Below are 48,936 nucleotides of genomic sequence, written 5' to 3' on the forward strand. Positions count from 1 at the left end.
CTCCATTTGTTGGGGATTTTATGTATAAGTGGTGGAGTCGTTACTGAAAAAAAGAATGAAGAAAGCGTTAACTATATGTGTGTGATCGGTCTTGTTTTACTTTTAGCTGTACAGGGTATTATGAAATATAGTTCTTTCTCTTTACAAGATTTTAGTTTATTAATAGATGTACTTCCTTAAAGAGGCTTTTTATGTTATCTAAAAAGCAAGTAGGGTACGTGTTGGTTTGTAAGTGTGATCCTTATTACGGATTGTGAACCGAAGAAAATGTTTAAAGATAGGTAAAACTCTTCTTATGTAGAAGAGTTTTTTTATGTAAATAAAAAGATTCAGAGCAATTCACATAATAAGCTTGTTCTAATTTAGCGTGTACGAACTTACAATAATAATAGACAGGCAGCATAGAGGAGGGAATAGCGTGAGGAAGGTTATTGGTTGGTCGCTTTTTTTGTACGTTGGATTTGCGTTACTTATATATTGGTATTTATTTGGATGGAATCATGAACTTATTCCGGACATGTATAAGGGAACGAGTGCAGATCCAGAAACGTTTATGAGTGCTAGAGAGCTTACGCTAAGCCAAGATTATTCGCGCGTGAAAAATTTACTATACTTTTTAGCGACGCCTCTTGAATGGATTATTTTATTATTTGTACTTGTGCTAGGTATTTCAAGAAAGTTTGAGAAATGGTCGAAGGAAACGACTAAAATAAGTGTTTTGCAAGTTGCGATTTATTTCTTTTATTTATCATTACTGACAACAGTGCTTGCCTTACCGATGCAATGGATTGGCCGGAAAGTGTCCGTTGATTACGGCATTTCAACGCAAAGTACACAAAGCTGGATAAAAGATCATGTTATCGGTTTTTGGGAAAGTTATGCGACTATGTTAATCGTAGTTACCGTTCTATTATGGCTTATCCGTAAATTTCCGAAGAGATGGTGGCTCGCAGGATGGGCACTCTCTGTTCCATTTACAATCTTTTTAACATTCATACAGCCTGTCGTTATTGATCCGCTTTATAACGACTTCTCGACGCTGAAAAATAAAGAATTAGAAACGAAAATTTTAGCGATAGCAGACAAAGCGGACATTCCTGCTAAACACGTATATGAAGTAAATATGTCAGAAAAAACGAATGCATTAAATGCTTACGTAACAGGAATTGGCCCTAACGCCCGTATTGTAATGTGGGATACAACGCTTAAGCAGTTAAAAGATAAAGAGATTTTATTTATCATGGCCCATGAAATGGGGCATTATGTTATGAAGCATATATATTTTGGCGTTGCAAGTTATGTATTGCTATCGTTTATAGGTATGTTTTTAATTAGTCGTATTATAAATATGTGTATTCGCAAATGGGGAGATACATTGCAAATTTCAAAAGTGGCATGTTTCTCCATTTTACCTTTATTTTTCTTAATTTCTTCTATACTCTCATTTGCAGTACAACCAGCAACAAACTATGTTTCACGTATAGAAGAAAGAGCGGCAGATCAATATGCTTTAAATATGACGAAGGACGGAAAATCTGGTGTGAAAACTTTTCAATATTTATCAAAAACAAGTTTAAGCCAAGTGAATCCGCCTGCGTTAGTGAAATTTTTCTTATACACGCACCCACCAATTTTTGAAAGAATTCATACGTTTGAACAATATGAGAAACAAAGAAAAAAGGAGTAGCTATTATGCTACTTTTTTTTATAGAGATATAAGTTTCATATTGGGAATATTTATCATTGCTTTTTATTGCGATTTTGTAAATAATAAGCTATAAAATTCTAAAAATCTATATATAAAGGAATAAAGGTGAAAAAATGTATTTTTTACAAAATTTAAAAGTGAAATATAAATTATTAGCGCTTATTTCATTAGCAGTTTTAGGTATGGTAATTATAAGCAGTGTAGCAATTCATTCTATTAATAAGATTAAGCACGATACAGAGGTTGTAGTAGATGATTATCAATATTCTGCAATTTTATTAGAAGGAATGCTTCGCACACAAAATTCACTAGAATATAACTTATTAGAGTTAATTACGGCATCACAAAATGAAGTGGCAAATAAAGAGGGAATAATTAATAATATTGAAAAGGATCTTAAAAAATATGATTCTTTATTAAAAGAATATGATGATGGTTTTAATTTAAGTAAGCAAGAGGATGAACTGTTTCAGAAGATGAAGAAATCTTTACCAAGTTATAAAGATACATATAAGAAATTATTTGAAAAGGCGAAGGCAACAAACGAGCCGCAAATGGTAAATGAATTTCAGAAGGAATTAAAACCGAAGGGAATAGAGTTAGCTGGTTATGCAGTGGATTTAGAATCGTATGTTTCAAATTTAGCTGACCAAGTATTTAAAGATTCGCAAAAAATGATTGATCGTTCCGTTATTACCTTTATCATTCTTGTAGTAGTTACTACAATCGTTATATGTATAGTAAGTTATATTATTAGCAAGCTTATAGTTGCTCCTTTACAAACGGTTAGTCGTATGATGGAAAGAGCGAAAGAAGGAGATTTAACTGTACATGGTGATTATACTGCTAAGGATGAATTAGGTGTATTAGTAAGTAATTTTAATGAGATGATTGCAGGGCTAAGAACAAATATGCAAGAAGTAGAGAATAATATTCAGCTTCTATTCCAATATGCAGACGGAGTAGCATCTGCGTCAGAAGTATCTAGTAGTGCAGCCAAAAAAATCACTATGGATATTGAAGAAGTCGCAAATGGTGCAGAGAGTCAAATGCAAGCAATGGAACAAACTGCGGGTGCGATGGAAGAGTTGACACAAGGAATGCAGAGTATAGTCAATACATCATCCTCTGTAAATGAATTATCTGCTCAATCAGCATTAGATGCAGAGAGTGGTAACAAATTAATGAAACAAATGATTCAACAGATGGATACAATCCAAAATTCGGTACATAGCGGTGTGAAACAAGTAGAGACTATGAAAGAACAATCAGAAGAAATTGTTAAAATCATTGATGTTATGCAAGGTATTACCTCCCAGATTAACTTATTAGCATTAAACGCCGCAATTGAGGCTGCACGTGCTGGTGAAAGTGGTAGAGGATTTGCAATTGTGGCAGATGAAGTGCGGAAATTAGCAGAACAATCTAGTGATTCTGCAAAACAAATTGAGAATCTTATTACTCAAGTTATGGGAACAACGAACCATACGGTACATATGATGGGGAAAGTAGATAATGAGGTACAGGCAGGTACACAAGTAGTAATGCATACAGAAAAAGTATTTGGAACAATTACAGAAAAAGTACAGCAAGTATCTGAGCAAATTCAAACGGTATCTATGTCTACAGATGAAATTGCAGCGAGTAGTGAGGAAATCTCGGCTTCTGCAGAAGACATGGCTCAAATTTCTCAAAGATCATCTGACCGAACTGATAGGGTAAAAGAGTCTATTCAACAGCAAGAAAAATCTGTTCAAGAGATTTCGATTTCAATTGAACATATGCATAACGCAGCAGGAAAACTAAAACAAATAGTTGCCCAATTTACTCTTCAAAAGTAGTAGCATATTTGAGTGTTAATAAAGATAAAAAAATCATCCTCTTTTAAGAAAAAAGAGGATGATTTTTTTATCTCGTTATTTGCTGGGCAGTAAGACCCCCACCTCAAAATTCAGCGAAAACGAGTTATCAGTGAAGGGGAATGCTACCTCTGAAATATAAGCCATGAATATAGTAGCCTCCACTAGGTATCTCCTTTAGGTGCCAATAAAGGGAAGTTATAAAGTGAAAAGGAGTTTATAAAGAGATTGTAGAATGTTTTAATATATAACACCTTAGATGTGAAAACTTCCTTTTTGAAAAAGAAAGAAGGGAGTATAAAGCAGAAAGGTAGTGGAAATATTTCTTCTAGAAGATTTACATTTTATCTTACATTCACCAAAAAATAATACTCCTGAAACAATGAAGTTCATTTTATTTGAATGAACTAGGGAGAGAGGACAATGAAGAAAAAAATATTGGGTGTAATGATGATTGCGACAATGGCAGGAGGTATATTTGCAGGGACGAATGTGACGCCTGTAAAAGCGGAAGAGTATCCACAAATGATTGTGTTTGAAGATGTTCCATACGGATTTTGGGCATATGATGCTATTATGGACTTAGCATATCATAAAATTATATTAGGGTATGGAAACGGGAAGTATGGTGTTGGCGATCTTATAACACGTGAACAAGTAGCTGGGACTATTTACAGAACACTTGAGATAAAAGAAGAAGGGCCAGTAGCGAATCCATATAAAGATGTTTCTGATAGTACAACAACTTTTAAAAAGGAAATTTTGGCGTTAACAAAACGTGGTGTTTTTTCAGGGGATGGCCAAGGGAATTTTAGGCCGAAAGCACCAATCTCTAGAGCGGAAATGGCTGTCATTTTAAAACGAGCATTTCATTTTGAAACGAAACAAAAACATACATTTAAAGATATTCCAAAAGGCCACTGGGCAGAAGATGCAATTAGTGCGTTACAATCTAATAATGTTGTGAGAGGAACTGGGAATGACATGTATGAATTAAATCGCCCTGTACCTAGAGAACAATATGCTCAGTTTATTAATAATGCGATTATTAATTATCATTTGAAAGAGGATTGGAAGTAGAGTGAAATATGAAAGCACAAATAGAAATATTTGTGCTTTTTTGTTTGTTTAAAAAAGAATTATTATTCGTATTTATGTATTTTTATGGTTATACACAAGCTTTATAATCAACCCGATGAAAAAGACATGATGTTTAATATGATTCACAAAACCGTCACGAAATGTGTCGAAAAATATATTGTCACTATACCATTTATTCTGTATATTTTTAAAAAAACATATACATATTGGGGAGATAATTTGATGAGCAAAAAATTATTAAAAACAGCTACAGCATTAACAATTATGGGTGGGGTGTTATTCTCAGCAGAGAGTAACAGTGTAAAAGCGGAAAGTGCACCGTTGCAAAAAACAAATACAATTGTATTTAAAGATGTACCACAAGGGCATTGGGCGTATGAGGCAATTCATGAATTAGCGGAACAAGAAATTATTTTAGGATATGGCGATGGAATATTCGGTTTTGGGGATAATGTAACACGTGAGCAAGTTGCAGCTTTAATTTACCGTGTGTTTGATATGGAAGAACAAGATGAATATGAAAACCCATATGGAGATATTGATGAAAATTCAACAAGCTTTATCGAGGAGATATTGGCTTTAACGGAAATGGGAATTTTCCAGGGAGACGAGAATGGAAACTTTAGACCGAAGGCGACGTTAACGCGTGCGGAAATGGCACAAGTTCTTACGAATGCTTTTGACTTACAGGCAAAGGGATCTCATAACTTTAATGATGTTTCAACAAATTCATGGGCAACGAATGCAATTAGTGCAGTACAAACAAATGGTATTACAATGGGAATCGGAGAAGGTAAATTCGGTCCGTCTATGAAGGTAACGAGAGAACAATACGCACAGTTTTTACATAGAGCAATATTGCATGATATGGAACAAGGGCAGTAATAAAGTTTAACTAGTCAAAGTGAAATTTAAAAATAATACAAAAAGGTCGTTGTTGTATAACAGCGGCCTTTTTTGTATGAAATAAAGCGCGAAAGAATGGCGTTTTGAAAAAAAATGAAATGAATTTTCAAAAAAAACTTCCTTTTCTGAAGATTTGTTATATAATATAAAACATGAAATCAAATCTGTTATAAAACAGTTTAAGAAGGGGATGCTAATATGTCGACGCAAACTTCACGGGTTACACTCGTTGGAGAAATGTTACCAGCGTACAACGAAATATTGACACCTGAGGTGCTTAGTTTTTTGAAGGAACTACATGAGAATTTTAATGAGCGCCGCATAGAACTTTTACAAAAACGTGTAGAAAAACAAAAGAGAATTGATGCAGGGGAGTTTCCGAAGTTTCTAGAAGAAACAAAACACATACGTGAAGCGGATTGGACAATTGCCAAGCTGCCAAAAGACTTAGAGGATCGCCGCGTAGAGATTACTGGACCGGTAGATAGAAAGATGGTCATTAACGCTTTAAATTCAGGAGCGCATCTTTTTATGGCGGATTTTGAAGATTCGAATGCACCAACTTGGGAAAACGCAGTTGAAGGGCAAATCAATTTACGAGATGCAGTAAAGGGAACGATTTCACATGAAAATGATAAAGGGAAAGAATATAGATTAAATGAGAAAACAGCTGTACTCATTGTACGTCCAAGAGGATGGCATTTAGAGGAAAAGCATATGCAAGTTGATGGGAAAAATATGTCGGGTAGTTTAGTAGATTTCGGCTTGTATTTTTTCCATAATGCGAAAGCTCTTTTAGCAAAAGGGAGCGGCCCATACTTTTACTTACCGAAAATGGAAAGTTATTTAGAAGCGAGATTATGGAATGATGTATTCGTATTTGCTCAAAAATATATCGGCATTCCAAACGGAACGATTAAAGCAACTGTGTTACTAGAAACGATTCACGCTTCGTTTGAAATGGATGAAATTTTATATGAGCTAAAAGATCATTCTGCTGGCTTAAATTGCGGAAGATGGGATTATATTTTTAGCTTTTTAAAGAGTTTCCGTAATCATAATAAATTCTTACTACCAGATAGAGCACAAGTCACGATGACGGCGCCATTTATGCGTTCGTATTCTTTGAAAGTAATTCAAACATGTCACCGCCGTAATGCATCAGCAATTGGAGGAATGGCGGCACAAATTCCGATTAAAAATAATCCAGAAGCAAATGAAGCAGCTTTTGAAAAAGTGCGTGCTGATAAGGAACGCGAAGCTTTAGACGGTCATGACGGGACTTGGGTTGCCCACCCTGGACTTGTACCGGTTGCAATGGAAGTGTTTAATCACATTATGAAAACACCAAATCAAATTTTTAGAAAACGTGAAGAAATATGTGTAACAGAAAACGATTTACTAGAGGTACCGGTGGGAACGATTACAGAAGAGGGCCTTCGCATGAATATTAGCGTAGGTATTCAATATATTGCATCTTGGTTAAGCGGACGGGGAGCAGCACCCATTTATAACTTAATGGAAGATGCGGCAACAGCTGAAATTTCAAGAGCACAAGTATGGCAATGGATTCGTCATGAAGGTGGAAAACTAAATGATGGTCGTAATATTACGCTTGAATTAATGGAAGAGCTAAAAGAAGAAGAATTAGCAAAAATAGAAAGAGAGATTGGTAAGGAAGCCTTTAAGAAAGGGAGATTCCAAGAGGCGACAACGTTGTTTACAGATCTCGTTCGAAATGATGAATTCGTACCATTTTTAACATTACCGGGTTATGAAATTTTATAAAAAATGAAAAGGGGATGGAACAAATGAAAAACGAAAGAATCGAGAAGTTACAAGAAAGCTGGGAATTAGATGAGCGTTGGAAAGGGATCACACGTCCATATTCGGCAGAAGATGTAATTCGCCTGCGCGGGTCGATTGATATTGAACATACGTTAGCGCGTCGCGGTGCTGAGAAGCTTTGGACATCGCTTCATACAGAAGACTATATTAACGCACTTGGCGCATTAACAGGAAACCAAGCGATGCAACAAGTAAAAGCTGGGTTAAAAGCGATTTACTTAAGTGGTTGGCAAGTAGCAGCTGATGCAAACCTTTCTGGACATATGTATCCAGACCAAAGTTTATATCCAGCGAACAGCGTACCTGCTGTAGTAAAACGAATTAATCAAACGCTTCAACGTGCGGATCAAATTCAGCATATGGAAGGAAGCGATGATACAGACTATTTCGTACCGATTGTAGCAGATGCAGAAGCTGGATTTGGTGGGCAATTAAATGTATTCGAACTGATGAAAGGTATGATTGAAGCAGGTGCATCAGGTGTGCATTTTGAAGATCAATTATCTTCAGAGAAAAAATGTGGCCATTTAGGTGGAAAAGTACTACTACCAACGCAAACAGCAGTACGCAATTTAATTTCTGCACGCCTTGCAGCAGATGTAATGGGAGTGCCGACAATTATCGTTGCAAGAACAGATGCGGATGCAGCTGATTTAATTACGAGCGATATCGATCCTGTTGATAAAGCATTTATTACAGGAGAAAGAACACCAGAAGGGTTTTACCGTACGAATGCAGGTCTTGATCAAGCAATTGCGCGCGGTTTAGCGTATGCACCGTACGCAGACCTCGTTTGGTGTGAAACGTCAGAACCAAATTTAGAAGATGCAAAACGATTTGCGGACGCAATTCATAAGGAGCATCCAGGGAAGCTACTTGCATATAACTGCTCACCTTCATTCAACTGGAAACAAAAACTAGATGAAAAAACAATTGCAAGCTTCCAAAAGGAAATCGCATCTTACGGTTACAAGTTCCAATTCGTAACACTTGCTGGATTCCATTCATTAAATTACGGTATGTTTGAACTAGCACGTGGCTATAAAGAGCGCGGCATGGCAGCATACTCTGAACTACAACAAGCAGAATTCGCAGCTGAAAAACATGGCTACTCTGCAACACGTCATCAACGCGAAGTAGGAACAGGTTACTTTGATGAAGTTGCACAAGTGATTACGGGCGGAACTTCATCAACGACAGCGTTAAAAGGATCTACGGAAGAAGCACAGTTTACGAAATAAAAGGAAGGGGCACCTTTTTGAAGGGTGCCCCTTGTTATTTTCTAAACGATTCGAAAAGAGAGAGTGAGTTGTCGGCAAAAAACGATACTTCCTTTTCTTTATTACTAAATCAAATCAACTCCACTCAGCCTTATGATCACGAATAAACTTTATATCTTTCTCATAATGCTCTAGATGTCCTTCATCAATCATTCTTTGGAAATTCAAGTCGCCTTCTTGCGCTTTTCGTTTCATATATGTACATAATCCTTCTAATCGAAGCAACACCATTCCTAAGTAATCTTCATTCATATTTTTATCATAGGACTGAACGAACAAATTTATTCTCTCTTTAATACGATCTGCATGTTGCGATGAGTCATAATGAACAGCTTCACCGGATTCTGTATAATACACTCTACTTAAAGGCACACAAGTATAAAGTGTATAAGCGATATCCCATAGTCTTGGACCAGGAGCAGCAACATCGAAATCAATAATCCCTACTGGCTTCTCATTATTAAAAATAATGTTATATATGGCAAAATCATTGTGACATAAAACCTCAATGTTATTTGGAGTGTGATCCATCGGTTTCCAATCATCTAATAACGGAAAATCACTTACAGCATCATGGTAAAGGCGAAGTATCTTTGCGATTTCTTTTAATACATCATTAGATCGCATATATTCTTTTAAAGGATAATTGCCAGCTTCTCCTTCAATAAAGGATAAAATCTCTCTATCCTTTTCATCTACACCTAAAAACTTTGGAGCATAATGGAATTCTTTATTTTCTAAATGTTGCAATAACTTATGAATCTTTTCACTATTTGACTTTAACTCTCGCCGAACAGTATTTTCAGAACGATATACGCTTGAGACGTTTCCCCCTGTTAGCCTTTCTTCTTTAGCGTAGTTTGACATGTGAAAATTCCCCCTGTGATTAAAAAATCCAATTCCAAATAGTAAATAGACCAACAACGGCAGAAAAGAGAAGGGAAGCAAGCAATGCTAGACAGCAAAAAGGAACTAGCTTATCTTGCCATGTTTCTTTATACTCATAAATTAACTCCTCTGCTACTTTCTTCTGCACTGAAGATAAAGGTTGATCTTTATACAAACCTTTTATATGGTTAGAATCGCCTTTAAACTTTAAAGCACGTGCAATATGATGAGGACTATTTCCCATTGATTTTTCAAATAATAAACATGATTCATGCATAATGTCTGTTTTATCCCGCATTAACGGGCAGTAAGACCCCCACCTCAAAATTTAGCGAAAGCGAAGAAGTTAGGTGAGGGATCAACTGCCCGGAAAAGCCCGATTGGTTCAACTAATAATCAGTGGGGAATAAACAAAACCCCCACTGATTAAAGTTTCACTTTATGCTCCTTTAGATACCAGTAACGTCCAGCCATTTCTGGATATTGTAATGTATAATAAATATCTCCGAGTTTTTTTCGAAGATGTAATTCATTTGGGTATGTAAAGATGAGGCCATGCAATCTATCTCTTGCTTTTCCAAGATTATTATTTTCAATATCCTCTTCAATTCTTTTTAATGTTTTTCTAGGAATTTTATTGGTCATAAACTCCTCCTTATTTAGAATAGAGATAATTATATTTTATAAGAAATACTAAAAATTAGAAATTCTATTTTCGAAAAAGATTGTACATTTTATTTTAATGTGCTATGATGATGTCAGTTGAATAGTTAAATTAAGCAATCCATATGTTATCAAGTGCTGAAAACGAACGAGAAAAAGTATGTGAGAACTAGTTTATGTTTCGTATTTGATAATGTGTGGATTCTTTTTTTAGACAGGAAGACTAAAAAATTAAAAATTTGTATTTTCTTAGGAGGAAATAATCATGGCAGTAACAGGACAAGTAAAATGGTTTAACAACGAAAAAGGCTTCGGTTTCATCGAAGTTCCAGGCGAAAACGATGTATTCGTACACTTCTCTGCAATCGAAACTGAAGGTTTCAAATCTCTAGAAGAAGGCCAAAAAGTTAGCTTCGAAATCGAAGAAGGTAACCGTGGACCTCAAGCTAAAAACGTAATCAAACTATAATTTTATAGTTGATGATGGAAAAAAGGATGGCTAATGCCATCCTTTTTTTAGGTTGTGGAGAAAGTTTTCCCAGAGCTTGTTTTTATATCTAAATCTCTTTTTCTATGTTATAACTGGTGAAAAATTATCTGGAATGCGTATTAGTTTCTGTAGAAGAATTAGTTCAGCAAGAGCATTTGCTGCGTATGATAGTAAATAACTATAAATTTGTATTCTCTATTGAAATAGGGGAATCTTTTCCAGATAGACCTTGAGTAACATCTTTTTTGTTAGCATTGTTGTTGGAATTTTGTACGTTTTGAGATGATGTTTCTAACAGTTGTTCTTGTTCCTTACTAGGGGTATTCAGAGCATCTGAGGGGATGCTATTAACCTGCTGGCTTAATAGATTTTCTTTGTCCATAGTATACAGCTCCTTTTTGGAATTCGATAAAAAGCAATGTAATTATAAATAGCTACTTGTATATATTGTGTTTTTGAATGACATTATATACAAAACTTATATTACAAAGTTAACTAATTAACGAATTGTTAGTGATGGATAAAGATGTACAAATTTGAAGTGTTTAATAAAAATTAAAAGCGGGTAACAAGTAATACTCTTTCTCATGTTTTATATAAGGATCATATTACAAATCAAAAAAGATGTAGAGAACCTTGGGAGAAAATATAGTTGTTTTTTTAGGGAGAAGAATAAATAAAATGATGCTACAAATGTAAAAAGGCAATCCATAAAGGAAGGCCTTTTATTGTTCTTGCTCTAATTTTTTCTTCTCACGTTTTTTACATTCTGGACATCTTGATTTACGAAACGGTTTAGCAAAGAATAGCAGAATGAAAAATAAACCAAATATAATACTAGCTGAGTTTTTCACGATAATGACGCTACTATTTTTCATTTGAATCGATGGTTGGATCTCTTTTTCCTCCATAGTGGCCCTCCATATATTGGATTTACATTTTAATTATAGCAAAGTTAATTGTTTTCATGATGTGAAAATAGGAAGGGATAATAAATATTTATAGGTAGTATAAATGCTGTTTTTATAACTTTAAAATTAAAACATTACTATATCGTGATTTTTTTATTTAACAAATGTTTGATAAATGATAAAAAATTGTAAAAAAGCGGAACTTGTAAGCTATTTCCTTTTCATAGATGCTAAAATTATATATGCAGCTGCTAATATAAATGGAAAAAAGGAGATAATGGAGTATGGAAAGTAAAGTGGAACGCTATGTCGAAAATTATGTTGTAACGAAAAATACGATGGCCTTACTTCCTGTTATTCTAAGTGAAAAGAAAATTGTTACGCGAGTCGTTGAAATGAATGATTCTTTTTTCGTATTTCAAAAACCTCTAGATATTATAGAAAGAAGTTGCCGCAAGCATGGCTCTAGTTTCTTAGGCAGAAAAGAAGGAACGAAAGAGTTAACTCATATTACACATAAAGCACCGATTGCGATTAGTCCAGCAGATCAACTTTATTTTTTCCCTACCTATTCTTACTCTAGAAAAGAGTGTGCTTGGTTGTCTCATTTTTATATTGAAAGTAATAAAGAATTAAAAGATGGAAATCTTATTATTAGATTTATAAATGGCTTTGCTGTGAAATTAGAGATATCAAAAACTAGTTTTGAAAATCAACAAAATCGTACAGCGAAATTACGTACTGAATATGAAGATCGTAGGAAAAAACAAGGGAATCCTTGTTTTAAAGAGGTTGATAAAAAAGAGGAATCAACATTAAGACCCGCTTATGAGAGTGTGTATTTTGTGAAGGAAGGCGAAGTGTGAAAGGATGGGGGAATCCCCATTCTTTTTTGTTTATCCTGTTATTTGTGGGCAGTAAGACCCCTGCCTCAAAATTCAGCGAAAGCAAAGAAGTTAAGCGGGGGATCAACAAAATCCCCACTGATTAAAGTTTCACTTTATCAGTCTTTGTAGGTAAGGCGATATATTAGAAAAACCGAGTTGTAATTGTTATATTTAGAAAATCACCATTGTAATTTCATTTACCGAAAAAATCAAAAAAACAATCTAAATAACAAAACGAATGACACGTCCTGTCGAATATTGATAGATTATCATAGCTAAATAATGAAGGAATTCTTATGAAAGATATGGAAACTTTAATAAATACATCTCCATATGTCGTATCTACCATTTCCTCTTTCATATAAGCAATGATACAGTAGGGATAGTATTTAGAGTAAAGGGGTAAAGTGTAGAATGGATTTTCAGACAATCAAAGAGTATTTTTCACCAGAAAATATGGATCATATTGTTGAGAGTTATAAAGCGTTCGGACCACTTCTTGGTATTGGTTTACCGATGATAGAGGCGTTGATTCCAGCATTACCGCTTATCGTATTTGTACTGGCGAATGCTGTTGCATTTGGCTTTTGGCTCGGTTTTCTTTATTCATGGCTTGGATCAGTAATGGGTGCATTACTTGTCTTTTTCATCATCCGCCATTTTGGTCGCAGTCGTTTCTTTTCGTTTGTAAATAAGCATGAGAGAGTACGAAAAGCAATGGGGTGGATTGAAAGGAAAGGATTCGCACCGATTTTTGTTATATTTTGTTTTCCGTTTACACCGTCAGCGCTCATAAATGTTGTCGCTGGTTTATCCCGAATTAGTGTAAAACAGTTTGGTCTAGCGTTAGCATTCGGAAAACTTGTGATGATTTTTATTTTAACGTATATCGGTCATGATTTAATGTCATTTATTCATAATCCGGTGAAATCAGTTATTGTAGCGATTGGTATTTTTATTTTATGGTATGTCGGTAAGAAAATCGAAGTAAAGTTAGAACTACATTAAGAATAGTCTTCTTTGTAAAGGAAAGCTTCAGTATTAAAGGATAAGGGGAGAAGCAGATGAAGAAAACTTTGAAAAAAGAAGGCATGGAGTGGATACGAACAATTTTAATTGGTGTATTATTAGCTGTATTTTTTCGAACGTTTTTCTTTTCAACGTATGTTGTAGAGGGGAAGTCAATGATGCCGACATTGCAAGATGGCAATATGCTAGTTGTAAATAAGGTGAGTTATCAAGTTGGGGACTTGAACAGATTTGACGTTGTGGTATTTCATGCGAATAAAAAAGAGGACTATGTAAAGCGGATTATCGGTTTACCTGGAGATCATATTGAATATAAGCAGGATAAGTTATATATAAACGGTCAATTTATTGATGAGCCGTATTTAGAGAAGTATAAGAAAGAGATAAACGGAAGGCAACTAACAGGCGACTTTACATTAGAAGAGTTAACGAAAGAAAAACTGGTGCCACCTGGGTTTATTTTTGTAGTAGGTGATAACCGGCTCGGGAGCTGGGATAGTAGACACTTTGGCTTTGTAAAAGCTGATACAGTCGTCGGTAAAGTTGATTTGCGATATTGGCCAATTCAAGAGGTGCAAACGAATTTTTCAAAAGGTTGATATAATAGATAGAAGTATAGAAAAAGGCAAACAACTCAGTTTGTCTTTTTTCGTGTCCTATAATACAATTATAGTAGCAAACTAACGTTCGTTATGTAAGTGAAAGGTGGGGTTACATGTCACTTCGATTTGTGATTGGTAGAGCGGGAAGTGGAAAAAGTACACTTTGTTTACGCGAAGTGCAAGAAGAGTTAAAACAACGCCCGAGAGGGAAAACAATATTATATCTTGTGCCAGAACAGATGACATTCCAGACGCAGCAGGCGTTAATTGGAAGTGAGGATGTAAGAGGTTCTATTCGGGCACAAGTTTTTAGTTTTTCACGATTAGCGTGGAAGGTACTGCAAGAAGTTGGCGGAGCGAGTCGTCTTCATATTGATGAAGCTGGTGTACATATGTTACTCCGTAAAATTGTAGAGTCTCGTAAAGATGGATTATCGGTGTTCCAAAAAGCAGCGGAGCAAAACGGTTTCTTTGAACATCTTGGTAGTATGATTGCAGAGTTTAAACGTTACAATGTAACGCCATCTAACGTATATGAAATGTGGCAACAATTAGATGCGCATAGTAGCAGTGCCGAACAAAAGTTACTAGCGAATAAAGTGTATGATTTACAGCTGTTATACGATGATTTTGAACGTGCTTTAATTGGAAAATATTTAGATTCAGAAGACTACCTGCAATTGCTAGTGGAAAAGCTTCCGCAGTCTGAATATGTAAATGGTGCGGAAATTTATATAGATGGATTTCATTCATTCTCCCCGCAAGAGTTAGAGATTGTAAGACAGCTTATGATTTGCGGAGCGAAAGTTACGATCACGTTAACGATAGATGAAAAAACGTTAGCACAGCCAGTAAATGAACTCGATTTATTTTATGAAACGACGTTAACGTATGAAAAAATAAAACAAGTAGCGCGTGAAGAGAAAATAGAAATTGAAAAAACAATTCCACTTATGGAACAGCCGCGTTTTCATTCTCCGGCATTAGCGCATTTAGAAGCTCATTATGAAGCGCGTCCGAATGAAAAATTTAACGGTGAAGCGAGTGTAACGATTAGTACAGCTGCGAATTTACGAGCGGAGGTAGAAGGTGTTGCTCGTGAAATTCGTAAACTTGTTGCGGATGAAAAATATCGTTACCGAGATATTGCAGTGCTTCTTCGTAATGGGGAAAGTTATTACGATGTGATGCGAACGTTATTTACAGATTACAATATCCCGCACTTCATCGATGAAAAGCGCCCAATGTCACATCACCCATTGGTAGAATGTATTCGTTCTGCACTCGAGATTATTAGTGGGAATTGGCGTTATGATGCGGTGTTCCGTTGCGTGAAAACAGAGCTTTTATATCCATTAGACGTAAGAAAAGAAGCGATGCGTGAAGAAATGGATGAATTTGAAAATTACTGTTTAGCGTACGGTGTACAAGGAAAGAGATGGACTGCTGAAGATCCATGGATGTATCGCCGTTATCGTTCTCTTGATGATACGAACGGGATGATTACAGACAGTGAACGTGAAATGGAAGAGAAAATAAATAGGCTACGTGACGTTGTAAGAACACCTGTTATTCGCATGCAAAAAAGGTTAAAGCGTGCAGGAACAGTTATGCAAATGTGTGAAGCAGTTTACTTGTTTTTAGAAGAACTGGATGTTCCGAAAAAACTAGAAGAATTACGTATACGTGCAGAAGAAAGTGGAGATTTCTTATTTGCGACAGATCATGAACAAGTATGGGAAGAAGTAATGAGCCTTCTTGATACATTTGTAGAGATGCTTGGGGAAGAGAAAATGTCTCTTTCTATGTTTACTGACGTTATGTCGACTGGTCTTGAGGCACTTCAATTTGCTAACATTCCGCCGTCATTAGACCAAGTGTTAATTGCTAATATTGATCACTCCAGATTATCTGATGTGAGAGCAACGTTTATTATAGGTGTAAATGAGGGTGTCATTCCAGCAGCACCTATGGATGAAGGTATGCTTTCTGATGAGGAAAGAGAAGTTCTTGGTGCGGCAGGGATTGAATTAGCGCCAACGACGAGACAAACTTTGTTAGAAGAACAGTTCGTTATGTATCAAATGGTAACGAGAGCATCTGAGAAGTTATACATTTCATGCCCGCTTGCAGATGAAGAAGGAAAGACGTTACTTGCGTCTAGCTTTATTAAGAAAATAAAAAGAATGTTCCCTAATGTGAAAGATTCATTTATTACGACTGACGTAAATGATTTATCACGTTCAGAACAAATTTCATATGTAGCAACGCCAGAAGTAACGTTATCTTACGTTATGCAGCAACTACAAACGTGGAAGCGATACGGATTTGAAGGGAATTTAGACTTTTGGTGGGACGTATATAATTTCTACGTAACTTCAGATGAATGGAAACAAAAAAGTAGCCGCGTCTTATCAAGTTTATTCTATCGAAATCGTGCGAAGAAATTAAGTACAGCAGTAAGTAGAGATTTATACGGAGATATAATTAAAGGAAGCGTCTCTCGTATGGAACTATTTAACCGTTGTGCATACGCTCATTTTGCGCAGCACGGTTTATCGCTTAGAGAGCGTGATATTTTCAAGCTTGATGCGCCGGACATCGGCGAATTATTCCATGCGGCATTAAAGAAAATTGCGGACAAGTTATTGCGTGAAAACCGTACTTGGGCGGATTTATCCATAAAAGAGTGTGAGCATCTTTCTGTTTTAGTAATAGAAGAAATCGCACCGTTATTACAACGACAAATTTTATTAAGTTCAAACCGTCATTTCTATTTAAAACAAAAACTACAACAAATCATTTTCCGTACGTCAATCATTCTTCGTGAACATGCGAAGTCAAGCGGATTCGTACCAGTTGATTTAGAAGTGCCGTTCGGTATGGGTGGTACAGGATCACTTCCGCCGATGGAATTCTCATTACCAAATGGTGTGAAGATGGAAGTAGTCGGCCGTATTGACCGTGTTGATAAGGCAGAAGATGAAAACGGGACGTTCTTACGTATTATTGATTATAAATCAAGTTCAAAAGCGTTAGATTTAACGGAAGTGTATTACGGATTAGCACTTCAAATGTTAACGTATTTAGATGTTGTTACTTCAAATGCGCAGACATGGATGAAAAAAGGCCATGCAGCATTACCTGCTGGTGTATTGTATTTCCATATTCATAATCCAATCGTTGAGATGAAGGGTGACGCAACGGAAGCAGAAATTGAAAAAGAAATTTTGAAGAAATTTAAAATGAAAGGACTCGTACTAGGAGATGCTGACGTTGTTCGTTTAATGGATAACAAACTTTCAACCGGAAGCTCAGATATTATTTCTGCTGGTCTGAAAAAAGACGGTAGCTTTAGTGCGCGTTCAAGTATTGCAAGTGAGCAAGAGTTTAACGTACTTCAAAAATACGTACACCATACGTTTGAAAACATCGGGAAAGACATTACAGAAGGTGTTATCGATATTGCTCCTTATAAAATGGGGAATAAAGCGGCATGTACGTTCTGTAACTTCAAATCTGTTTGTCAGTTTGATGAGTCACTGGAAGATAATCAGTTCCGATCGTTAAAAGATATGAAAGATAGCGAAGCGATGGAGAAAATAAGAGAGGAGGTTGGCGGAGAATGATAGAAAATTGGCCTAAAAAACCAGAAGGTAGTCAATGGACAGATGACCAGTGGAAAGCTGTTGTAGCGAACGGACGTGATATTTTAGTTGCTGCTGCAGCTGGATCAGGTAAAACAGCAGTATTAGTTGAACGTATTATTAAAAAGATTATTAATGAAGAGAATCCAGTCGATGTCGACCGCCTGCTCGTTGTAACATTTACGAATGCAGCAGCGCAAGAGATGAAAAACCGAATCGGGGAAGCGTTAGAAAAGGTATTAATTGATGAACCAGGTTCTCAACACGTAAGAAAGCAGCTGAGCCTATTAAATAAAGCTTCCATTTCAACAATTCACTCATTCTGTTTACAAGTAATTAGAGGATATTACTACATGCTTGATGTTGATCCTCGTTTCCGTATTGCGAATCAAACAGAAAATGAATTGTTAAAAGAAGAAGTGCTAGATGACATATTAGAAGAAGAGTACGGAATCGAAGATAATACAATCTTCTTTGAACTTGTTGATCGTTATACGAGTGACCGTAGTGATGATGACTTGCAACGTATGATTTTAGCGCTTCATACAGAGTCAAGAGCGCATCCAAATCCGGAAAAATGGCTTGATAAATTAGTAGAAGCATATGACGTAGAAGGAAAGACAATTGAAGATTTAGTATATGCTTCTTATTTATTAGAAGATGTGAAATTCCAGCTTGAAACAGCGGAACAGCATATTCGTAAGGCAACTGAACTCGCAATGCTTCCTGACGGTCCAGCGCCTCGCATTGAAACCCTGCAAGCAGATGTAGCATTACTTGGAACGCTATCATCAGCTGCTCGTGAGTCGTGGACAAGTGTGTATGAAGCGATGCAAAACGTATCGTGGCAAACGTTAAAGCGTATTAAGAAAAGTGATTACAATGAAGATGTTGTAAAACAAGTAGACTCTCTTCGTAATAAAGCGAAAGATGAAGTGAAGAAATTACAAGAAGAGTTATTTAGCCGCAAACCTGAAAGTTTCTTACGAGATTTTCAAGATATGCACCCAGTATTAGAAAAGCTTGTTCAACTTGTAAAAGTATTTACAGAGCGTTTCCAAGCGATGAAGCGAGATAAAGGAATGGTCGATTTCACAGATTTAGAGCATTTCTGTTTACAAATTTTAAGTGAACAAAGTGAAAATGGTGAAATGAATCCGTCAGCAGTGGCGCTCCAATATCGTAATAAATTTGCTGAAGTATTAGTCGATGAATATCAAGACACGAACTTTGTACAGGAATCCATTATTAAATTCGTAACGAAAGATTCTGAGAGTGAAGGAAACTTGTTCATGGTTGGTGACGTAAAGCAGTCGATTTATCGTTTCCGACTAGCCGAGCCAGGACTATTCCTAGGAAAATATAAACGCTTCACACAAGAAGGATTGGGCGGCGGAATGAAGATTGACTTAGCGAAAAACTTCCGTAGTCGTCATGAAGTACTAGCAGGTACGAACTTTATTTTTAAACAAATTATGTGCGAAGAAGTTGGGGAAATTGACTACGATGCTGACGCTGAACTAAAGCTAGGTGCTACCTATCCAGAAGGTGAAGATGTAGCAGCAGAATTATTATGTATTCAGCAAACGGAAGAAGAAGTAATAGACGGTGAAGAAGGTGCAGAAGTCGAAAAAGCACAGCTTGAAGCTCGCCTTATGGCGCAGCGCATTAAAGCGATGGTTGATTCCGGTTATGAAGTGTATGACCGTAAAAATGATAGTATGCGTCCGGTGCAATATCGCGATTTCGTTATTTTACTTCGCTCCATGCCGTGGGCCCCGCAAATTATGGAAGAGTTAAAATTACAAGGAATTCCAGTATACGCTGACCTCGCGACTGGTTATTTTGAAGCGACGGAAGTAAATATTATGATGAACGTATTCCGCGTTATTGATAATCCGATGCAAGATATTCCGCTTGCCGCTGTACTTCGTTCCCCAATCGTTGGATTGAGCGATGAAGAACTTGCAACGCTTCGTGCTCATGGAAAGAAAGGCTCGTTTTATGAAGTAATGAGCTCATTCTTAAAAGGGGCACCGCTTGAAGAGGAGCAAGAACTTCATGATAAATTAGAGTGGTTTTATAACTTATTGCAAGGATGGCGTGAATTCGCCCGTCAACAATCACTTTCTGATTTAATTTGGAAAGTGTACGGTGAGACAGGTTATTACGACTTCGTTGGCGGTTTACCAGCTGGAAAGCAAAGGCAGGCAAACTTACGCGTACTATATGACCGCGCAAGACAATATGAAGCAACATCATTTAGAGGATTATTCCGCTTCTTACGTTTTATTGAACGTATTTTAGAACGCGGTGATGATATGGGTACGGCGAGAGCCCTAGGTGAACAAGAAGACGTTGTTCGCATTATGACGATTCATAAAAGTAAAGGGCTAGAGTTCCCGGTCGTATTTGTAGCTGGACTCGGTCGTCGTTTTAATACACAAGACTTAATGAAGCGTTTCTTACTGCATAAAGATTTCGGTTTCGGTTCGCAATTTATCGATCCGCGTAAACGAATTAAATATACAACATTATCACAGCTTGCGATTAAGCGTAAAATGAAAATGGAATTAATTGCGGAAGAAATGCGCGTACTATACGTAGCATTGACGCGTGCGAAAGAGAAGTTAATTTTAATCGGAACAGTTAAGGATGCAAATAAGGAAATGGAAAAATGGCTTGATGCGAGGGAACATAGTGAATGGTTATTACCAGATCACATACGTGCCGGAGCGTCTTGTTATTTAGACTGGATTGCACCTTCATTATATAGACACCGTGATAGTGAAATGCTTCTTGAATTAGGACAAGGAAGTATTCCAGATGAAATTTACGGATATGACACTAGCTGGAAAGTAGAAGTTGTGGACGGTAACACACTACTTGCACCAGAGCCAGTTCAAGAAGAGAAACAAGAATTGTTAGAAGCGCTTCGTGAGAAAAAGGCTGTTCCCCTGCAAAGTGAACGGAAAGAAGAAGTGTACGACAGATTAATGTGGAAGTACGGATATGAGGATGCGACATCTCATCGTGCGAAGCAATCTGTTACAGAAATAAAGAGAAATTATCAATCTGAAGAAGGTAGCGATAACGCCTTTATTAAAAAACTACGTGCACCAATTAAAACACGCCCGCGCTTTATGGAGAAAAAAGGGTTAACGTACGCAGAGCGCGGAACAGCAGTCCATGCCGTTATGCAGCATGTTGATTTAAAGAAGCCGATTACGGTTGAAGTTCTTCAAGAGCAAATTGCTGGAATGGTAAATAAGGAATTATTAACATTCGAGCAGGCGGAAGAAATAGCGATTGAAAAAGTAATTTCATTCTTTGACAGTGACTTAGGTAAAAGGGTATTAGCGGCGAAAAGTGTTGAGCGTGAAGTACCATTTACGATGATGCTTGCAGCAGAAGAAGCATATCAAGATTGGCAAGGGAAGAGTGAAGAAACGATTCTTGTCCAAGGGGTTATCGACTGCATGATTGAAGAGGAAGATGGCATTACGTTAATCGACTTCAAAACAGATACGATTGAAGGGAAATTCCCAGGCGGATTCGAACAAGCGAAACCAATTTTAGAAGATCGATATAAAGTGCAGCTTTCGTTATATGCAAAAGCACTGGAGAAAAGCTTACAACATCCTGTAAAAGAGAAATGTTTATACTTCTTTGATGGGAATCACGTTGTAAATATTGAAGAATAGAGGGGCTTGAAAATGGTAACGGAAAAAACGTTAAGAACTTGTGAACAGGGACACGAGTACTATAAAAGTAGCGATTGTCCAACTTGCCCAGTCTGTGAGAAAGAGAGAAAACCAAAAGAAGGTTTTCTCTCTCTTCTTTCAGCGCCAGCAAGAAGGGCATTAGAGCACCGTGGAATTCAAACTGTAGAAGAACTCTCAAAATATAGTGAAAAAGAAATTTTAAAACTGCATGGTATGGGACCTGCGTCTTTGCCGAAGCTTAGGAAGGCTTTGGAGGAGAGTGGGTTATCATTTAAATAAAATGAAATAGTGCCTCTTCACTACTTACGTGTTTATACCACTATTTGTGGACAGTGAAGCTCTTGCTTATTAAAATTTCATTTTAATAATTTTGAATTACATAAAAGAAAAAAGTAGGAGAATATCTCCTACTTTTTTTACGCTGTTCCAATCTGATCTTGATCTGCCACATCAGAATCAAATGTATTCGTTGCACTAACACCGTTAAACGTATTCACGACAAACCCAACATTGGAAGCTCCAGATCCGTTATAGGCTTTCGTGTTTTCTTTCGGAGATACGTTATAAAAATCTCCTAAGTTGAAAGAGCCGTTACTGTTTTGCACGACGAGATTTCCTACAACTGAAGGCATACCATCCACCTACTTTACTAAGCTTTTTAATTACTATATGAATTATTGTGCGGAAGGTTCATCCGTAATATATTGGCGGATTTGTATAATACGAGAGTTATTAAAACCATAATCAACATTTCCAATTTGAAAGCAACCAGAATTTAAAAGTGTCCGCAATTCAACGTTATTCACTTCAATAAAAGGGCATTCATTTACAATATTTAATTTTACATCTGTCGTTCGTTTTGGAATTGTAATGTGTTCATCTGTAAAGATTTCAAAAGCATCAAAGCGACCTTCTCCCCGTATATAAAAAGGAATTTCACGGTGGACGGCAATAGCTCTACTTTTTAATTCCATTTGGTTTGCATCTCCAACTTGAAATACAGCAGCAATCCCTAAAGAAATAATAGAAACATTTTGGACAATAGACACATGATGCAACATAATTTCTCAGTCTCCTTAACCTGGAGTAGGAGGGACATCTGTTACTAATGGTACAAATGGACCCTCTGTAACTGTTTCAAATGGTGTATCGAGAATAGAAGATAGAATGAGGAGATTTGCATCTCCAATTAAAAAGAGTGCGGACGACGATACACCGTTCATTTTAATCTGTCCGACTTTTAACTCACGGTTTACAACGTTAAGGTTCATACATACTTACTCCTTTCGGAAATTTCCCGGTATGTGCTGAATAAAGGAGAGAAAGGCTTTGTCAATATCTTGTTTCATTGCCTGAATAATGATATCTCGTAAATAATCTGGATCTGTTGAAATACCTTCATATGATTGCGCTTGTGATAAATAATAAGGGAGTCGATGCTCCATCTGTTTTTTTATGTCATCCACCATCATTTGTCGATACATTTCATCAAGCGGTGTTCGCTCTTCTTGTTCAAAATGGAGAATACGATTATATGCTTCTTCATCTAAGTATCGATGCATTTCTTGGAGGATACCTTGATAAAAGTCTGGGTTTGTTTCAGTTTCAGGGTTTACCTTCAATGTTTCTGTATCCACTTGAAAATCTTCAATTTGTTGTCCTTTTGCTGAAAATGGGTTTAAACCAATATTTAAAGTACCATTTAAATTTTCGACTTTTAATTGATCGAATTTGTATTCCACTTTTCCTACAGAAGAGGAGGGGCGATTTTTTAATTCGTTAAGCTCTTCTTGGAGTTGGCGCACTTGATCTTCTAAATTCAAGATGGCTGCTTGTTGTGTTTGAAGAGCTTGTTGAAGTTGGTGTAAGTAAGTATATATATCTTGATTCATTTGTGAAACCTCCTTTTCAATAGGGAGGGTAAAAATATTCCTGCTATATATTTATGACAAGGATGTCTTAAGAAGAACTAGTTGATGGTTTGATAGAAATAATTTGTCCTTTCGCCTGTAATGGGCGAAGCGGCTCCGTAAATCCGCCCGTATTTGAAAATTTAGATAGGGCTTTAATACTTCCGGCAGTACCAATTTGGAACACAGAAGAGGTTGTAATGCTATCAATTTTAATACTGTTGATGATGATACTTTGGTTTACATAAAAATTCAATGCAATTGCCTCCTTTAAGTTGAGCCAATTATCGCTTGATCGATTACATCTGAATCGTTGACAGTCGTTGCACTTTGATAATTGTAGACAGAAACATTATCTCCAACGTTGAAAGAGCCGGCCCCGGCGAAAGCACGTGAGTAACTAATAGGCCTAATCGCAAATACATCTCCAATATGAAAAATACCACTTGATCCAATATTGACGATACGAATATGTCCGACCATAGCTGGCATACAAAACACCCTTCGTTTTTAAAATTTTCTTTTCTACTATTGTATGGGCGTTTCCAATAAAATGTGTATTTTTTTGAAATAAAAGAAACACACGCATTATTGCGTGTGTGTTTTGAACGTTTGATTAGGGTGTAAATCCGTATGTACATGACAAATTACATTTAAGAGCCTGTCCAGTTCTTGGCTACAATCCACTGTTTTTTGAGAAGTCATTCCATAGCGTTCAGCAAAATAAATCATTTTTTCACGTTTTTTTTCAATCGCTTGCTCAAACATTGAAATCGGCTCCATCTCTAAATGAAATTTTTAGTATATATGTAGTACATATTATACAAAAACTTCATAAAAAAGAAATGCATTCGCTAAAAAAAGTAAAATTTCTACATTTTATGCCAAATGATAAAGGGGTAACGAATAGGGGATGAGAAGAATATTGTAAAAATTAGCGTGCATGAGAAGGTTTTTTTCTTGCGGATGCGAATACAATTAAAGGGTATGAGTTTTAGGATGGAGAGTGGAAATATTGCGTTTTGTAACGGCGAAGAAAGAAGAAAAGGTATTTGTAGGTATTGTAGATGAAGAAGAAGAAAAGGTATTACACTTAAGAGAAGCGCAAAGACAAAAAGGGGAAAAGGTTACAATCCCTATTACAATGTTAGAGTGTATTGAAAGAGGGACTGAATGCTTTGAGAAAGTATGTGAAATTGTAAATTGGGCAAAAGAGAACGGGGAAGCGGCGTATTATCCGTTAACAGAGGTGAAAATATTAGCGCCGATTCCAAGGCCAAGAAAGAATATTTTGTGCGTTGGAAAAAACTATCGTGAGCATGCGGTAGAAATGGGCGGAGTAGAGTCTATTCCAGAAAATATAATGATCTTTACGAAAGCGCCAACAACAGTTATTGGCATAAATGAGCAAATTAATGGTCACCCTCATGCAACGGACGAACTAGATTATGAAGGAGAATTAGCTATCATTATTGGTAAGCGAGGGAAGCAAATAAAAAAAGAAAAAGCGCTTGAGCATGTTTTTGGTTATACGATTATCAATGATGTAACAGCTCGAGACATTCAAAGAAAACATAAACAGTTTTTCCTTGGGAAAAGCTTCGATACATTTTGTCCGATGGGACCGTATTTAATTCATAAATCGGTGGTTAATGCGCCGAATGCATTACACATTGAAACGGTAGTAAATGGAGAAGTAAGGCAAACTTCTAACACAAATAAAATGATTTTTTCAATAGAAGAAATTATTTCAACGATAAGTAAAGGAATGACTTTAGAACCAGGTGATATTATCGCAACAGGAACGCCGGCTGGTGTCGGAAAAGGTTTTACACCACCGAAGTTTTTACATGCTGGTGATGAAGTGGTCATTACAGTAGAAGGAATTGGTACTTTACGAAATGTAGTGAAATAAAGAAAAGAGCTATCTTGTTAAAAGATAGCTCTTTTTTTATGGCCTTGGGTTATAGAGGTAATCGATAACGGCAAAAGTGTAAAGACCAATGAATGCAAGTGTACAAATGCCAAATAGTATAACCGTAAGTGCGCTTTTTTCTCGTCCAAAACCAATGATAGTAAGAATAACAGCAGTCCAAAATGATGCTTTCAGTAGTGTGAGTGTAGTAGGAGTTGAGTAATGAAGCCATGTTGTGGAAAGTAGGAAACCAAAGAATGTAACTAAAATAAAAGCTGTAGCTAAATAGTTAATATGTTTACCATATCTTAATAGCATGTCGCACCTCCTTTACGATTTTAAAATACAGAAAATTACAATTTTATCTTAATATAAATGAATATAAAAAGAAAGAGGTTGTCCCAACATGTCGGACAACCTCTCTATCATTACGATAATACAGCTTTAATTTTTTGGAATGCCCACTCTAAATCTTCTTCAGAGATTACTAGAGGTGGTGCGATACGAATTACATTTTCGTGTGTTTCTTTACATAATAGACCAGCTGCTTTTAGTTGTTCACAGTAAGGACGAGCTGGCTCGTTTAATTCGATACCGATGAATAAACCTTTACCACGAACTTCAGTGACCATTGGGTTATCAATCTCTTTTAATTGCCCAACTAATTTTTCACCTAATTGAAGAGAACGCTCTGTTAATTTTTCTTCTTCTAACACTTCAAGAGCCGCGATAGAAACAGCACATGCAAGTGGATTACCACCGAATGTAGAACCGTGAGAACCTGGTTCAAATACACCTAAAATGTCGCGGTTTGCTGCTACGCAAGAGATTGGGAACACACCGCCGCCAAGTGCTTTACCAAGTATGTACATGTCAGGAGTTACATTGTCCCAGTCACAAGCAAATACTTTACCAGTACGGCCTAAGCCAGTTTGGATTTCATCTGCTACAAATAAAACGTTTTCTTTTTTACATACTTCAAAAGCTTCTTTTAAGTAACCAGCTGGTGGGATATTAATTCCTGCTTCACCTTGAATTGGCTCTAAAATGAATGCTGCTGTGTTTGGTGTAATTGCGGCTTTTAATGCTTCTAAATCACCGTAAGGAATTACAACGATGCCAGGAAGCATTGGACCGAATCCACGCTTGTACTCTTCATTTGAAGACATAGAAACAGAACCCATTGTACGTCCGTGGAAGTTATCTTCACAAACGATGATTTCAGCACGGTTTGCTTCCACTTTCTTCACATCATAAGCCCAGCGACGAACTGTTTTAATTGCAGTTTCAACAGCTTCAGCACCTGTATTCATTGGAAGTACCATTTCTTTATTAGTTAGTTTCGCAACTTTTTCGTACCAAGGACCTAATTGATCGCTATGGAAAGCACGAGAAGTTAACGTAACACGATTAGCTTGGTCAATTAAAGCGTTAATAATTTTCGGGTGACGATGACCTTGGTTTACTGCAGAATATGCACTTAATAAGTCCATATAGCGGTTTCCTTCAGGATCTTCTACCCAAACACCTTCTGCTTTAGAAATAACGATTGGAAGTGGGTGATAGTTATTTGCTCCGTATGTGTCTGTAAGTTCGATAATATCCTTAGTTTGAATCATGATTGTTCCCCCTTTTGTTATTACAAGAAGTTTGTAAATACTCTAAATATTATAGCATTTAAATGTAAAAAAGCGAAACATTTCCTGAAAATAAATGAACATGTTATCATATAGAGTGAAAAAGTGTGAAAAGAGGAGGTAAGGGATACGATGGTACATATGCATATTACAGCATGGGCGTTAGGTTTAATTTTATTCTTCGTTGCGTATTCACTTTATTCAGCAGGAAGAAAAGGGAAAGGTGTACATATGGGGCTTCGCCTAATGTATATCATTATTATTGTGACAGGCTTCATGTTGTACATGAGTATTGTGAAGACAGCAACAGGTAGCATGCACATGTGGTATGGCTTAAAAATGTTAGCTGGTATTTTAGTTATCGGTGGAATGGAAATGGTTCTTGTGAAAATGAGCAAAAACAAACCAACAGGGGCGGTTTGGGGCTTATTTATTGTTGCGCTAGTAGCAGTATTTTACCTTGGGCTGAAATTACCGATTGGCTGGAAAGTATTCTAATAAAAAATAAAGCCACCTTATAATCTCAAAGACTTGGGAGATTATAAGGTGGTTTTTTACTTTATCCCGTAAACATCAGATTGGTGAAGGCTAATAATCAGTGGGCTACCCCACTGATTAAAGTTTCACTTTATGTCGCATCGATATGCAACTCTTCTCCATTTACTTTCGTAAAACGGAACATATTTTTATTTGACGTAGTGTGACGGACGAAATGGTGCTGCAGTGTACAGATCATTTCTTCGTTATCAAACAAAAGAATATTTACTCCTTCGCGTGACTCCTCTTGCGGTAAGAAAGATAAATAATTATGACAATACATGCAATCATATAAAGAGTAGTGAAGTGATTGCAATGATTCGGTTAATAATGTGAAGACAGAGTCAGGTAATTCCTCCAGCCATTCATTATAGCTAAGAAGTAACTTTTTTCGAATACGTATCATTTCACCATTTTGCAAATGGTGTTGCTCGTTGGCGATTTGTAATACATCTTGTTCATAGAAACGGGCTGGTAGCCAATTGTTATTATACAAAATTTCAAACCCATCTTCGGCAATATCTACTAATAAAAACGCTTCATCATTTTCATCATCAAAGAATACCCACTCATTGTTTATATATTCTACATTACCGACTGTATGAGCACGGGGCTGATTATATAAAATATGTTTACGTTGTATCATACACGATTTCTCCTTTATGAAAAGTAGTTATTCCTGTTATAGACAGTTCGTGCATTCTTTATAACTAGACACATATAGACATAGGTGGGCATACAATAAAACACGTTTTACTGAGTGAAAATGCTATTCCATATGTGGATAGTAGGTTATCGTCAAGTTTTTCATTTTTTTGATCCGCACTCTTAGGGTGGGGATTACTGCACGTTCAAGAAAAGAAATAAGATGGAAGGATGATTTATATGTGCGGGATTACAGGATGGGTGGATTATAAACGCTCATTAGAAGGAGAAAGAGATGTCGTTACGAAGATGGCTGAGACGTTAGCGAAACGGGGGCCGGATGATAATAAAGTTTGGATTAAAGGAAATGTCGCATTTGGGCATAAGCGGTTAATCGTTGTGGATCCTGAGGGCGGTAAACAGCCGATGACTTGTTTAAAAGGTGAAACGAATTACGCCATTTGCTATAACGGTGAACTTTATAACACAGAAGACATTCGAAAGGAATTATTAAGAAGAGGATATACGTTCAAAGGTCATTCTGATACAGAAGTATTATTAGCTTCTTATATTGAATGGAAAGAAGAATGTGTCGATCATTTAAACGGTATATATGCGTTTGCAGTATGGGACGAACAGAAAGAACAAGTATTTATTGCGAGAGATCGATTAGGTGTAAAGCCACTTTTTTATAAATATGATAGCGGACGCTTACTATTTGGTTCGGAGTTAAAAGCGATATTGTCGCATCCAGATGTGAAGGTGGAAGTAACGTTAGAAGGATTATCAGAAATATTCGGGCTCGGACCGTCAAGAACGCCTGGCCACGGTATTTATGCTGGTATAAAAGAATTGCGTCCAGGTCATGCAATGACATTTTCAAAGAACGGTTTATGTATATGGAGATATTGGAATGTAGAAAGTAAAAAACATGAAGACTCTTTTGAAGAAACAGTAGAGAAAACGCGCTTTTTATTACAAGATGCTATTACAAGACAGCTTGTTTCTGATGTACCACTATGTACTTTTTTATCGGGTGGTGTAGATTCGAGCGCTATTACAGCTATTGCAGCGAAAGAATATGAGAGATCAGGAAAAGGGCAATTACACACGTATTCTATTGATTACGAAGATAATGACAAATACTTTAAAGCGAATGCATTCCAGCCAAATTCAGATGCTCCGTTTATTAATTTAATGACTGAGACATTTCAAACAACCCATCATCGCTGCGTCATTTCGAATGAAAAATTAGCAGAGTATTTAACTGAAGCAGTACTCGTTCGTGATTTGCCTGGTATGGCAGATATCGATTCGTCATTATTATGGTTTTGCCGAGAAATTAAACAAGATTTTGTCGTTGGCTTATCTGGAGAATGTGCAGATGAAATATTTGGTGGATATCCGTGGTTTTATAGAGAAGATGATTTACAATCGAGTGCATTTCCGTGGATGCGTTCTACAGAGGCACGTGAACAACTTCTAAAAAAAGAATGGAGAAATAAATTAAATTTACAACAATATGTACAAAGGCGCTATGAAGAGTCGATTCAAGAAGTTCCTATTTTAGAGGGGGAAAGTCCGCTAGAAGCAAAAAGACGCCAATTATTTTATTTAAATATGGTATGGTTTATGACAACATTATTAGACAGAAAAGACCGCATGAGTATGGGAGCGAGCTTAGAAGTACGTGTTCCATTTGCAGATCATCGTCTTGTCGAATATGCGTGGAATATTCCTTGGGAAATGAAAATGTATAAAAACCGCGAAAAAGGTCTATTACGTAAAGCGTTAGAAGGTGTACTTCCACATGACATCTTATATAGAAAGAAGAGTCCTTATCCGAAAACGCACAATCCGCACTATACAAAAGCAGTAACAGTATGGCTTCAAAATCTATTAACGGATAAAGGTTCAATTTTACACGAACTGTTTGATAAAGAGCAGTTGAGCGGATTGATTCAGTCTGGCGGCAGTGCATTTCAAACACCATGGTTTGGTCAATTGATGACTGGGCCACAGCTTTTAGCTCATTTAGCACAAATTCATGTTTGGTTTAAAGAATATGGGGTAAATATTAAGGAATAAGGGAAAAGCGGCTTACAATTATGTAAGTCGCTTTTTATTAAAGAAATTGTCATATGAAATTCAAAATCACCTTATAAATAATACTTAATTAGAATTATTATTTTGACGTACTTATTATTACTTGTTATAATTGGAAACAAATGTTCTGAAAAAGATTCTCATTTATAAAATTGAGGTGTTAGATAGATGACAAAGAAAAGAATAGGTTTACTCGTAATGGCGTATGGAACACCAGAATCATTAGACGATGTAGAGGCATATTATACACATATCCGTCACGGGCGTACGCCATCAGAAGAAGCGCTTGAAGATTTAATTGGGCGCTATAAAGCGATTGGTGGAATTTCACCGCTTGCAAAAATTACGAAAGAACAGGCGCATAAATTAACAGATTCAATGAATAACATATTTACAGAGTATGAATTTACTTGTTACTTAGGTTTAAAACATATTGCACCATTTATAGAAGATGCTGTAGAAGAAATGAAGCATGATGGGATCGAGCAAGCGATTAGTATCGTATTAGCACCGCACTATTCTACATTTAGCATTAAAGCGTATAATGACCGTGCTATTCGTCTTTCAAAAGAAATCGGTGGTCCTGTTATTGAACCGATTGAACAATGGTATGATGAACCGAAATTTATTTCGTATTGGGCAGACCAAATAAAAGAGACGTTTACTAATATTATAAATAAAGAGAAAGCAGTCGTAATTTTTTCAGCGCATAGTTTACCAGAAAAAATTATTGCAGCAGGAGACCCTTATGTAGAACAACTAAAGCATACGGCAGATTTAATTGCAGAAGCTGCAAATATTCAAAACTATACAATCGGTTGGCAAAGTGCTGGGAATACTCCAGATCCGTGGATTGGTCCAGATGTGCAAGATTTAACGAAAGATTTATATGAAGAGCATGGGTACGAATCTTTCATATATTGCCCAGTTGGTTTTGTAGCGGAGCATTTAGAAGTTTTATATGACAACGATTATGAATGTAAAGTTGTAACTGATGAATTAAATGCCAAATATTTTAGACCAAATATGCCGAATGCACAATCAGCATTTATCGACTGTTTGGCTGAAATTGTTTCCAAAAAAGTGAAGGAAATAGTTGACAAAGATTTAGTTTTGAATAATAATTAATTTATAATAATTTTAAATAAATAATAATTACTACGAAATAAAGAGGAGGATCCCCCTAGATGAATCCAAATAATCGCTTAACAACAAACCAAGGTGCTCCAGTTGGAGATAACCAAAATTCTCGTACAGCTGGTCGTCGTGGACCAGTATTATTAGAAGACTATCATTTAGTAGAAAAACTTGCGCACTTTGATCGTGAACGTATTCCGGAGCGTGTTGTGCATGCACGTGGTGCAGGTGCTCACGGTGTATTCGTAACGAAAAATAGTATGAAACAATATACGAAAGCGGCATTTTTACAAAATGAAGGAACTGAAACGCCTGTATTTGTTCGTTTTTCAACGGTTATTCATGGTCAAGGTTCTCCTGAAACAGCACGTGACCCACGTGGGTTCGCTGTTAAATTTTATACAGAAGAAGGAAACTACGATATCGTAGGTAATCATTTACCAGTTTTCTTCATTCGTGATGCAATTAAATTCCCTGATATGGTACATTCTTTAAAACCAGCACCTGATACGAATATTCAAACGCCAGATCGTTACTGGGATTTCATGACGTTAACTCCAGAATCTACACATATGATGACATGGGTATTTTCTGATTACGGTACACCAGCAAGTTATCGTGAGATGGAAGGTTTCGGCGTCCATTCATTTAAATGGATTAATGAAGAAGGTAAAATTGTTTATATTAAATACCACTGGAAACCACAGCAAGGTGTACGTAACTTAAATGCGAAAGAAGTGCAAGAAGTACAAGGGAAAGACTTCAATCATGCAACTCGTGACTTGTTCGACGCAATCGAAAAAGGAAATCACCCGAAATGGGATTTACACGTACAAGTTATGCAATTAGATGAAATGGACTCTTTAGACTTTGATCCACTAGATCCAACGAAAGTGTGGCCAGAAGATCGCTTCCCATTAATGGAAGTAGGGACAATGACGTTAAATCGTAATCCGAAAAACTTCTTTGCAGAAGTAGAACAAGTAGCGTTCTCTCCAAGTGCAACTGTAAATGGTATTGAGCCATCGGAAGACAAATTATTACAAGGTCGTTTATTCTCTTACCCAGATACACAGCGTTATCGTCTTGGTGCAAATTACTTACAAATTCCTGTAAACTGCCCATACGCAGCTGTTCATAATCAACAGCGTGATGGTGCGATGCAAGTGAATCAAAACCCATCTACAATCAACTACGAACCGAGCCGTCATGCAGAGAATCCAGTTGAAGACCCAGCTTACCGCGATTCAACTATGAAAGTAGAAGGCTATGTATCTCGTGAAAAAATTGACAAACCAAATGACTTCAAACAAGCAGGTGAGCGTTACCGTTCATTCTCTAAAGAAGAGCAAGATAACTTAATTGCAAACTTAACAAATGATTTAAAAGACGTAAATGAACGCACGAAATTACTAGCTGTTTGTAACTTCTTCCGTGCAGATCAAGAATACGGTATGCGTTTAGCGCAGGTATTAAATGTTGATATTACGCAATATGTAGGAAATGCTCCGAAATAAATCGGAAAAGACGACTGGGTTTCGGTCGTCTTTTTTATGTGTAAAGTTACACGCGGGTATTCTTCAGTTTCGTTATGTCGGAATTTGTTGGTAAATCGATATCTTGTGTCGAAACGTTGATATATTGAAAGGAACAATCGATATATTTGAAAAATCGTTGATATATCCAAAAAACCGTTAATATATTTCCAGTTATACTAGGTGGGGTATGTTGCCCGGTGCGCAAAAAAGAGATGCAATCTATTACTAATAGATTGCATCTCTTTTTTAGTTCACTCGCTCAGTATACTCATAAGCTTTCTCCCCATGCATCGAAATATCAAGTCCCATATGTTCCTCGTGCTCATCTACCCGGACAGGGAGGAAGAAGTTGATTGCTTTAATAATGGCATACGTCATTATAATTGTGAACGCATATGTTGCGCCGATCGCTACAAGTTGTTTCAACAGCAGCGAGGCGTTTCCGTAAAATAATCCGTTAGCGCCATCGCCGTTTACGGCAGTAGTTGCAAATAATCCTGTCGCAATACCGCCCCAAGTTCCACCGATGCCGTGACATCCGAATGCATCGAGTGTATCGTCGTATCCGAATTTTGTTTTTAAGAAAAAGACCGCTCCGAAGCATAATACGCCGCCAATTGCTCCGATAAGAAGAGCTGAGAAAGGTGTAACGAACCCGCAAGCTGGTGTAATAGCGACTAGACCGGAAACGGCGCCACAAGCAGCTCCCATCGCAGTCGGTTTTGATTGGAAGAACCACTCTGAAAGCATCCAAGTTAATGCTGAGGCAGCAGCGGCTATATTTGTATTAATAAATGCAGTTAAAGCTACGTCGTTTAAGGATAATGCGCTGCCGACGTTAAAACCGAACCAGCCAAACCATAATAAGCCTGCGCCTAACATTGTAAATGGCAAATGATGAGGAGAAGAACCATTTATGTTTTTTCGTTTTCCAAGGAAAATAGCTAATACAAGACCAGCAACTCCGGAAGTGATGTGAACGACGTTTCCGCCAGCGAAGTCTAGTGCGCCAAGTTCCCTTAGCCAACCGCCGACGCCCCATACCCAATGAGCGACAGGATTGTAAACAATCGTTGTCCATAAAAGGATAAAAATAAGAAAGGCAGAAAATCGCATTCTTTCAGCAAATGCACCTGAAATTAAAGCTGGAGTTAAAATGGCGAACATGAGTTGAAACATCATGAATAAATTGTGAGGAATAGTAGATGAGTAGTCTGGATTTGGTGCGTAGGTAACTCCGTTTAGACCGAACCAATCAAGTGTACCGATAAGCCCGTGCCAATCTGGTCCGAATGATAAAGAATAGCCGATAACAATCCATTGAATCGAAACGGTAGCCATTGCACTATAACTATGCATCGTTGTACTGAGTACATTTTTGCTGCGAACCATACCTCCATAAAAAAGTGCCAATCCTGGTGTCATCAACATGACCATTACCGTCGTCACAAACATAAAAACTGTATCTCCCATATTCATGAGCTCTCCTCCTATAATGTTAGAAAAAATAACATCGTTTTGTTATGTTTCATATCATATTCGAAAAGGAACTAAAAATCAACTAAAAATTCAGAAAAATATATACATGATGTTAGAAAATGTAACATAGATTATTTTGTGAGGATTGAAATCGACATATGCGTTTCTCTCGGATAATTGGTATAATATTCTTACAATTAAAAACTTGGGGGATGCGTGTGGGAAAAATACGGACTAGGAAACTATTCATTTGTTTTTGCTTAGCTTTTGTTTTGTTTGTACCAATACATACTTTTGCAGACGAAAAAAGAGAGTGGAAAGATGAAGTTATATACTCCATTATGATTGATCGCTTCAATAATGGAGAACCGAAAAATGACAAACAATTAGAAGTTGGTAATTTAGAAGGGTATCAAGGCGGGGATATAAGAGGAATTATAAAAAGGTTGGATTACATAAAAGAAATGGGTTTTACTACCGTTATGCTTTCGCCGCTTTTTGAAAGTGGAAAGTACGATGGATTAGACGTGCGAAATTTTAAAAAGGTAAATGAACATTTCGGGACAGACAATGATGTGAAAGAACTTGTAAAAGAAGCTCATGCAAAAGGAATGAAAGTTGTATTTCAATTTCCGCTTGGAGAAAACGAACGACAGGTAATTGACGCAATGAAATGGTGGATAAAAGAAGTTGATTTAGACGGAAGTTATGTTATACATAGTGAAAAAAAGCCGCGTTCCTTTTGGGATAACGCGCAAAAAGATATGCAAGTGATAAAGAAAGATTTTCGTATTATGACAAAGGAGGATAGCGAATACAACGAAAAAATCGTAGAATCGTTTTCCGAAGCGGATGTATCGGTGAAATCGTTATACGATGTGAGTAAAAAAGAAGGGGAATTTGTTACGTTTTTAGATGATCAAGAAACAAAAAGATATGCGCGTATTGCAAAAGAAAATATGTATTATCCGCCATCACGTTTAAAACTGGCGCTTACTTATTTGTTAACATCACCTGGGATTCCGAATTTTTATTACGGAACGGAAATTGCATTAGATGGAGGAAGTGTACCTGATAATAGACGATTAATGGATTTTAAGTCAGACGAAAAATTTATGCAGCACATAACAAAACTAGGTGAAATTAGGCAGGCGAGACCGTCTTTACGACGCGGTACGTTTGAGCTTCTGTATGATAAGAGCGGGATGAGCATACTAAAACGAAAATATAAAGATGAAGTAACTTTAGTAGCAATTAATAATACGAAAGAAACACAAAAAGTCTCCTTACCTGCAAGTGCAATTGGTGAAAAACAAGAGTTAAGAGGATTGTTACAGGATGAAATTATAAGAGAGGAAAACGGAAAGTTTTATCTCGTTTTAAAACGTGAAGAATCAAATGTGTATAAAGTTAACGGAGAAACAGGTGTGAATTGGTTATTTATCTCCTTAATAATCGGTGTGAATGTATTATTTATTGCGTTTCTAATTGCAGTTAAAAGGAAGCGTAGATGAGATGAGAAATTACTCGCTCTATGTTCATGTCTTCTTATTGTATTTGTAAGTTTGTTCGGTGGGGCAATAGTGTTATTCTGTTGATATGAAATTTCTTAAGAGAAACGATGTGAGAATGAAAACGTCCCTAGTGAGAGGAGGGCCAGGTTAGGAAGAGGATTTTCTTCCTAACCTGTTTTTTGTGTTAGCACCGATAGGGAAGAATCTTTGAAGCAATCAATAATTGCAACTATATTAATTTTACATTACATTAAAAGTTAGAGAATACTCTTATACTAATACAGTGCTAAATAGTAGGTGGGAAAATGGAGTTTTACGATTTGGGTATTACCATTAAAGAGCTTAGAATTAAAAAAAATATATCACAATCCGAATTATGTCATGGAATATGTTCGCAAAGTCAAATTAGCAAAATAGAAAAAGGTGTGATTTATCCATCTAGTATATTGTTATATCAATTATCAGAAAGACTTGGTATTGACCCAAATAATATATTTGCATTAACTCAAAACAAAAAATTAAAATATGTAGAAAATGTAAAATGCGTAATAAAAGATTGCTTAAAGCAAAAACAATACAAAGAACTTTATGAAATAGTGAAAAAAGAGAAAAACGAAAATAACTTCCAATCAACAGAAGATAAACAATTTTTAATATGGCATGAAGCGATTGCTATATTTATGGTGGATAAATCAATAAAAACTGCTTTAGATTTTTTAAATAATGCATTAAAATTAACTGTAACTAATTCTGATTTTTTATCAGAAAGAGAAATAGATATTATGCAGACAATTGCTATATTCCATGGGGAAAATAAAGAATATGAAAAAAGTATTAATATATTAAGAAGGTGTTTAACTAATTTTAATAAGTTAGATTTTCCTAGAGATAAAGAAATTAAATTGAAAATTATTTTTAATTTAGCAAAAATTTTAGGTCATGCAAATCAACATGAAGAGGCAGTAAAATACAATGATATGGGTATCAAACTAGCTATTAATCTAAATACTTTATATTTACTAGGTGAATTATACTATGGAAAAGCTTGGAATTTATTGAAACTTAAACAACCTAATGAAGAAGATGTTGCAAATAACATGAAAAAAGCATTATTTATATTTGAACTAACAGAAAAAGAAAATCTGATAAAAATGGTTAAAGAAAAATATTTTGAAAACCAAACTGAAAAAAGTCACTCATAATTCATTTGGAAATCACTTGAAATATAATAAAACCTACAGGGGAAATCTCTGTAGGTTTTATACTTATAAACTTGCTTCTAAAATATTAGTGCTTAATATAAATTTTTGAATAAGAGTTTACTTAGCGCTTTAGCGTACTTTTTTATTTTGAAGCATACATCTTTATTAAAGATGTATGCTTCTTTTTAAATCCATCCGAATATTATTGGTTCAAGTCGGAGGAAGGTACTTTGGGGTGTCTTTTCTTTAGATCTTTATCATTAACTATTTAATGTTTTTTAAATGATTACATGACATATTTTTTTTGTACCAAGCTTTGTTGATACAGTTAGATTTATCCGTTAGTGTATTCGTATTATTAGAACATCCTACAGTATTTAGGGAGAATGTGGCTAATAAAAACCATAATATTAATTTCTTCAAAAAACCACTTCTAACTCTTTTTTAATTAACATTTTTTAGATCCTTACTAATTTTACATTACATTAAAGGTTGGGAAATATTCTTATACTCATAAATTGTTACGTTTTGGCGGGGAGAGGAATTATGAGTTACAGCGATTTTTAAGATGACTTTGGCCCAGGATGTGGTTATTAAGAAAAGTAATTCAAATTGAAGGGGAAACGTCTTAAGGTATATTTTTCTTATTTTCAATAAGGTCTGCTAAATACATGTATAAAACAAATTCTACAATAAGGCCTAGTTTAATCATGCGCTCACTTGTAAAGTATTCGTATGGTTAGACTCTGTTCACTTAGTGATTTTCACCGCATACACCATTTTTCTATGGTTTGTTCTCGGAATATTGTCTCTACAAAACAAAAAACTCCTCTAATTAAGAGGAGTTTTCTTTTTAGCGGTAGTTAATGAACTGTACGTCGATTGGTAAATCAGCGCTACGAACAGCTGCGATTACTGCTTGTAAGTCATCACGGCTTTTCGCTGTAACACGTACTTGATCATCTTGTACTTGTGTTTTTACTTTTAATTTCATTTCTTTAATGATGTTGTTAATTTTTTTAGCGTTATCTTTATCGATACCTTGTTGAAGTGTTGCGCGTTGGCGAACAGTGTTGCCAGTTGCAGCTTCAACTTTTCCGTAATCTAAGTTCTTAATTGGAACGTTACGTTTTACAAGTTTAGAGATAAGAACGTCTTTTACTTGCTCTAATTTAAACTCGTCATCAGAAGTTAAAACAAGTACTTCTTTTTCTAATTTAATATCACTTTTACTTCCTTTAAAGTCATATCGGTTTTGTATTTCTTTTAATGCGATATTAATTGCGTTTGTTACTTCAGGTAATTCTACTTTCGAAACGATGTCAAAAGAACTATCTTTTGCCATAGTTAGCACCTCCAAATAAATTTCTAATCTTGTTATGTACTGTACATACTAAAGTATAGCTGAAAACGAGTCTAGACTTAAGTGTTTTCGTACTTATATTCATGTAACCTCATTTTATTATAGTGAATTTTGGGCAGTTGGACAAATACAGGAAAAATCATGTTATAATTAACTTTTGTTTGGAATGATAAAAAAGATAATTTTATATATATAGAAGGGAATTAAAAAATATGTATTTGCAAATAGGATCGATTGAACAGGTAACTGTTTTACGCGAAACGGAAATCGGATATATGGTTGGGAATGAAGAAGAGGAAATTTTCCTACATAAAAACGAAGTAGCTGGAGAAATTGAAGAAGGCGATACGATTGATGTATTCTTATACCTTGATCACCAAAATCGTATTTCAGCAACAATGAAGGAACCGATTATTACAACTTATGATTGGAACTGGGTAAAGGTTGTAGAAGTTATTCCTAGTTTAGGTGTGTTTGTTGATATTGGTGTGTCAAAAGATATACTAATTCCAGCTGATGAGTTCCCGATTTATATGCCAGTATGGCCAGAAGTAGGCGACGAATTATATTGTACGTTAAAATTAACGAATCGTGATCGTTTAATTGCTCTTCCGGCAAGAGACAGTGATATGCAAGAAATTATCGTAGATGCAACGCCATCTATGCGTAATAAAAACGTAAATGGACGTGTATATCGTTCGCTTCAAGTAGGTTCATTCGTTTTAACAGATGAACATTTCCGTGCTTTCTTACACCATACAGAAAGAAAAGAACAAGTCCGCATCGGTCAGCGTGTAACAGGCCGTATTATTGACGTAAAAGATGACGGTACAATTAACATTTCACTTCTTCCTCGTAAAGAAGAAGGAATGGAAGACGATGCTGCAGTAATTTATGCATATATGGAAGAACGAGGCGGAGCAATGCCGTTTTGGGATAAGAGCCATCCAGAAGATATTAAAGAACGCTTTAACATGAGTAAAGCTGCATTTAAGCGCGCACTTGGTAAGTTGATGAAAGAAGAAAAGGTTTACCAAGAAGAAGGCTGGACGTACTTTAAGAAATAAGATAGAAGATTAAAAAGCACAACCTTATGTAAAAAGATAAGGTTGTGCTTTTTTTTAATTTCCTTGCGGAGAAACAAGAGTAAACGTATCTTTCAAATCACTATCATTTATTTTAATATTTGCCTTTTTTAATTCCTCTTGTAACAATTTTTTGCTGAATACAGGATCAGCAGTACGTTCTTCCTCTAAGTTTTTGCGAATAGAGTCTTTCACTTCATCATAAGGCTTTAAAGCTTTTTTATCAGTTAATTTAATAACGTGATAACCGTTTGATGATTTTACGGGATTGCTAATTTGTCCAACATTTAGTTTGTAGGCAGCGGTTTCGAATTCAGGGGCCATTGTACCTGAATTGAAGTATCCAAGGTCTCCACCTTTATCTTTTGATAGCAGATCTTGTGATTCTTGTTTTGCTAATTCTTCAAATGAAGCACCAGCATCTAGTTTACTCTTTATTTCTTTCGCTTCATTTTCGTCACTTACTAAAATGTGACTCGCTTTAATTTCTGGCTTATAATGGTCTTTTACGTCTTTTTCTGTAATGCTTTTCTTAATCGCTTCATTCATAGCAAGTTTGAACTTAATTTGATTTTTGAAATCCTCTTCATCTTTTAAACCATAATTTTCTAATACTTTTTTGAATTGATCTCCATATTGTTTTTTTACTTTTTCTACTTCTTTATTTACCTCTTCATCAGGTACTTTATATTTTTTTGTGATGACGTCTTGTGCCATCATTTCGTATAGCATGTCTTTTCCGTAACGATCTTTCAATTGTTTTTCGAAGTTATCCTTTGTAATGGTGGAGTCTGTTGCTGTAGCGACTGTAGCTGAGCCATTCTTTTGTCCGCAAGCAGATAGCATCAATATACTTATTAGTGCAGTAATAATGAAAATATGTTTCCCTCTCATGCCAACACCTCATCCGAATATGTTATCGCTATTGTAGAATATAGAAGTGAACATGAAGTGAATTTTTAATGTTTTTTCCTTTAAAATGTAAAAAAGTACATCAACATAATTGTTGATGTACGATGGAATCAAAGGTGATCGGTCTTTTTAGAGTATGCACGTTTACCTTGCTGAATATTTTTTTGCTCTTGCTCATTTTTTTGTGTGCGTTTTGCGTTATTATCACGTGCTTTTTTGTCGTTATCACTCGTATGTGGCATATGTATCAACTCCATTTCTAAACGTTGTACGTTTATCATTTCCTTTTTCGTAAAGACTATGTATAGCGGTGCATTTATGAAGGGTAAAGGTGGATTCGAAATGGATTTGAAGTTGAATTATACTGAACTTATAAAGAAGTTAATCGTTGTAATCATCGCAGGTTTATTAAACGCGATTGGGATGAATTTATTTTTAACGCCAGCAAAAGTGTATGCGAGCGGCTTTGCTGGATTGTCTCAATTATTATCACAAATATTAGGTGATTTTTTATCGATTCACATATCTACGGGAGTATTGTTTAGCTTATTTAATATTCCTGTCGTTATTTTAGCGTGGAAAAAGGTTGGAAAGGCCTTCACCTTTTTTAGTTTTCTTTGTGTTATATTTATGACTTTGTTTCTAGAAATCATCCCTGTTAGAGCGGTTTCGAATGATATCATATTAAATGCGATTTTTGGCGGGATTATTTCGGCAATTGGAGTAGGGATTGCTTTAAAGTGGGGTGCTTCTACAGGTGGATTAGATATTATCGCCATGATTTTATCAAAAATAAAAGATAAGCCTGTCGGTACATACTTTTTCTTTTTTAATGCAATTATCATTATCGCTGCTGGCTATGTATATGGATGGGAAAAAGCGTTGTATACGCTAGTGACTTTATATGTATCAACGAGAATTATTGATGCAATTCATACTCGCCATGTAAAGATTACAGCATTAATTGTTACGAAGAATGGGGCAGACGTAAGAAAGGCGATTCACTCGCGATTAGTAAGAGGGATTACAACGATACCAGCAACAGGTGCTTATACAAATGAAAATAAAGAAATGTTAATGATGGTTATTACCCGTTATGAGTTATACGAATTAGAGAGGATTATTAAACAAGTGGACCCAGGTGCATTTACAAATATACTGCAAACAGTTGGGGTATTCGGATTGTTTCGGAAAGATTAAAGAGGACCAAAGTTGGTCCTCTTTTTTAATGTAAATTCGTAATGTTTTGCAATTGCTCTTGCATTTCACGGAGCTGAACTTTTTCAGCAGTTGAAGAGTTTGCGTAAGCGGATTGCAAAGCATTTTTTGCTCTATACACGAGATCTTGTTGCTCAGTACCGCTTGAACAAGATACGGCATTTTCAACAGCGTCTCTAGCTTGTTGGAATAGTAAGTTCCCCATTTAAACCCCTCCAAAAGAAGAGTTACTTCTTGCTTTTTCTGCCTCAGCTAATGTACCTCTGTACGGGAATCTTGCATCATGCTTCATAACAGCATCGGCTCCTTGTTGGATAAAACGTTTTGATTTGTTCTTTTTACCCATTCGAAAAACCCCCTTTATTTAGCTGAAAACAATCGACGCAATGTCTCATGCGTCTACTTATAGTATGGACATTTGGCAGGAAACTATAAGTAGGGAATTTTTAGATTACAACCCAAGAACCTCTTCTAAATATAAAGCAATACCATCTTCTTCGTTCGTTAACGTCGTATGGTTTGCGAGTGATTTTAATTCAGGGATGGCATTTCCCATTGCGATGCCGTGACCAGCAAATTCAATCATTTCAAAATCATTATCTTCATCACCGAAAGCGATAATTCGCTCTTGTGGAATGTTGTAATGACTAGAAATTTTTTGTAATCCAACTGCTTTATTTAATCCGCTTTTCACAATTTCAATAATCGGCCAAGGTGCGCCCCATTTTCTATGGTCAATTACTTCCGCATGCATATCGGTTAAATGTTGACGAATTGCAGTAGAATGCTCGTCATGTGCGTCAATTAATAAGCAAGTTGGATGATCGTTTAAAATATTTAATAAGTCTCCCGTAAAAATCTTAGGAGAGCCGAATTCGAAAATATGTTTTTTATCTTCATCAATTTCACGAACATACACATCGTCCATTACTTCCGCGTATATATTTTTTACGCCAAAATCAAAGCAAGCTCGGACAATTTCTTGCGCTGTTGCTAGCTCAAGAGGAGAGTGATGTGTTCCCCAGTTTGAATCAAGAGGATGATGTACGTAAGCGCCGTTAAAGTTTACGATAGGTGTGTTAAGATCAAGTTCTTTATAGTAATCATAACTAGCACGGAATGGACGTCCTGTTGAAATAACAACAATATGTCCCTGTTCCTTTGCTTTTGCAATTGTATGTTTCGTTCGAGTGGAAATTATTTTGTTGTCTGTTAATAAAGTGCCGTCTAAGTCTAATGCGATTAAATGTTGTTTGTTCATAATTTCACCTCTTATAATAATTTTTTTGTATCTATCTGTATTTCCGTTTTTAATATGCAGAAATAAGAGGTTAGACTCGGTGAAATCACCATAGATGGAAATTTCACTATATATCCATCTTACGTCTCAAAGTGCTGTGGTGTCTACTATTTATCGTTGGAAATTAAGAAAAGTCAACATCTTTTTAGAAAGTTCAAACAATGTTTCTTTCATTATGTACAAATTGTGAAAAGGGTTACATTGCTCGTGTGATGAGGCATATAATGAACATGTAATCTTCTCGTATATGTTTGACTCTCCTTTGAAACTAGCCTAGAGTAGGTTGGTTTCTTTTTTTTTTCTACAGGTAGGAAAGAAATCCCTGCTTACGCTTGTGTCATTCATATATATGTACAAGAATGAGATGTAGTACTGTTTCCTAAACATGACAGAAAAGCTTTCTTTTAAAATGGATATACTAATGAGGCAAGACGTCATGGAAGGAGAATGAAGATGGGACAAAATCGCAGGTTTCGTTCTGGACAAAAAGCGCCGAATGATGGCATTTACGTAGAAATTGGTGAAACGGGAAGTATGGTGAAAGATCCGCAAATGGTGAAATTAACTGCCGGTGAAAAGTTTCCGGATAACACGAATCATAACCGCCAGTGGACATATAAAAGAAAACCGTAACAGAAGCCGCAATCATTATTGCGGCTTTTTTGTCGTTACACATTGTAATTTCATTTACCGTATTTTTTAGCAGTATAATGAATGCTCTCTTTTTCTTTTTCAAATAATAAGTTTGAAAATACATAGGCAAAATTATTGTATAAAAAAGTCAGTTGGCGTATAATCAAATCAAAGGTCAAAGAAAGTCAAACTTTTGGAGGGCTGTAAAGATGGACTTAAATCAAATGACAACAAAAACACAAGAGGCGATTATGAGTGCCCAATCTTTAGCGGTATCTCATCATCACCAAGAGGTGGATACTGTTCATCTATTACTTGCATTATTAGAAGAGCAAGATGGATTAGCAGTACGTATATTTCAAAAAATGAATGTTGATATAGAAGCATTAAAGCAAGGTGCTGAAAGTTTAATTAAAAAGAAACCTTCTGTAACGGGGAGCGGTGCAGAAGTTGGAAAATTGTATGTAACGAGCGCTCTGCAACAACTTCTTGTAAGAGCAGGAAAAGAAGCAGAAAAACTGCAGGATGATTACATTTCAGTAGAACATGTATTGCTTGCTTTTTCTGAAGAAAAAGGCGATATAAATCAATTATTTACAAGATTGCATATTACGAAAGATAACTTATTACAGTCTTTAATGACAGTTCGGGGGAATCAAAGAGTGACGAGTCAAAATCCAGAAGCAACTTATGAAGCGTTAGAAAAATATGGCCGTGATTTAGTGGCGGAAGTGAGAGCAGGGAAAATCGATCCTGTAATCGGCCGTGATAGTGAAATACGACGTGTAATTCGTATTCTTTCACGTAAAACGAAAAACAATCCTGTTTTAATTGGGGAGCCAGGTGTTGGTAAAACAGCAATCGTTGAAGGGCTAGCACAGCGTATCGTGAAAAAGGATGTACCTGAAGGATTGAAAGATAGAACGATTTTTGCGTTAGATATGAGTGCGCTCGTAGCAGGTGCGAAATTCCGTGGTGAGTTCGAAGAGCGTCTGCAAGCTGTATTAAATGAAATTAAAAAGAGTGAAGGACGCATTTTATTATTCATTGATGAACTTCATACAATAGTTGGAGCTGGTAAAACAGAGGGAGCCATGGATGCAGGAAATATGTTAAAACCGATGCTTGCGCGCGGTGAACTGCATTGTATCGGGGCGACGACGCTCGATGAATATCGCAAATATATTGAGAAAGATCCAGCGCTAGAAAGACGTTTCCAACAAGTATTAGCAGAAGAACCAACTGTTGAAGATACAATTTCCATTTTACGTGGATTAAAAGAACGCTTTGAAATTTATCACGGTGTAAATATTCATGACCGTGCGATTGTAGCAGCGTCAGTTTTATCAGATCGATATATTTCAGATCGCTTCTTACCTGATAAAGCAATTGACCTTGTTGATGAAGCGTGTGCAACAATTCGTACAGAAATTGATTCTATGCCAACAGAATTAGATGAAGTAACGCGCCGCATTATGCAGCTGGAAATTGAAGAAGCGGCTCTTGGGAAAGAAACGGATCGTGGTAGCCAAGAGCGTCTAAAAACATTGCAACGTGAATTATCGGATTTAAAAGAAGTTGCAAGTGGCATGAGAGCGAAATGGGAGAAAGAAAAAGAAGACATTCACAAAGTTCGTGACTTACGTGAACATTTAGAACGTTTGCGTCGTGAATTAGAAGAAGCAGAAGGCAATTACGATTTAAATAAAGCAGCCGAACTTCGTCACGGGAAAATTCCCGCAATTGAAAAAGAGTTAAAAGAAGCGGAAGAAATGGGCGCGCATAATAAACAAGAAACTCGTTTATTACGTGAGGAAGTAAGTGAAGAAGAAATTGCAGATATTGTTTCACGCTGGACTGGTATTCCTGTTGCGAAACTCGTGGAAGGTGAACGCGAGAAATTATTACGCTTAGAGCAAATCTTATCAGAGCGTGTCATCGGACAAGAGGAAGCAGTAAGCTTAGTGTCAGACGCAGTTCTTCGTGCTCGCGCTGGTATTAAAGATCCGAACCGCCCGATTGGTTCTTTCATCTTCTTAGGACCAACAGGTGTTGGTAAAACAGAACTTGCAAAAACGTTAGCCCAGTCTTTATTCGATAGTGAAGAGCAAATGATTCGCATTGACATGTCTGAGTATATGGAAAAACACGCCGTGTCTCGCTTAATTGGTGCACCTCCTGGATATGTAGGATATGAAGAAGGCGGTCAATTAACAGAAGCGGTAAGACGTAAACCATATTCCGTTGTTTTATTAGATGAAATTGAAAAAGCACATCCAGAAGTATTCAACATTTTATTACAAATGTTAGATGATGGACGCATTACAGATTCGCAAGGTCGTACAGTGGACTTTAAAAATACAGTTATTATTATGACTTCAAATATTGGATCTGCTCATTTACTAGATGGATTAGAAGAAGATGGTTCCATTAAAGAGGAATCAAGAGACCTTGTAATGGGGCAATTAAGAGGACATTTCCGCCCTGAATTTTTAAACCGTGTGGATGAAATTATTTTATTCAAACCTCTTACAACGAATGAAATTAAAGGCATTGTTGATAAAATTGTAAAAGAACTACAAGGTCGTCTAGCTGACCGTCACATTACAGTAGAATTAACAGATGCAGCAAAAGAATTTGTTGTGGAAGCCGGTTTCGACCCAATGTACGGAGCTCGTCCATTAAAACGATACGTACAGCGTCAAGTGGAAACGAAATTAGCACGAGAATTAATTGCAGGAACAATTACTGATAATAGTCACGTAGTTGTTGATGTAGAAAATAACGAATTAGTCGTTCATGTGAAATAAAAATAAAAAAGAGTTCGGATAAAATCCGGACTCTTTTTTTAGTGTTGTTCTACTGGCTCGTTTGGAATTGCAGCTGAAATTGCTAGTACTAACACAGCAAGAACAACTGAGAAAATAGACGCTTGGTTAAAGTCGTATGTACCGCCAGTCATAGAGCCGATTACATAGCTCATCATATGTACAAGTAAGAACGACCAAATTAATGCCCAAATGAAACGCATATTTTACACCTCTATTCGTTCAATCTGTCCTTATTGTAACACAATTGAAAAAAGAATATAGAAAAATATTTGTAGATTTTTCAACGCAAATTTGCATTCCGTTCATACATTATAAAAGAGTGGTTTTATATGTTTAGAAAATAAGGCGGGGGAAAAATGAGTATTACGGAACGTTTTTTTTACTTAGAAAAAGAACCATGTGTCATTTATTTACCGGAGAAGCCAAATGGATTTTCTGTTATGCTCCTCGGTGATTATAACTACTTTATTGAGAATGGTACAAGTTTATGGACACAGCATGCGGGTAGATCTTATTTTTTACATGGCCTTATTGAGCAAGGCTACACAGTCTTTTCTTCTAATTTATACGGAAGACATTGGGGAAACGACCAATCTGTTCGTCTAGCGAAACGTTTATATGACGTTGTGTTGAGAAAAGAGACATTGAATGCGAAAATGCACATTATGGCAGATGGTATGGGAGCACTTGTAGCACTCGAAATGATGAACAAATACCCTGAGTGTATACGCTCTGTCATTATGTTAAATCCGTGTTTAGATTTACCAGAATATGTGGAGTTTGAGAAAGAGCATAAGTTTTTTTACAAGAGACTCGTGAAGGAATTAAGTTTGGCGTATGATGCCAAAGAAGAAGAATTAGAATCAAAAATAAATAAGAAATCATTTACGCTTCTTCCATCTTGTGTACCTGTTAAAATTTTCGTATCAACACAAGAAAAAAGAGGAAGAAAACAGCAGTTGCGTAGATATGAGAAAATGAGGCAACTAAATCAATGTGATACTTCTGTCTTGTTCCATCTGCAAGATGTGAAATATAAAATGGTTAGGCAAACGACCGATTTCTTTAAAAAATATGAAGAAGAATTATGAAGCTCCCATATACATAAATGAGGAGCTATTTGTTTCAGAGGGAAAGGGTTGGTGGTATGGAACGCGTGCTAATTGTAGGTGCACTTACGTTTGTAGGTTATCACCTTGTAAATAAAATGATTGCAGAAGAAGTGGAAGTATATGGTCTTGATTTTGATGAATTCGATAGTATGACGAAAATTAATGAAGAGAAGTTATTATTAATTGGGCGAAATGCATTATTTACGTATTATTCGATAAGAGATGAAGATGGATGGAGATCGGTTGAGGAAGAGAGATTCGATACTGTTTACTTTTGCTTATATGAGCCAAATCAGCAAAGTGGATTTCGGAATGAAAGAGTCATATTACAATATTTAAAGCGAATTATAAGAATGTGTGAAGAACAAAAAGTGAAGTTAAATTTAATTTCTTCTATTGAAGTAGGCAGTACAGATGAATCCGAAAATAAGCGACTATTTTTGAAAGTAGAAGAAGGATTGAAAAAAGGGAATTTACAATATAGTGTATTTCGAGTTCCAACATTATATGGACCGTGGCAACCGTCCTTTATGATGTTTCATCAGCTTATTTTATCAGAATTAGGTGAAAAAGAGTGCCGTTGTACGATTGAGGAAAAGGGGAATGATTTACTTTACGTTGAAGATGTATGTGAATACTTATGGGAAAATGGAACGAACGGGGCGCATCTTGGTATATACAATTTACTTAGTGGTAAACAGTCATTATGGGAAAAAGGTATGAATCTTTTACGCGCGGATGATAAAGTAAATAAAAATAATAACGAAGTAAGAGATGAGGCTATCGAGGTAATTTCAATAAAAAGAAATACTCCGTTAGAATACGGTTTAAATAAGCAACTGGCACACATGAAAAAATATAAAGAGTTATACGAAGGGTAGTACGCGTGTTACACTATTGTATGTGAAAGTTTTAATGGAGAGGAAGAGCATAATATGAACGAAAAAAGCATGCAGTTTTTACAAATCGCAATGAAGCATTTACCGGAAGCAAAGGCAATTTTAGATGATAATGGAATTGCACTTGATATGGAGAAGGCACAGCCGGTGTTAGAGTTGTTAATGAAAGTTATGAACGAGGCCTATGAGCTCGGGAAAGCAGATAAAGAATAAAAAGAATAAAAAGAATAAAAAGCATCTTTTTAAGATGGAAGAGAGGCCCGAACCGTGGATAGAAGCGGTCAGGGCCTTTTTTATTCTCGCCTGGGGGAAAACCAGAGATATGAAGAGGATAAAGGAAAAGTAGTGAGGAGAACTCTCTAGTTTAGAAGGAAAGCAGATGAAGAATAAAAAGCATCTTTTTAGATGGAAGAGAGGCC

General features: G+C 36.2%; 49 protein-coding genes and 3 pseudogenes (1 of these 52 cut by a window edge). 29 read left to right on the top strand and 23 right to left on the bottom strand.

Features of this window, described 5'->3' with window-relative positions:
* From ACTFN4_RS26985 to aceA, 8 genes and pseudogenes are all read left to right on the top strand, one after another.
* Positions 1 to 180: the 3' portion of a DUF2101 family protein gene (locus ACTFN4_RS26985; protein WP_001006050.1), read on the top strand. The gene continues 120 nt to the left of window position 1, outside the view; only the last 180 of its 300 coding nucleotides appear in the window; its start codon lies off the left edge, out of view; the stop codon is at positions 178 to 180.
* A 238-nt stretch (positions 181 to 418) separates the two neighbouring features.
* Positions 419 to 1,687 (top strand): M48 family metallopeptidase, encoded by a 1,269-nt coding sequence (locus ACTFN4_RS26990; protein ID WP_001233316.1) that lies wholly within the window; start codon positions 419 to 421, stop codon positions 1,685 to 1,687.
* A gap of 134 nt (positions 1,688 to 1,821) precedes the next feature.
* Positions 1,822 to 2,601, top strand: a pseudogene (locus ACTFN4_RS26995) (MCP four helix bundle domain-containing protein); the annotation flags it as partial.
* 156 nt (positions 2,602 to 2,757) lie between these two features.
* Complete coding sequence (locus ACTFN4_RS27000) at positions 2,758 to 3,549, top strand: methyl-accepting chemotaxis protein (protein ID WP_407543961.1); 792 nt, start codon at positions 2,758 to 2,760, stop codon at positions 3,547 to 3,549.
* Positions 3,550 to 3,990: 441 nt separating this feature from the next.
* A complete protein-coding gene (locus tag ACTFN4_RS27005) occupies positions 3,991 to 4,647 on the top strand; it encodes an S-layer homology domain-containing protein (RefSeq protein WP_000727102.1) in 657 nt (218 codons plus the stop codon).
* A gap of 138 nt (positions 4,648 to 4,785) precedes the next feature.
* On the top strand, positions 4,786 to 5,553 hold the full coding sequence (locus tag ACTFN4_RS27010; RefSeq protein WP_127063856.1) for an S-layer homology domain-containing protein: 768 nt from the start codon (positions 4,786 to 4,788) through the stop codon (positions 5,551 to 5,553).
* 219 nt (positions 5,554 to 5,772) lie between these two features.
* The gene (aceB, locus tag ACTFN4_RS27015) at positions 5,773 to 7,362 is read left to right on the top strand and encodes a malate synthase A (RefSeq protein ID WP_439963089.1); all 1,590 of its coding nucleotides are present in this window, start codon (positions 5,773 to 5,775) and stop codon (positions 7,360 to 7,362) included.
* 23 nt (positions 7,363 to 7,385) lie between these two features.
* Entirely contained in the window at positions 7,386 to 8,663 is a 1,278-nt protein-coding gene (gene aceA / locus ACTFN4_RS27020; protein ID WP_000787346.1) for an isocitrate lyase, read from the top strand.
* Between the two features lie 114 nt (positions 8,664 to 8,777).
* Here the strand turns inward: aceA and ACTFN4_RS27025 are convergent, their stop codons facing one another.
* The 3 genes and pseudogenes from ACTFN4_RS27025 to ACTFN4_RS27035 all read right to left on the bottom strand — a co-directional run.
* Entirely contained in the window at positions 8,778 to 9,569 is a 792-nt protein-coding gene (locus ACTFN4_RS27025; RefSeq protein WP_075677598.1) for a phosphotransferase, read from the bottom strand.
* 19 nt (positions 9,570 to 9,588) lie between these two features.
* Positions 9,589 to 9,879: pseudogene (locus tag ACTFN4_RS27030) on the bottom strand (DUF6584 family protein); the annotation flags it as partial.
* Between the two features lie 152 nt (positions 9,880 to 10,031).
* Positions 10,032 to 10,235: pseudogene (locus ACTFN4_RS27035) on the bottom strand (DUF6584 family protein); the annotation flags it as partial.
* Between the two features lie 283 nt (positions 10,236 to 10,518).
* On the opposite strand from ACTFN4_RS27035, the gene cspA reads away from it, so the two are divergent.
* A complete protein-coding gene (gene cspA / locus ACTFN4_RS27040; RefSeq protein ID WP_000301522.1) occupies positions 10,519 to 10,722 on the top strand; it encodes an RNA chaperone/antiterminator CspA in 204 nt (67 codons plus the stop codon).
* 199 nt (positions 10,723 to 10,921) lie between these two features.
* On the opposite strand, the gene ACTFN4_RS27045 is transcribed toward cspA, so the two are convergent.
* Both ACTFN4_RS27045 and ACTFN4_RS27050 read right to left on the bottom strand, forming a co-directional pair.
* Positions 10,922 to 11,125 carry a hypothetical protein gene (locus ACTFN4_RS27045; protein WP_000356912.1) on the bottom strand — a complete coding sequence of 68 codons (204 nt, stop codon included), beginning with the start codon at positions 11,123 to 11,125 and terminating at the stop codon, positions 10,922 to 10,924.
* A 343-nt stretch (positions 11,126 to 11,468) separates the two neighbouring features.
* Positions 11,469 to 11,654, bottom strand: coding sequence for a hypothetical protein (locus tag ACTFN4_RS27050; RefSeq protein ID WP_075677594.1), 186 nt, complete (start codon positions 11,652 to 11,654; stop codon positions 11,469 to 11,471).
* Between the two features lie 284 nt (positions 11,655 to 11,938).
* Between ACTFN4_RS27050 and ACTFN4_RS27055 the strand changes: the two genes are divergently transcribed.
* The 6 genes from ACTFN4_RS27055 to ACTFN4_RS27080 all read left to right on the top strand — a co-directional run bounded on the left by ACTFN4_RS27055 (position 11,939) and on the right by ACTFN4_RS27080 (position 21,823).
* Positions 11,939 to 12,520 carry a competence protein ComK gene (locus tag ACTFN4_RS27055; RefSeq protein WP_000444443.1) on the top strand — a complete coding sequence of 194 codons (582 nt, stop codon included), beginning with the start codon at positions 11,939 to 11,941 and terminating at the stop codon, positions 12,518 to 12,520.
* Between the two features lie 435 nt (positions 12,521 to 12,955).
* Positions 12,956 to 13,549: a TVP38/TMEM64 family protein gene (locus ACTFN4_RS27060; RefSeq protein ID WP_000347517.1), complete on the top strand. Its 594-nt coding sequence runs from the start codon at positions 12,956 to 12,958 to the stop codon at positions 13,547 to 13,549.
* Between the two features lie 56 nt (positions 13,550 to 13,605).
* Positions 13,606 to 14,169 carry a signal peptidase I gene (gene lepB / locus ACTFN4_RS27065; protein WP_000751919.1) on the top strand — a complete coding sequence of 188 codons (564 nt, stop codon included), beginning with the start codon at positions 13,606 to 13,608 and terminating at the stop codon, positions 14,167 to 14,169.
* Between the two features lie 116 nt (positions 14,170 to 14,285).
* Positions 14,286 to 17,801 carry a helicase-exonuclease AddAB subunit AddB gene (gene addB / locus ACTFN4_RS27070; protein WP_439963090.1) on the top strand — a complete coding sequence of 1,172 codons (3,516 nt, stop codon included), beginning with the start codon at positions 14,286 to 14,288 and terminating at the stop codon, positions 17,799 to 17,801.
* Positions 17,798 to 21,523: a helicase-exonuclease AddAB subunit AddA gene (addA, locus tag ACTFN4_RS27075; RefSeq protein ID WP_439963091.1), complete on the top strand. Its 3,726-nt coding sequence runs from the start codon at positions 17,798 to 17,800 to the stop codon at positions 21,521 to 21,523. The genes addB and addA overlap by 4 nt, the downstream gene beginning before the upstream one ends.
* A 12-nt stretch (positions 21,524 to 21,535) precedes the next feature.
* Complete coding sequence (locus ACTFN4_RS27080; RefSeq protein ID WP_000255728.1) at positions 21,536 to 21,823, top strand: RNA polymerase alpha subunit C-terminal domain-containing protein; 288 nt, start codon at positions 21,536 to 21,538, stop codon at positions 21,821 to 21,823.
* 137 nt (positions 21,824 to 21,960) lie between these two features.
* Here the strand turns inward: ACTFN4_RS27080 and gerPF are convergent, their stop codons facing one another.
* The 7 genes from gerPF to ACTFN4_RS27115 all read right to left on the bottom strand — a co-directional run bounded on the left by gerPF (position 21,961) and on the right by ACTFN4_RS27115 (position 24,222).
* Positions 21,961 to 22,176 (bottom strand): spore germination protein GerPF, encoded by a 216-nt coding sequence (gene gerPF, locus ACTFN4_RS27085; RefSeq protein ID WP_001141566.1) that lies wholly within the window; start codon positions 22,174 to 22,176, stop codon positions 21,961 to 21,963.
* A gap of 42 nt (positions 22,177 to 22,218) precedes the next feature.
* Positions 22,219 to 22,605 carry a spore germination protein GerPE gene (locus ACTFN4_RS27090; RefSeq protein ID WP_000902319.1) on the bottom strand — a complete coding sequence of 129 codons (387 nt, stop codon included), beginning with the start codon at positions 22,603 to 22,605 and terminating at the stop codon, positions 22,219 to 22,221.
* Between the two features lie 15 nt (positions 22,606 to 22,620).
* Positions 22,621 to 22,815, bottom strand: a complete 195-nt coding sequence (gene gerPD / locus ACTFN4_RS27095; protein WP_001052807.1) for a spore germination protein GerPD — start codon at positions 22,813 to 22,815, stop codon at positions 22,621 to 22,623.
* Positions 22,816 to 22,821: 6 nt separating this feature from the next.
* A complete protein-coding gene (gene gerPC, locus ACTFN4_RS27100; RefSeq protein ID WP_001070760.1) occupies positions 22,822 to 23,436 on the bottom strand; it encodes a spore germination protein GerPC in 615 nt (204 codons plus the stop codon).
* A 67-nt stretch (positions 23,437 to 23,503) separates the two neighbouring features.
* Complete coding sequence (gene gerPB / locus ACTFN4_RS27105) at positions 23,504 to 23,710, bottom strand: spore germination protein GerPB (RefSeq protein ID WP_001012508.1); 207 nt, start codon at positions 23,708 to 23,710, stop codon at positions 23,504 to 23,506.
* 14 nt (positions 23,711 to 23,724) lie between these two features.
* On the bottom strand, positions 23,725 to 23,946 hold the full coding sequence (gene gerPA / locus ACTFN4_RS27110) for a spore germination protein GerPA (RefSeq protein ID WP_001111187.1): 222 nt from the start codon (positions 23,944 to 23,946) through the stop codon (positions 23,725 to 23,727).
* 96 nt (positions 23,947 to 24,042) lie between these two features.
* Positions 24,043 to 24,222, bottom strand: coding sequence for an aspartyl-phosphate phosphatase Spo0E family protein (locus tag ACTFN4_RS27115; protein ID WP_000462841.1), 180 nt, complete (start codon positions 24,220 to 24,222; stop codon positions 24,043 to 24,045).
* A 247-nt stretch (positions 24,223 to 24,469) separates the two neighbouring features.
* Between ACTFN4_RS27115 and ACTFN4_RS27120 the strand changes: the two genes are divergently transcribed.
* On the top strand, positions 24,470 to 25,369 hold the full coding sequence (locus ACTFN4_RS27120) for a fumarylacetoacetate hydrolase family protein (protein WP_001213071.1): 900 nt from the start codon (positions 24,470 to 24,472) through the stop codon (positions 25,367 to 25,369).
* A 36-nt stretch (positions 25,370 to 25,405) separates the two neighbouring features.
* On the opposite strand, the gene ACTFN4_RS27125 is transcribed toward ACTFN4_RS27120, so the two are convergent.
* Entirely contained in the window at positions 25,406 to 25,687 is a 282-nt protein-coding gene (locus tag ACTFN4_RS27125) for a hypothetical protein (protein ID WP_000926857.1), read from the bottom strand.
* A 110-nt stretch (positions 25,688 to 25,797) separates the two neighbouring features.
* Positions 25,798 to 26,988, bottom strand: a complete 1,191-nt coding sequence (gene rocD, locus ACTFN4_RS27130) for an ornithine aminotransferase (protein WP_439963092.1) — start codon at positions 26,986 to 26,988, stop codon at positions 25,798 to 25,800.
* 150 nt (positions 26,989 to 27,138) lie between these two features.
* On the opposite strand from rocD, the gene ACTFN4_RS27135 reads away from it, so the two are divergent.
* Positions 27,139 to 27,504, top strand: coding sequence for a YisL family protein (locus tag ACTFN4_RS27135; protein ID WP_000233494.1), 366 nt, complete (start codon positions 27,139 to 27,141; stop codon positions 27,502 to 27,504).
* A gap of 130 nt (positions 27,505 to 27,634) precedes the next feature.
* Here the strand turns inward: ACTFN4_RS27135 and ACTFN4_RS27140 are convergent, their stop codons facing one another.
* A complete protein-coding gene (locus tag ACTFN4_RS27140; protein ID WP_439963093.1) occupies positions 27,635 to 28,189 on the bottom strand; it encodes a DUF2777 domain-containing protein in 555 nt (184 codons plus the stop codon).
* A gap of 239 nt (positions 28,190 to 28,428) precedes the next feature.
* Here ACTFN4_RS27140 and asnB point away from each other — a divergent pair, with 239 nt between their 5' ends.
* The 3 genes from asnB (at position 28,429) to katB (ending at position 32,948) form a co-directional block, all read left to right on the top strand.
* Positions 28,429 to 30,276 (top strand): asparagine synthase (glutamine-hydrolyzing), encoded by a 1,848-nt coding sequence (gene asnB, locus ACTFN4_RS27145; protein ID WP_439963094.1) that lies wholly within the window; start codon positions 28,429 to 28,431, stop codon positions 30,274 to 30,276.
* A gap of 186 nt (positions 30,277 to 30,462) precedes the next feature.
* The gene (gene hemH, locus ACTFN4_RS27150; protein ID WP_439963095.1) at positions 30,463 to 31,422 is read left to right on the top strand and encodes a ferrochelatase; all 960 of its coding nucleotides are present in this window, start codon (positions 30,463 to 30,465) and stop codon (positions 31,420 to 31,422) included.
* 59 nt (positions 31,423 to 31,481) lie between these two features.
* Positions 31,482 to 32,948 (top strand): catalase KatB, encoded by a 1,467-nt coding sequence (katB, locus tag ACTFN4_RS27155; RefSeq protein ID WP_439963096.1) that lies wholly within the window; start codon positions 31,482 to 31,484, stop codon positions 32,946 to 32,948.
* Positions 32,949 to 33,215: 267 nt separating this feature from the next.
* Here katB and ACTFN4_RS27160 read toward each other — a convergent pair whose 3' ends face one another.
* The gene (locus tag ACTFN4_RS27160) at positions 33,216 to 34,448 is read right to left on the bottom strand and encodes an ammonium transporter (RefSeq protein WP_439963097.1); all 1,233 of its coding nucleotides are present in this window, start codon (positions 34,446 to 34,448) and stop codon (positions 33,216 to 33,218) included.
* A gap of 158 nt (positions 34,449 to 34,606) precedes the next feature.
* On the opposite strand from ACTFN4_RS27160, the gene ACTFN4_RS27165 reads away from it, so the two are divergent.
* Entirely contained in the window at positions 34,607 to 35,962 is a 1,356-nt protein-coding gene (locus ACTFN4_RS27165) for an alpha-amylase family glycosyl hydrolase (RefSeq protein WP_002182543.1), read from the top strand.
* Positions 35,963 to 36,267: 305 nt separating this feature from the next.
* Complete coding sequence (locus tag ACTFN4_RS27170) at positions 36,268 to 37,164, top strand: helix-turn-helix domain-containing protein (RefSeq protein WP_000397889.1); 897 nt, start codon at positions 36,268 to 36,270, stop codon at positions 37,162 to 37,164.
* Between the two features lie 853 nt (positions 37,165 to 38,017).
* Here the strand turns inward: ACTFN4_RS27170 and ACTFN4_RS27175 are convergent.
* Complete coding sequence (locus ACTFN4_RS27175) at positions 38,018 to 38,509, bottom strand: YajQ family cyclic di-GMP-binding protein (RefSeq protein ID WP_001040149.1); 492 nt, start codon at positions 38,507 to 38,509, stop codon at positions 38,018 to 38,020.
* Between the two features lie 230 nt (positions 38,510 to 38,739).
* Between ACTFN4_RS27175 and ACTFN4_RS27180 the strand changes: the two genes are divergently transcribed.
* The gene (locus ACTFN4_RS27180) at positions 38,740 to 39,594 is read left to right on the top strand and encodes a CvfB family protein (RefSeq protein ID WP_000281262.1); all 855 of its coding nucleotides are present in this window, start codon (positions 38,740 to 38,742) and stop codon (positions 39,592 to 39,594) included.
* 54 nt (positions 39,595 to 39,648) lie between these two features.
* Here the strand turns inward: ACTFN4_RS27180 and prsA are convergent, their stop codons facing one another.
* A complete protein-coding gene (gene prsA, locus ACTFN4_RS27185; RefSeq protein WP_001214214.1) occupies positions 39,649 to 40,506 on the bottom strand; it encodes a peptidylprolyl isomerase PrsA in 858 nt (285 codons plus the stop codon).
* A 128-nt stretch (positions 40,507 to 40,634) separates the two neighbouring features.
* The gene (locus tag ACTFN4_RS27190; RefSeq protein ID WP_001120851.1) at positions 40,635 to 40,766 is read right to left on the bottom strand and encodes a DUF3941 domain-containing protein; all 132 of its coding nucleotides are present in this window, start codon (positions 40,764 to 40,766) and stop codon (positions 40,635 to 40,637) included.
* 100 nt (positions 40,767 to 40,866) lie between these two features.
* Between ACTFN4_RS27190 and ACTFN4_RS27195 the strand changes: the two genes are divergently transcribed.
* A complete protein-coding gene (locus ACTFN4_RS27195) occupies positions 40,867 to 41,724 on the top strand; it encodes a YitT family protein (protein WP_000364431.1) in 858 nt (285 codons plus the stop codon).
* Positions 41,725 to 41,749: 25 nt separating this feature from the next.
* On the opposite strand, the gene ACTFN4_RS27200 is transcribed toward ACTFN4_RS27195, so the two are convergent.
* The 3 genes from ACTFN4_RS27200 to ACTFN4_RS27210 form a co-directional block, all read right to left on the bottom strand.
* On the bottom strand, positions 41,750 to 41,947 hold the full coding sequence (locus tag ACTFN4_RS27200) for a DUF3813 domain-containing protein (RefSeq protein ID WP_000527407.1): 198 nt from the start codon (positions 41,945 to 41,947) through the stop codon (positions 41,750 to 41,752).
* Positions 41,948 to 42,088: a hypothetical protein gene (locus tag ACTFN4_RS27205; protein WP_000516816.1), complete on the bottom strand. Its 141-nt coding sequence runs from the start codon at positions 42,086 to 42,088 to the stop codon at positions 41,948 to 41,950.
* Between the two features lie 105 nt (positions 42,089 to 42,193).
* The gene (locus ACTFN4_RS27210) at positions 42,194 to 43,003 is read right to left on the bottom strand and encodes a Cof-type HAD-IIB family hydrolase (RefSeq protein WP_001041232.1); all 810 of its coding nucleotides are present in this window, start codon (positions 43,001 to 43,003) and stop codon (positions 42,194 to 42,196) included.
* A 492-nt stretch (positions 43,004 to 43,495) separates the two neighbouring features.
* Here ACTFN4_RS27210 and ACTFN4_RS27215 point away from each other — a divergent pair, with 492 nt between their 5' ends.
* Positions 43,496 to 43,675, top strand: coding sequence for a YjzC family protein (locus ACTFN4_RS27215; protein WP_000531421.1), 180 nt, complete (start codon positions 43,496 to 43,498; stop codon positions 43,673 to 43,675).
* Positions 43,676 to 43,884: 209 nt separating this feature from the next.
* A complete protein-coding gene (gene clpB, locus ACTFN4_RS27220; RefSeq protein ID WP_000365403.1) occupies positions 43,885 to 46,485 on the top strand; it encodes an ATP-dependent chaperone ClpB in 2,601 nt (866 codons plus the stop codon).
* Positions 46,486 to 46,523: 38 nt separating this feature from the next.
* Here the strand turns inward: clpB and ACTFN4_RS27225 are convergent, their stop codons facing one another.
* Positions 46,524 to 46,706, bottom strand: coding sequence for a YjzD family protein (locus tag ACTFN4_RS27225; protein WP_001211116.1), 183 nt, complete (start codon positions 46,704 to 46,706; stop codon positions 46,524 to 46,526).
* A gap of 156 nt (positions 46,707 to 46,862) precedes the next feature.
* On the opposite strand from ACTFN4_RS27225, the gene ACTFN4_RS27230 reads away from it, so the two are divergent.
* The 3 genes from ACTFN4_RS27230 to ACTFN4_RS27240 are packed head-to-tail and all read left to right on the top strand — an operon-like array spanning position 46,863 to position 48,730.
* Positions 46,863 to 47,597 (top strand): hydrolase, encoded by a 735-nt coding sequence (locus tag ACTFN4_RS27230; protein ID WP_000028712.1) that lies wholly within the window; start codon positions 46,863 to 46,865, stop codon positions 47,595 to 47,597.
* 29 nt (positions 47,598 to 47,626) lie between these two features.
* Complete coding sequence (locus tag ACTFN4_RS27235; protein ID WP_002164601.1) at positions 47,627 to 48,499, top strand: NAD-dependent epimerase/dehydratase family protein; 873 nt, start codon at positions 47,627 to 47,629, stop codon at positions 48,497 to 48,499.
* A 54-nt stretch (positions 48,500 to 48,553) separates the two neighbouring features.
* Positions 48,554 to 48,730: a ComZ family protein gene (locus tag ACTFN4_RS27240; protein ID WP_001986215.1), complete on the top strand. Its 177-nt coding sequence runs from the start codon at positions 48,554 to 48,556 to the stop codon at positions 48,728 to 48,730.
* Positions 48,731 to 48,936: the final 206 nt, after the last annotated feature.

Origin of the sequence: Bacillus cereus group sp. MYBK95-2 (genome assembly GCF_051915225.1) — a bacterium.
Taxonomy (GTDB): Bacteria; Bacillota; Bacilli; order Bacillales; family Bacillaceae_G; genus Bacillus_A; species Bacillus_A cereus.

Coding starts and splice junctions, on each gene's coding strand:
- ACTFN4_RS27000 (WP_407543961.1), top strand. CDS start 2,758: ATGCAAGCAATGGAACAAACTGCGGGTGCGATGGAAGAGTTGACACAA.
- ACTFN4_RS27005 (WP_000727102.1), top strand. CDS start 3,991: ATGAAGAAAAAAATATTGGGTGTAATGATGATTGCGACAATGGCAGGA.
- ACTFN4_RS27010 (WP_127063856.1), top strand. CDS start 4,786: ATGATTCACAAAACCGTCACGAAATGTGTCGAAAAATATATTGTCACT.
- aceB (WP_439963089.1), top strand. CDS start 5,773: ATGTCGACGCAAACTTCACGGGTTACACTCGTTGGAGAAATGTTACCA.
- aceA (WP_000787346.1), top strand. CDS start 7,386: ATGAAAAACGAAAGAATCGAGAAGTTACAAGAAAGCTGGGAATTAGAT.
- ACTFN4_RS27025 (WP_075677598.1), bottom strand. CDS start 9,569: ATGTCAAACTACGCTAAAGAAGAAAGGCTAACAGGGGGAAACGTCTCA.
- cspA (WP_000301522.1), top strand. CDS start 10,519: ATGGCAGTAACAGGACAAGTAAAATGGTTTAACAACGAAAAAGGCTTC.
- ACTFN4_RS27045 (WP_000356912.1), bottom strand. CDS start 11,125: ATGGACAAAGAAAATCTATTAAGCCAGCAGGTTAATAGCATCCCCTCA.
- ACTFN4_RS27050 (WP_075677594.1), bottom strand. CDS start 11,654: ATGGAGGAAAAAGAGATCCAACCATCGATTCAAATGAAAAATAGTAGC.
- ACTFN4_RS27055 (WP_000444443.1), top strand. CDS start 11,939: ATGGAAAGTAAAGTGGAACGCTATGTCGAAAATTATGTTGTAACGAAA.
- ACTFN4_RS27060 (WP_000347517.1), top strand. CDS start 12,956: ATGGATTTTCAGACAATCAAAGAGTATTTTTCACCAGAAAATATGGAT.
- lepB (WP_000751919.1), top strand. CDS start 13,606: ATGAAGAAAACTTTGAAAAAAGAAGGCATGGAGTGGATACGAACAATT.
- addB (WP_439963090.1), top strand. CDS start 14,286: ATGTCACTTCGATTTGTGATTGGTAGAGCGGGAAGTGGAAAAAGTACA.
- addA (WP_439963091.1), top strand. CDS start 17,798: ATGATAGAAAATTGGCCTAAAAAACCAGAAGGTAGTCAATGGACAGAT.
- ACTFN4_RS27080 (WP_000255728.1), top strand. CDS start 21,536: ATGGTAACGGAAAAAACGTTAAGAACTTGTGAACAGGGACACGAGTAC.
- gerPF (WP_001141566.1), bottom strand. CDS start 22,176: ATGCCTTCAGTTGTAGGAAATCTCGTCGTGCAAAACAGTAACGGCTCT.
- ACTFN4_RS27090 (WP_000902319.1), bottom strand. CDS start 22,605: ATGTTGCATCATGTGTCTATTGTCCAAAATGTTTCTATTATTTCTTTA.
- gerPD (WP_001052807.1), bottom strand. CDS start 22,815: ATGAACCTTAACGTTGTAAACCGTGAGTTAAAAGTCGGACAGATTAAA.
- gerPC (WP_001070760.1), bottom strand. CDS start 23,436: ATGAATCAAGATATATATACTTACTTACACCAACTTCAACAAGCTCTT.
- gerPA (WP_001111187.1), bottom strand. CDS start 23,946: ATGCCAGCTATGGTCGGACATATTCGTATCGTCAATATTGGATCAAGT.
- ACTFN4_RS27115 (WP_000462841.1), bottom strand. CDS start 24,222: ATGTTTGAGCAAGCGATTGAAAAAAAACGTGAAAAAATGATTTATTTT.
- ACTFN4_RS27125 (WP_000926857.1), bottom strand. CDS start 25,687: ATGCTATTAAGATATGGTAAACATATTAACTATTTAGCTACAGCTTTT.
- rocD (WP_439963092.1), bottom strand. CDS start 26,988: ATGATTCAAACTAAGGATATTATCGAACTTACAGACACATACGGAGCA.
- ACTFN4_RS27135 (WP_000233494.1), top strand. CDS start 27,139: ATGGTACATATGCATATTACAGCATGGGCGTTAGGTTTAATTTTATTC.
- ACTFN4_RS27140 (WP_439963093.1), bottom strand. CDS start 28,189: ATGATACAACGTAAACATATTTTATATAATCAGCCCCGTGCTCATACA.
- asnB (WP_439963094.1), top strand. CDS start 28,429: ATGTGCGGGATTACAGGATGGGTGGATTATAAACGCTCATTAGAAGGA.
- hemH (WP_439963095.1), top strand. CDS start 30,463: ATGACAAAGAAAAGAATAGGTTTACTCGTAATGGCGTATGGAACACCA.
- katB (WP_439963096.1), top strand. CDS start 31,482: ATGAATCCAAATAATCGCTTAACAACAAACCAAGGTGCTCCAGTTGGA.
- ACTFN4_RS27160 (WP_439963097.1), bottom strand. CDS start 34,448: ATGAATATGGGAGATACAGTTTTTATGTTTGTGACGACGGTAATGGTC.
- ACTFN4_RS27165 (WP_002182543.1), top strand. CDS start 34,607: ATGCGTTTCTCTCGGATAATTGGTATAATATTCTTACAATTAAAAACT.
- ACTFN4_RS27170 (WP_000397889.1), top strand. CDS start 36,268: ATGGAGTTTTACGATTTGGGTATTACCATTAAAGAGCTTAGAATTAAA.
- ACTFN4_RS27175 (WP_001040149.1), bottom strand. CDS start 38,509: ATGGCAAAAGATAGTTCTTTTGACATCGTTTCGAAAGTAGAATTACCT.
- ACTFN4_RS27180 (WP_000281262.1), top strand. CDS start 38,740: ATGTATTTGCAAATAGGATCGATTGAACAGGTAACTGTTTTACGCGAA.
- prsA (WP_001214214.1), bottom strand. CDS start 40,506: ATGAGAGGGAAACATATTTTCATTATTACTGCACTAATAAGTATATTG.
- ACTFN4_RS27190 (WP_001120851.1), bottom strand. CDS start 40,766: ATGCCACATACGAGTGATAACGACAAAAAAGCACGTGATAATAACGCA.
- ACTFN4_RS27195 (WP_000364431.1), top strand. CDS start 40,867: ATGGATTTGAAGTTGAATTATACTGAACTTATAAAGAAGTTAATCGTT.
- ACTFN4_RS27200 (WP_000527407.1), bottom strand. CDS start 41,947: ATGGGGAACTTACTATTCCAACAAGCTAGAGACGCTGTTGAAAATGCC.
- ACTFN4_RS27205 (WP_000516816.1), bottom strand. CDS start 42,088: ATGGGTAAAAAGAACAAATCAAAACGTTTTATCCAACAAGGAGCCGAT.
- ACTFN4_RS27210 (WP_001041232.1), bottom strand. CDS start 43,003: ATGAACAAACAACATTTAATCGCATTAGACTTAGACGGCACTTTATTA.
- ACTFN4_RS27215 (WP_000531421.1), top strand. CDS start 43,496: ATGGGACAAAATCGCAGGTTTCGTTCTGGACAAAAAGCGCCGAATGAT.
- clpB (WP_000365403.1), top strand. CDS start 43,885: ATGGACTTAAATCAAATGACAACAAAAACACAAGAGGCGATTATGAGT.
- ACTFN4_RS27225 (WP_001211116.1), bottom strand. CDS start 46,706: ATGCGTTTCATTTGGGCATTAATTTGGTCGTTCTTACTTGTACATATG.
- ACTFN4_RS27230 (WP_000028712.1), top strand. CDS start 46,863: ATGAGTATTACGGAACGTTTTTTTTACTTAGAAAAAGAACCATGTGTC.
- ACTFN4_RS27240 (WP_001986215.1), top strand. CDS start 48,554: ATGAACGAAAAAAGCATGCAGTTTTTACAAATCGCAATGAAGCATTTA.